The organism is Allobosea sp. NPDC055353 (assembly GCF_053644975.1).
Genome location: NZ_JBSHMC010000002.1, coordinates 330,965 through 385,265, shown reverse-complemented (window position 1 = coordinate 385,265; position 54,301 = coordinate 330,965). Strand labels below are relative to the sequence as shown.

54 protein-coding genes, 1 other RNA gene and 3 pseudogenes (2 of these 58 cut by a window edge) are annotated in these 54,301 nt (G+C 66.9%); 40 read left to right on the top strand and 18 right to left on the bottom strand.

Annotated elements, in window-relative coordinates:
• The 3 genes in view from ACWIEX_RS15175 to ACWIEX_RS15165 are tightly spaced (at most 29 nt apart) and all read left to right on the top strand, a layout consistent with a single transcriptional unit that may run on beyond the window.
• A protein-coding gene (locus ACWIEX_RS15175; protein ID WP_454033856.1) for an AraC family ligand binding domain-containing protein crosses the window boundary here: on the top strand, positions 1-508 show its 3' portion. The gene continues 356 nt to the left of window position 1, outside the view; the window shows 508 of its 864 coding nt (coding positions 357-864); its start codon lies off the left edge, out of view; its stop codon occupies positions 506-508.
• Between the two features lie 29 nt (positions 509-537).
• On the top strand, positions 538-1,251 hold the full coding sequence (locus ACWIEX_RS15170; RefSeq protein WP_454033855.1) for an AzlC family ABC transporter permease: 714 nt from the start codon (positions 538-540) through the stop codon (positions 1,249-1,251).
• Complete coding sequence (locus ACWIEX_RS15165) at positions 1,248-1,547, top strand: AzlD family protein (protein ID WP_454033854.1); 300 nt, start codon at positions 1,248-1,250, stop codon at positions 1,545-1,547. Before ACWIEX_RS15170 ends, ACWIEX_RS15165 begins: the two co-directional genes overlap by 4 nt.
• 227 nt (positions 1,548-1,774) lie before the next feature.
• On the opposite strand, the gene ACWIEX_RS15160 is transcribed toward ACWIEX_RS15165, so the two are convergent.
• Entirely contained in the window at positions 1,775-3,610 is a 1,836-nt protein-coding gene (locus ACWIEX_RS15160; protein ID WP_454033853.1) for an aminopeptidase P family protein, read from the bottom strand.
• A gap of 298 nt (positions 3,611-3,908) precedes the next feature.
• On the opposite strand from ACWIEX_RS15160, the gene ACWIEX_RS15155 reads away from it, so the two are divergent.
• Together ACWIEX_RS15155 and ACWIEX_RS15150 are read left to right on the top strand one after the other, a co-directional pair.
• On the top strand, positions 3,909-4,151 hold the full coding sequence (locus tag ACWIEX_RS15155) for a hypothetical protein (RefSeq protein ID WP_454033852.1): 243 nt from the start codon (positions 3,909-3,911) through the stop codon (positions 4,149-4,151).
• A 56-nt stretch (positions 4,152-4,207) separates the two neighbouring features.
• Positions 4,208-4,336: a hypothetical protein gene (locus tag ACWIEX_RS15150; RefSeq protein ID WP_274532863.1), complete on the top strand. Its 129-nt coding sequence runs from the start codon at positions 4,208-4,210 to the stop codon at positions 4,334-4,336.
• Positions 4,337-4,380: 44 nt separating this feature from the next.
• On the opposite strand, the gene ACWIEX_RS15145 is transcribed toward ACWIEX_RS15150, so the two are convergent.
• A complete protein-coding gene (locus ACWIEX_RS15145; RefSeq protein ID WP_454033851.1) occupies positions 4,381-5,328 on the bottom strand; it encodes a 50S ribosomal protein L11 methyltransferase in 948 nt (315 codons plus the stop codon).
• A gap of 98 nt (positions 5,329-5,426) precedes the next feature.
• Here ACWIEX_RS15145 and ACWIEX_RS15140 point away from each other — a divergent pair, with 98 nt between their 5' ends.
• The gene (locus ACWIEX_RS15140) at positions 5,427-6,200 is read left to right on the top strand and encodes a GGDEF domain-containing protein (RefSeq protein ID WP_454033850.1); all 774 of its coding nucleotides are present in this window, start codon (positions 5,427-5,429) and stop codon (positions 6,198-6,200) included.
• A 12-nt stretch (positions 6,201-6,212) separates the two neighbouring features.
• Here the strand turns inward: ACWIEX_RS15140 and ACWIEX_RS15135 are convergent, their stop codons facing one another.
• Entirely contained in the window at positions 6,213-6,968 is a 756-nt protein-coding gene (locus ACWIEX_RS15135) for an SDR family oxidoreductase (RefSeq protein WP_454033849.1), read from the bottom strand.
• Positions 6,969-7,070: 102 nt separating this feature from the next.
• On the opposite strand from ACWIEX_RS15135, the gene ACWIEX_RS15130 reads away from it, so the two are divergent.
• Positions 7,071-7,490 carry a winged helix-turn-helix transcriptional regulator gene (locus ACWIEX_RS15130; RefSeq protein ID WP_454033848.1) on the top strand — a complete coding sequence of 140 codons (420 nt, stop codon included), beginning with the start codon at positions 7,071-7,073 and terminating at the stop codon, positions 7,488-7,490.
• Between the two features lie 4 nt (positions 7,491-7,494).
• Here the strand turns inward: ACWIEX_RS15130 and ACWIEX_RS15125 are convergent, their stop codons facing one another.
• Together ACWIEX_RS15125 and ACWIEX_RS15120 are read right to left on the bottom strand one after the other, a co-directional pair.
• On the bottom strand, positions 7,495-7,917 hold the full coding sequence (locus tag ACWIEX_RS15125) for a GNAT family N-acetyltransferase (RefSeq protein WP_454033847.1): 423 nt from the start codon (positions 7,915-7,917) through the stop codon (positions 7,495-7,497).
• A 35-nt stretch (positions 7,918-7,952) separates the two neighbouring features.
• A complete protein-coding gene (locus ACWIEX_RS15120; protein ID WP_454033846.1) occupies positions 7,953-10,346 on the bottom strand; it encodes an ATP-dependent helicase in 2,394 nt (797 codons plus the stop codon).
• Positions 10,347-10,461: 115 nt separating this feature from the next.
• Here ACWIEX_RS15120 and ACWIEX_RS15115 point away from each other — a divergent pair, with 115 nt between their 5' ends.
• Positions 10,462-12,111, top strand: a complete 1,650-nt coding sequence (locus tag ACWIEX_RS15115) for an acyl-CoA dehydrogenase family protein (protein ID WP_454033845.1) — start codon at positions 10,462-10,464, stop codon at positions 12,109-12,111.
• A gap of 222 nt (positions 12,112-12,333) precedes the next feature.
• On the opposite strand, the gene msrB is transcribed toward ACWIEX_RS15115, so the two are convergent.
• Positions 12,334-12,765 (bottom strand): peptide-methionine (R)-S-oxide reductase MsrB, encoded by a 432-nt coding sequence (gene msrB / locus ACWIEX_RS15110; RefSeq protein WP_454033844.1) that lies wholly within the window; start codon positions 12,763-12,765, stop codon positions 12,334-12,336.
• 239 nt (positions 12,766-13,004) lie between these two features.
• Between msrB and ACWIEX_RS15105 the strand changes: the two genes are divergently transcribed.
• From ACWIEX_RS15105 to ACWIEX_RS15095, 3 genes are read left to right on the top strand one after another with little or no spacing between them, the layout of a single operon-like run.
• On the top strand, positions 13,005-14,228 hold the full coding sequence (locus ACWIEX_RS15105; protein ID WP_454033843.1) for a BtaA family protein: 1,224 nt from the start codon (positions 13,005-13,007) through the stop codon (positions 14,226-14,228).
• Positions 14,225-14,899 (top strand): class I SAM-dependent methyltransferase, encoded by a 675-nt coding sequence (locus ACWIEX_RS15100; protein WP_454033842.1) that lies wholly within the window; start codon positions 14,225-14,227, stop codon positions 14,897-14,899. The genes ACWIEX_RS15105 and ACWIEX_RS15100 overlap by 4 nt, the downstream gene beginning before the upstream one ends.
• 21 nt (positions 14,900-14,920) lie before the next feature.
• Complete coding sequence (locus tag ACWIEX_RS15095; protein ID WP_454034797.1) at positions 14,921-15,730, top strand: potassium channel family protein; 810 nt, start codon at positions 14,921-14,923, stop codon at positions 15,728-15,730.
• 12 nt (positions 15,731-15,742) lie between these two features.
• Here ACWIEX_RS15095 and ACWIEX_RS15090 read toward each other — a convergent pair whose 3' ends face one another.
• Positions 15,743-16,306 (bottom strand): thioesterase family protein, encoded by a 564-nt coding sequence (locus ACWIEX_RS15090; protein WP_454033841.1) that lies wholly within the window; start codon positions 16,304-16,306, stop codon positions 15,743-15,745.
• Between the two features lie 202 nt (positions 16,307-16,508).
• Between ACWIEX_RS15090 and ACWIEX_RS15085 the strand changes: the two genes are divergently transcribed.
• Positions 16,509-17,948, top strand: coding sequence for an FAD-binding oxidoreductase (locus ACWIEX_RS15085; protein ID WP_454033840.1), 1,440 nt, complete (start codon positions 16,509-16,511; stop codon positions 17,946-17,948).
• A 242-nt stretch (positions 17,949-18,190) separates the two neighbouring features.
• Positions 18,191-21,799, top strand: a complete 3,609-nt coding sequence (locus ACWIEX_RS15080; protein ID WP_454033839.1) for an AsmA family protein — start codon at positions 18,191-18,193, stop codon at positions 21,797-21,799.
• A gap of 282 nt (positions 21,800-22,081) precedes the next feature.
• Here the strand turns inward: ACWIEX_RS15080 and ACWIEX_RS15075 are convergent, their stop codons facing one another.
• From ACWIEX_RS15075 to ACWIEX_RS15050, 6 genes are all read right to left on the bottom strand, one after another.
• A complete protein-coding gene (locus ACWIEX_RS15075; RefSeq protein ID WP_454033838.1) occupies positions 22,082-22,306 on the bottom strand; it encodes a ribbon-helix-helix domain-containing protein in 225 nt (74 codons plus the stop codon).
• On the bottom strand, positions 22,303-22,497 hold the full coding sequence (locus ACWIEX_RS15070; protein WP_454033837.1) for a DUF4169 family protein: 195 nt from the start codon (positions 22,495-22,497) through the stop codon (positions 22,303-22,305). Before ACWIEX_RS15070 ends, ACWIEX_RS15075 begins: the two co-directional genes overlap by 4 nt.
• Positions 22,498-22,512: 15 nt before the next feature.
• Positions 22,513-23,907, bottom strand: a complete 1,395-nt coding sequence (gene fumC, locus ACWIEX_RS15065; RefSeq protein WP_454033836.1) for a class II fumarate hydratase — start codon at positions 23,905-23,907, stop codon at positions 22,513-22,515.
• 14 nt (positions 23,908-23,921) lie between these two features.
• Complete coding sequence (locus tag ACWIEX_RS15060) at positions 23,922-24,494, bottom strand: SspB family protein (protein WP_454033835.1); 573 nt, start codon at positions 24,492-24,494, stop codon at positions 23,922-23,924.
• A gap of 62 nt (positions 24,495-24,556) precedes the next feature.
• Positions 24,557-24,942, bottom strand: a transfer-messenger RNA (tmRNA) gene (gene ssrA, locus ACWIEX_RS15055).
• Between the two features lie 38 nt (positions 24,943-24,980).
• Positions 24,981-25,244, bottom strand: a complete 264-nt coding sequence (locus ACWIEX_RS15050) for a hypothetical protein (protein ID WP_454033834.1) — start codon at positions 25,242-25,244, stop codon at positions 24,981-24,983.
• 215 nt (positions 25,245-25,459) lie between these two features.
• Here ACWIEX_RS15050 and ACWIEX_RS15045 point away from each other — a divergent pair.
• From ACWIEX_RS15045 to thyA, 3 genes and pseudogenes are all read left to right on the top strand, one after another.
• Positions 25,460-25,585: pseudogene (locus ACWIEX_RS15045) on the top strand (thymidylate synthase); the annotation flags it as partial.
• Positions 25,559-25,642: pseudogene (locus ACWIEX_RS15040) on the top strand (thymidylate synthase); the annotation flags it as partial. The pseudogenes ACWIEX_RS15045 and ACWIEX_RS15040, both read left to right, overlap by 27 nt.
• Before the next feature lie 218 nt (positions 25,643-25,860).
• A complete protein-coding gene (gene thyA, locus ACWIEX_RS15035) occupies positions 25,861-26,763 on the top strand; it encodes a thymidylate synthase (protein ID WP_454033833.1) in 903 nt (300 codons plus the stop codon).
• 360 nt (positions 26,764-27,123) lie between these two features.
• Here the strand turns inward: thyA and ACWIEX_RS15030 are convergent, their stop codons facing one another.
• Complete coding sequence (locus ACWIEX_RS15030) at positions 27,124-28,038, bottom strand: LysR family transcriptional regulator (protein WP_454033832.1); 915 nt, start codon at positions 28,036-28,038, stop codon at positions 27,124-27,126.
• A 118-nt stretch (positions 28,039-28,156) separates the two neighbouring features.
• On the opposite strand from ACWIEX_RS15030, the gene ACWIEX_RS15025 reads away from it, so the two are divergent.
• The 14 genes and pseudogenes from ACWIEX_RS15025 (at position 28,157) to ACWIEX_RS14960 (ending at position 41,770) form a co-directional block, all read left to right on the top strand.
• Positions 28,157-29,989, top strand: a complete 1,833-nt coding sequence (locus ACWIEX_RS15025) for a CocE/NonD family hydrolase (RefSeq protein WP_454033831.1) — start codon at positions 28,157-28,159, stop codon at positions 29,987-29,989.
• 84 nt (positions 29,990-30,073) lie between these two features.
• A complete protein-coding gene (locus tag ACWIEX_RS15020) occupies positions 30,074-31,624 on the top strand; it encodes an ABC transporter substrate-binding protein (protein WP_454033830.1) in 1,551 nt (516 codons plus the stop codon).
• A 35-nt stretch (positions 31,625-31,659) separates the two neighbouring features.
• Positions 31,660-32,577, top strand: coding sequence for an ABC transporter permease (locus ACWIEX_RS15015; RefSeq protein WP_454033829.1), 918 nt, complete (start codon positions 31,660-31,662; stop codon positions 32,575-32,577).
• Positions 32,574-33,452, top strand: coding sequence for an ABC transporter permease (locus tag ACWIEX_RS15010; RefSeq protein ID WP_454033828.1), 879 nt, complete (start codon positions 32,574-32,576; stop codon positions 33,450-33,452). The genes ACWIEX_RS15015 and ACWIEX_RS15010 overlap by 4 nt, the downstream gene beginning before the upstream one ends.
• Complete coding sequence (locus ACWIEX_RS15005; protein ID WP_454033827.1) at positions 33,449-34,468, top strand: ABC transporter ATP-binding protein; 1,020 nt, start codon at positions 33,449-33,451, stop codon at positions 34,466-34,468. The genes ACWIEX_RS15010 and ACWIEX_RS15005 overlap by 4 nt, the downstream gene beginning before the upstream one ends.
• Positions 34,465-35,427, top strand: a complete 963-nt coding sequence (locus ACWIEX_RS15000) for an ABC transporter ATP-binding protein (protein WP_454033826.1) — start codon at positions 34,465-34,467, stop codon at positions 35,425-35,427. Before ACWIEX_RS15005 ends, ACWIEX_RS15000 begins: the two co-directional genes overlap by 4 nt.
• Before the next feature lie 339 nt (positions 35,428-35,766).
• Positions 35,767-36,039, top strand: a pseudogene (locus ACWIEX_RS14995) (thymidylate synthase); the annotation flags it as partial.
• Positions 36,036-36,518 (top strand): GNAT family N-acetyltransferase, encoded by a 483-nt coding sequence (locus tag ACWIEX_RS14990; RefSeq protein WP_454033825.1) that lies wholly within the window; start codon positions 36,036-36,038, stop codon positions 36,516-36,518. The pseudogene ACWIEX_RS14995 and the gene ACWIEX_RS14990, both read left to right, overlap by 4 nt.
• A 3-nt stretch (positions 36,519-36,521) precedes the next feature.
• Positions 36,522-37,037: a dihydrofolate reductase gene (locus tag ACWIEX_RS14985; protein WP_454033824.1), complete on the top strand. Its 516-nt coding sequence runs from the start codon at positions 36,522-36,524 to the stop codon at positions 37,035-37,037.
• A gap of 154 nt (positions 37,038-37,191) precedes the next feature.
• Complete coding sequence (hflK, locus tag ACWIEX_RS14980; RefSeq protein ID WP_454033823.1) at positions 37,192-38,355, top strand: FtsH protease activity modulator HflK; 1,164 nt, start codon at positions 37,192-37,194, stop codon at positions 38,353-38,355.
• The gene (hflC, locus tag ACWIEX_RS14975) at positions 38,352-39,287 is read left to right on the top strand and encodes a protease modulator HflC (RefSeq protein ID WP_454033822.1); all 936 of its coding nucleotides are present in this window, start codon (positions 38,352-38,354) and stop codon (positions 39,285-39,287) included. Before hflK ends, hflC begins: the two co-directional genes overlap by 4 nt.
• 18 nt (positions 39,288-39,305) lie before the next feature.
• Entirely contained in the window at positions 39,306-39,497 is a 192-nt protein-coding gene (locus tag ACWIEX_RS14970; protein ID WP_454033821.1) for a DUF2065 domain-containing protein, read from the top strand.
• A 159-nt stretch (positions 39,498-39,656) separates the two neighbouring features.
• Entirely contained in the window at positions 39,657-41,174 is a 1,518-nt protein-coding gene (locus ACWIEX_RS14965) for a DegQ family serine endoprotease (protein ID WP_454033820.1), read from the top strand.
• Between the two features lie 254 nt (positions 41,175-41,428).
• Positions 41,429-41,770, top strand: a complete 342-nt coding sequence (locus tag ACWIEX_RS14960; protein ID WP_454033819.1) for a DHCW motif cupin fold protein — start codon at positions 41,429-41,431, stop codon at positions 41,768-41,770.
• Positions 41,771-41,918: 148 nt separating this feature from the next.
• On the opposite strand, the gene serB is transcribed toward ACWIEX_RS14960, so the two are convergent.
• Positions 41,919-42,806: a phosphoserine phosphatase SerB gene (gene serB, locus ACWIEX_RS14955; RefSeq protein WP_454033818.1), complete on the bottom strand. Its 888-nt coding sequence runs from the start codon at positions 42,804-42,806 to the stop codon at positions 41,919-41,921.
• Between serB and miaA the strand changes: the two genes are divergently transcribed.
• Positions 42,777-43,745 (top strand): tRNA (adenosine(37)-N6)-dimethylallyltransferase MiaA, encoded by a 969-nt coding sequence (miaA, locus tag ACWIEX_RS14950; protein ID WP_454033817.1) that lies wholly within the window; start codon positions 42,777-42,779, stop codon positions 43,743-43,745. The genes serB and miaA overlap by 30 nt on opposite strands.
• A 3-nt stretch (positions 43,746-43,748) precedes the next feature.
• On the opposite strand, the gene ACWIEX_RS14945 is transcribed toward miaA, so the two are convergent.
• Positions 43,749-45,212 carry a GGDEF domain-containing protein gene (locus tag ACWIEX_RS14945; RefSeq protein ID WP_454033816.1) on the bottom strand — a complete coding sequence of 488 codons (1,464 nt, stop codon included), beginning with the start codon at positions 45,210-45,212 and terminating at the stop codon, positions 43,749-43,751.
• A gap of 327 nt (positions 45,213-45,539) precedes the next feature.
• Between ACWIEX_RS14945 and ACWIEX_RS14940 the strand changes: the two genes are divergently transcribed.
• The 6 genes from ACWIEX_RS14940 to ACWIEX_RS14915 all read left to right on the top strand — a co-directional run bounded on the left by ACWIEX_RS14940 (position 45,540) and on the right by ACWIEX_RS14915 (position 50,904).
• Positions 45,540-47,303 (top strand): acetolactate synthase 3 large subunit, encoded by a 1,764-nt coding sequence (locus ACWIEX_RS14940; RefSeq protein ID WP_454033815.1) that lies wholly within the window; start codon positions 45,540-45,542, stop codon positions 47,301-47,303.
• A gap of 142 nt (positions 47,304-47,445) precedes the next feature.
• The gene (locus tag ACWIEX_RS14935) at positions 47,446-48,156 is read left to right on the top strand and encodes an aspartate/glutamate racemase family protein (protein WP_454033814.1); all 711 of its coding nucleotides are present in this window, start codon (positions 47,446-47,448) and stop codon (positions 48,154-48,156) included.
• Positions 48,153-48,830, top strand: coding sequence for a glutathione S-transferase family protein (locus ACWIEX_RS14930; RefSeq protein ID WP_454033813.1), 678 nt, complete (start codon positions 48,153-48,155; stop codon positions 48,828-48,830). The genes ACWIEX_RS14935 and ACWIEX_RS14930 overlap by 4 nt, the downstream gene beginning before the upstream one ends.
• 49 nt (positions 48,831-48,879) lie before the next feature.
• Complete coding sequence (ilvN, locus tag ACWIEX_RS14925; protein ID WP_454033812.1) at positions 48,880-49,422, top strand: acetolactate synthase small subunit; 543 nt, start codon at positions 48,880-48,882, stop codon at positions 49,420-49,422.
• 16 nt (positions 49,423-49,438) lie between these two features.
• Positions 49,439-50,692: an FAD-dependent oxidoreductase gene (locus ACWIEX_RS14920; RefSeq protein WP_454033811.1), complete on the top strand. Its 1,254-nt coding sequence runs from the start codon at positions 49,439-49,441 to the stop codon at positions 50,690-50,692.
• Positions 50,689-50,904 carry a hypothetical protein gene (locus tag ACWIEX_RS14915; RefSeq protein WP_454033810.1) on the top strand — a complete coding sequence of 72 codons (216 nt, stop codon included), beginning with the start codon at positions 50,689-50,691 and terminating at the stop codon, positions 50,902-50,904. Before ACWIEX_RS14920 ends, ACWIEX_RS14915 begins: the two co-directional genes overlap by 4 nt.
• Before the next feature lie 3 nt (positions 50,905-50,907).
• Here the strand turns inward: ACWIEX_RS14915 and ACWIEX_RS14910 are convergent, their stop codons facing one another.
• Positions 50,908-51,453, bottom strand: a complete 546-nt coding sequence (locus tag ACWIEX_RS14910) for a DUF924 family protein (protein WP_454033809.1) — start codon at positions 51,451-51,453, stop codon at positions 50,908-50,910.
• Positions 51,454-51,596: 143 nt separating this feature from the next.
• Between ACWIEX_RS14910 and ACWIEX_RS14905 the strand changes: the two genes are divergently transcribed.
• The 3 genes from ACWIEX_RS14905 (at position 51,597) to ACWIEX_RS14895 (ending at position 53,769) form a co-directional block, all read left to right on the top strand.
• A complete protein-coding gene (locus ACWIEX_RS14905) occupies positions 51,597-52,262 on the top strand; it encodes a TetR/AcrR family transcriptional regulator C-terminal domain-containing protein (RefSeq protein ID WP_454033808.1) in 666 nt (221 codons plus the stop codon).
• Between the two features lie 14 nt (positions 52,263-52,276).
• Entirely contained in the window at positions 52,277-53,296 is a 1,020-nt protein-coding gene (gene ilvC, locus ACWIEX_RS14900; protein ID WP_091840607.1) for a ketol-acid reductoisomerase, read from the top strand.
• A gap of 242 nt (positions 53,297-53,538) precedes the next feature.
• Positions 53,539-53,769: a hypothetical protein gene (locus ACWIEX_RS14895; protein WP_454033807.1), complete on the top strand. Its 231-nt coding sequence runs from the start codon at positions 53,539-53,541 to the stop codon at positions 53,767-53,769.
• A gap of 258 nt (positions 53,770-54,027) precedes the next feature.
• Here the strand turns inward: ACWIEX_RS14895 and ACWIEX_RS14890 are convergent, their stop codons facing one another.
• A protein-coding gene (locus tag ACWIEX_RS14890; protein WP_454033806.1) for a DedA family protein crosses the window boundary here: on the bottom strand, positions 54,028-54,301 show its 3' portion. 251 nt of this gene lie beyond the right edge of the window; 274 of the gene's 525 nt are visible here — the last part of the coding sequence; its start codon lies beyond the right edge, outside the window — the gene reads right to left on this strand; its stop codon occupies positions 54,028-54,030.

The window sequence follows — 54,301 nt, the reverse complement described above, 5'->3', positions numbered from 1 at the left end:
GGCTGTCGGCACGCCGTTCTTCCGCGATCCCGTGGTGCAGGACCCGGCGGGTGCCGCACTGTTCAGCGCCGCGCATCGCTTGCTGGAGGAAGGCGCCGACGCGCTGGCGGGCGAGGAGGCCTTGCTGCGCGCCTATGCCCATATGCTGGCGCGCCATGCCGACCTGACCGTGCAGGCGGTTGGGCGCGAGGACGGGCCGGTGGCGCGAACGCGCCGGGCGATCGAGGCGCGCTATGAGGAAGACCTGTCGCTGGCCGACCTCGCGCGATTGGCAGGGTTGCCGCGTCATCACCTGATCCGGGCCTTCCGGCGCGAGACCGGGCTGACGCCGCATGCCTATCTCATCGATGTCCGGGTCCGGCGGGCACGCGAGCGCTTGCGGCGCGGCGAGACGCTGGGCGAGGTCGCGGCGGCGACCGGATTCTGTGATCAGCCCCACCTGACGCGGGCCTTCAAGGCGCGGCTCGGGGTCACGCCCGGCGCCTTCCGCGCGGCGCATGCCGGCTGAACGACAAGCTTCAAGAGAACCAACAACTCATGTCCACGATGCGTGACGATATCAGGCGCGGCCTGAACGATATCTGGCCGGCTGCGGTGGCCGCGGCGCCGATCGGGCTGCTCTTCGGCGCGGTGGCGGCCAGCAAGGGGCTCTCGCCCCTCGAAGTCTTCCTGATGAGCATCATGGTCTTCGCAGGCGGGGCGCAGTTCGCCGCGATCGAGCTTTGGGCAAGCCCGGCGCCGGTAGCGGCACTGGTGTTCTCGACGCTGCTGATCAATGCGCGCCATGTGCTGATGGGTGCTTCGCTGGCGCCGAAGCTCCAGGGCTTCAGCCGTTGGCAGAAATTCCTCGGCCTCTATTACATGGCCGACGAGAACTGGGCGCTGGCCGAGAAGCGCGCCCGCACCCACCGGCTGACGCCAGCCTACTGGTTCGCGATGGTGATCCCCTTCGTCGCCGGCTGGCTGATCAACTCGACGCTGGGCGCGATGATCGGCGCGGTGCTGGGCGATCCCAAGCGGCTCGGCGCCGATTTCGCCTTCACGGCCCTGTTCATCGCACTCGTCGCCGCCTTCTGGAAGGGGCGGGTGACGTTCTGGACGGTCGCAGCCGCCGGCATCGCCTCGGCCGTGACCTATCGGTTGGCCGGGCCGCCCTGGCATGTCGCGGCAGGGGCGCTCTGCGGATTGCTGGCGGCGTGGCTTGCCGCTGGTGGCGAAGAGCAGCCGGTCACCGAGGAGGCCAAGGCGTGAGCGTCGATCCGATCAACCTTCTCGCCTTCCTGGGTATGGCGATCGTGACCTATTTCACGCGCGTCGCCGGACTGGCGCTGGCCGGGCGGCTCAGCCTCTCGCCGCGCGCGCAGGCCGCCTTCGACGCGATCCCGCCGGCCGTCTTGATCGCGGTGATCGCGCCGAGCGCGCTTGCCACCGGCTGGGCGGAGACGGCGGCGGCGGCGGTCACGGCACTCGCCGCGACGCGGCTGCCCTTGCTGGGCGTGGTCGCTGTCGGGGTTGTCGCAGTGGTCGGGTTCCGGATGGTATTCTAGCGCACCGTCATGCTCGGGCCTGGACCCGAGCATGACGTGACCGCCCTTGTCATTCCGGGGCGCGCCTTCAGGCGCGAACCCGGAACCCACGACTGGGCGAGCCGCCGGCCACTGAACACAGGATGTCTCACCCGGTCGTGGGTTCCGGGTTCTTCGCTGCGCGAAGCCCCGGAATGACAATGGTGGTTACAACCGCGATGCGGCAGTTTTCTCGCGGTAGAGACGCCTCACAAAGCCCGGCAAGCCGCCTCCAGCCACGCCTTCGCCTCGCCCTCGACCTGCGGCGAGAGCTTCTCCCAGACCTTGGCGTGATAGGCGTCGATCCAGGCGATCTCGCCGGCATCGAGCATGTCTTTCTCGATCAGGGCGCGCTCATAGGGGCACCAGGTGATCGTCTCGAAGCCGTAGATCACGCGCTCGGCCCCCGGAATCTGGCGCTCCTCGACCACGATCAGGTTCTCGATGCGGATGCCGTATTCGCCCTGCTTGTAGTAGCCGGGCTCGTTGGAGAGGATCATGCCCGGCTCCAATGGCGTGGTGCCGAGCTTGGAGAGGCGCTGCGGCCCCTCATGCACCGAGAGGTAGCTGCCGACGCCGTGGCCGGTGCCGTGGTCGAAATCGAAGCCGCCCTGCCAGAGCGGCAGGCGCGCGAAGGCGTCGAGTTGCGCGCCCGACGTTCCCTTGACGAAGACCAGCCGCGAGATCGCGACATGGCCCTTGAGCACGCGGGTATAGCGGTCGCGCATTTCGGAGGGGGGCTCGCCGATCACCATGGTACGGGTGATGTCGGTGGTGCCGTCCTCGTACTGGCCGCCTGAATCGACCAGGAAGATGCCGGGCTCCAGCTTGCGGTTGGTCGCCTCGCTGACGCGATAATGCGGCAACGCCGCATTGGGGCCGGCGCCGGCGATGGTGGTGAAGGAGACGTCCTTGAGCAGGCCGGTCTTGAGGCGTTCGGCCTCGAGCGCGGCCACTGCATCGATCTCGGTCAGGCCGCCTTTCGGCGCCTCGCGCGCCAGCCAGGAGAGATAGCGCACCATCACGGCGCCGTCGCGCAGATGGGCGTTGCGGGCGCCGTCCAATTCGGCGGCGTTCTTGCGCGCCTTCATCAGGGCGATCGGGTCGGTGCCGGCATCGGGCGTGCCGCCGGCATCGCGGATCAGGGTCGCGAGCGCCGAAGCTGCGGTCGTCGCATCGAGCCGGACCTTGGCCTTGGCTGCGCCGAGCTTGGCGATCTGCTTGTCGAGCTCGGCCGGAGGGGCGATCTCGCCGACGGCGCCGATCGCGTCGCCGGCCTCGTTGGTGATCTTCTCGGGCGCGAGGAAGACGGTCGGCCGGCCCTCGCGCGGGATGATGGAATAGCCGAGCGGCAGCGGCGTGTGCTCGACATCGCCGCCGCGGATGTTGAAGACCCAGGCCAGGGCATGCGGATCGGAGACGACGAGCGCGTCGACCTTGGCCTCGGCAAGCGCCTTCTGGATGCGGGCGAGCTTCGAGACGCTGTCCTCGCCGGCGAAGGCTGCCGGATGGGCCTTGACCGGCGCGGTCGGCGGCGCCGGGCGGTCACTCCAGAGCGCGTCGATCGGGTTGGCCTTGACGGCAATGAGGCTGCCGCCGGCTGCGGCCGCTGCCTTTTCGAGGCGGGCGAGGCCATCGACCGTATGCAGCCAGGGATCGTAGCCGAGCTTGCCGCCAGCCGGCAGGTTCTGCTCGACCCAGCGCTCCAGCGGCGTCTCCTCCATGCGAACCGGCGTGACGACCGTGGTGTCGGTCTGCTCGGCCGACTGGATGGTGTAGCGGCCGTCGACGATCAGCGCGGCCTTGTCGGCCAGGACCACGGCGTTGCCGGCCGAGCCGGTGAAGCCGGTCAGCCATGCCAAGCGGGCCATATGGGCGGGGACATATTCGCCCTGATGTTCGTCGGCGCGCGGGACGACGAAGCCGTCGAGGCCTTGCGCTGCCAATGCCTTGCGCAGGGCGGCAACGCGGCCGGCAACCAGCCTGGGGTCGCTCGGTTCAGAGAAGGACTGGAAGCGGCAGGTCGGCAGGGTCGAATCGGTCATGGCGGGGTCCGGCTTGGTGTCGCGGCATCGTCGCCTCGCACCGGCAAAAGCGCCAGCGCAAATCCGTCGGTTTGGAGATGCCTGTTTGATAGGGCCGCGCTGCCTTCCTGCTCCGCATTGTGCCGATTGGTTATGCAATATACGCAAACATTAATGGATATGGACGGATCGCATGCATTTTCTGCATGTCTCGCATATGCGAACATATCTTCTCGCAAGTGCGAAATGGCCCCATCTTGATCGCATAAGAGAACGAGGAAGCGACCGGGACTGTCCTTCGTTTTTCGGAGATAGACCCATGACTTACGTGTTGAACAATGCCGACGTGCTGCCCGTAACGGGCCGGAGCCATGGCGAAACCCGCGCCAGCAAGCCGGGGCTGATGCAGCGCTTCTATGCCGCGCTCGTCGTGAGCCGCGCGCGTTCCGCAGCCCGCCAGTTGCGCGCCCGCAACCTCCTCGTCAACGAGGCCGAGATCGTGCTGGGCGGCTACCCGTCCGCGACGCTGTCGAGCGACGTCTCCCTGCCTTTCAACCGCTGAATTCACGCCGCTGCGGCCTCGCGCCGCGCAGCTGACAATCTTCAAGGACCTTCATCATGATCGCCATCATCAAGCATATCGTCGAGCAGATCGCCGACGCCGCGAAGTTCACTGCCGCCGTCTGGCACGATGCCCGCAGCCTGCAGGCCGAGGCCGAGAAGAAGTACGGCTATATCGGCTTCTGAGCCGAGCGAGTAACGATCTCGCGCTTCTCCGGAAGCGCCGGAGGTCAGGCAAGGCGGCGCGGCCTCTGGGCTGCGCCGCCTTTTTTCATGACCAGCGTCGCCCAGCCTTCGCGCAGCGAGTGGCTGGCGAGATGGACGCCCTGGTGCCGGTAGGCCGAGACGACGCCGGCGACATCCATCGCCAGCAGGCCCGACAGGATCAGCGTGCCGTTCGACGAGAGCACGCGCGCGATCGACGGAGCGAGGCGCCTCAGCGGGCCGGCCAGGATATTGGCGAAGACGAAATCGAAATGGCCGGGGCGCCAGGCCTTGGCATGGCGCAGGCCCGGCGCGACATAGAGGTCCAGCGCGTTCGGTGCATGATTGAGCCGGGCGTTATGGGCGGAGACCTCGACCGCGACCGCGTCGATATCGCCGGCGACGACCTTGCGCTTGATCTGCTTGGCCAGCGCCAGCCCGAGAATGCCGGTGCCGGTGCCGACATCGATGGCGTGGCGCGGACGGCGCTTCTTCAGTTCGGCGTCGAGCGCCAGCAGGCAGCCGGCGGTGGTGCCGTGATGGCCGGTGCCGAAGGCGAGCGCGGCCTCGATCTCGATCGCGACATCGTTGGTGCGGACGACGTGCCGGTCATGCGCACCATGAACGAGGACACGGCCGGCGCGGACGGGCTTCAGGCCGTCGAGGCTGTTGGCAACCCAGTCCTTGGTGTTCACCGTCGTGAAGGGTGTCGTATCGACGAGATCGCCGACGATCGGGCGCAGCAGGTCGCGCACCGCATCCTCATCGGGCGGGTTGGCGAAATAGATCTCCACCTTCCACGGGATGTTCATCGAAAGGGTGGTGATGCCGTCCTCGACCTCGAAGGCGGAAATCGCCGTCTCGGTGGGATCGAAGATCTCGCCGAGCAACTCGGTGAGGGCCCGGGCCTGTTCGCCCGAGGTGGAGAGTTCGAGGACGGTCGCGACCGTCGCTGGCAGGAGGCCTTCGCGCATCGCGCGGGCTTAGCAGGCGCACCCGCCCCTGTCATCGGAAATGGCCATGGCTGTCGCTGCGAAACCCGGCGTTCAGAATTCCCTGTTACCCGCAGGCCATGACGGCCTCGACGCGTTCGATCATCCTGAAGGCAAGTCTCGCGACGCTGCTGTCGATCGCGGCTTCGCTCGGTCTGGCGGTGACCGTCGTACCGATGCTCGGCGGAGTCGTGGACGGCACCGCCTGGCTGATGTGCATTCTCTGTCCGCTCTTGATCGCCTGGCCGGCCAGCGCCTGGCAATTCCGGCAGGCACAGCGCCTGAAGGACGCCCATGGCGAGATCGCGCGATTGCACGGTGAATTGTCGGCGGCACATGAGGCCCTGCTGGAAAGGGCGCGTCGTGATGGCCTGACCGGGCTCCTGAACCGTGAAAGTTTCCTCGCCGAGTTGAAGCAGGCGATGATGCCGGGCGGCAAGGGGACGCTGCTTTTCATCGACGCCGATCATTTCAAGCAGGTCAATGACCGCTTCGGCCATCCGGTCGGCGATGATGCCTTGCGGAGACTGGCGCAGGCGATTGCGGGCGCAGTGGGCGAGGCCGGCCTCTCCGGCCGGCTCGGGGGTGAGGAGTTCGCGGTCTATCTCCCGCGAACCGCCCTGACTGAAGCACAGGCCATCGCGAAACAGGTTCTTGATGCGGTTCGGCGGCTCAGGATCGTGGCACCCGGCGGCGAGCCGGTCAGTCTGACCGTGAGCATCGGTGCCGCCGGTTGGGCCGGCGACACCACAATCGAGCGATTGATCGCCGAGGCCGACGCCCAGCTCTACCGCGCGAAGATGCAGGGCCGGAACCGGGCTGTCTCCGCGTTGAATATCGCTGCGGTGGCCTGAGGCGCGCTCGGTTCAGGCGTGCTGCGCGTTCAGCGTCGTGAAGACCTGATTGAAGCTGCCGGTCGCCTCGGCGAAGCGCAGCGGCTTGCAGCGCTCGACGATGACCTCGGCGGCCTCTGGCTGCGTTGCGAGGATCGTCATCACCTCATTGGTGAAATCGGCGAGCGGCATCGCGGCCGGGTCGACCGCCTGATGCGGGCCGAGCAGTTCGGTCTGGACATAGGGCGGGGCGATCTCGATGACCTCGACCGAGGTGTGCTTGAGCTGCTCACGCAGGCCGATCGACCAGGAATGGATCGCCGCCTTGGTCGCGCTATAGGTTGGGGTCGACGCCAGCGGTACGAAGGCGAGGCCGGACGAGACGGTCAGGACCGTCGCCTGCGGTTGCTTCAGGAAATGCGGCAGGAGCGCCGTCGTCAGGCGGATCGGGCCGAGCAGGTTGGTCGCGACCGTCTCCTCGGCGATGGCGAGATTGTCGGTGGCCGGGACGTTCTCCGGCTTCATGATGCCGGCATTGTTGATGACGGCATTCAGGCTCGGGAAGCGCTCGATCGCCTGCCGGGCGAAGGCGGCGATATCGGTCCCGTCCTGGATGTCGAGCAGCATCGATTCCATGCCCGGGTTGCTGGCGGTGACCGCGTCGAGCACGGCTTCGCGGCGCCCGGCGATGACGACCTTGTTGCCCCTGGCATGCAGGGCCTCGGCCAGCGCCCGGCCGATGCCCGAGCCGCCGCCGGTGATGAGGATGGTGTTTCCGGAAATCTTCATGGCAAAGCCTTCTCGTGGTTGCACGAGACGAGATGGCGCCCATACTCTTCAACGGAAAGAAGGCGCCCGAAGGTGCCATACGCACCAAAAGGAGAGTGTCGGATGCAGGCGATCCGGGCCGCGATGGCGGCGATGCATCAGCGCAGCGAGGCGATCCCGCCGGTCAGCCCGGCGGTGGAGTCGCTGGTGCGGCAGGTCATCGCGCAGGTCGCCGACAAATGGACGATGCTGGTGCTGGAAGCGCTGGAGGAGCACGGCACGCTGCGCTTCACCGAGGTTGGCCGGATCGTCGGCGGCATCAGCCAGAAGATGCTGACCAAGACGCTGCGCGAGATGGAGCGCGACGGGCTGGTGATCCGCACCGTTCATCCGGTGATTCCGCCGCATGTCGACTACACGCTGACGGAGCTGGGGCGCGAGCTGAGCGCCGCCTTCTGCGGCGTCTGGACCTGGGCCGAGACCTATTACGCCGAGGTTTCAGCGGCGCGGAAAGCCTTCCGCGAGCGGGAAGGCGGCGCCTGAACGCTTAAAGGTCCTTGGTCAGGTAGACGCGGGTCGCGCCTGGCGGCTTCGGTGCGATCTCGCCGAAGACCTGCCAGCCGAGCTTCTTGTAGAACTCCGGCGCCTGGAAGCTGATGGTGAAGAGCACGGCCTTGCTGCAGCCGCGGCGCCGCCCTTCCTCCTCGGCCATGGCGAGGATGCGGCTGCCGATGCCGGTGCCGCGCAGGTCCTTCGGCAGGTACACGGTGTCGATGAAGAGCAGCCCGAGCGAGGTGCGCCCGGCGAGCCCGCCGATCGGCTTGCCGGTTTCCGGATCGGTGATGCGGATCTGCAATTCCTGGCGATCGTGCCGGCCGATCGTCGTGTCGTTATAGTCCTTCAGGCCTTCGCCGAGCAGCTTGCGAAAGGCGTCGTCTTCGGCGTCGGTCAGGGTGATCTCGGGAGGCATGGTTGGTCGTCTGCTCAAGAGTAATGTGTGTCGGCTCAGCCCGCCTTCTGCACGAACGAGTCCAGCACCATCTTCCGCCCGGCCTTGTCGAAATCGACGGTCAGCTTGTTGCCGTCGACGCTGGCGACCGAGCCGGGGCCGAACTTGACGTGGAAGACGCGGGCGCCGGTGCCGTAGGCGGATTCGCCGGAGGATTTCGCCGTCAGCTCGCCCTCGATCATGAGCGGGCCGCGCTGGCGTGAACTGCCGAACCCGCCCTGGTTGAAGCCACCCTGGCCGAAGCCGCGGCCGCTTTCCGAGAATCCGCTGCCGCCGCCGCTGTTCTTCGCCCGGTTTTCCTGCGCACGCTGCCAGCCCGGCGTGTTGTAGCTGGAGCCGAAGCTCTCCATCCGGTCGAAACGCGAGGCGCCGTAGCCGCCCTGCGAATAGCTGGACGCTGCCTGCTCGACCTCGACATGCTCCTCCGGCAACTCGTCGATGAAGCGGGAGGGCAGGCTGGTCTGCCAGAGGCCGTGGATGCGCCGGTTCGAGGCGAAATAGAGCTTCAGCTTCTTGCGGGCGCGGGTGAGGCCGACATGGGCGAGGCGGCGCTCTTCCTCCAGCCCGGCGCGGCCGCTCTCGTCGAGCGCGCGCTGGTTCGGGAACAGGCCTTCCTCCCAGCCGGGCAGGAAGACCGTGTCGAATTCCAGCCCCTTGGCGGCGTGCAGCGTCATGATTGAGGCGCGGGCGCCGGAATCGCCATCGGCGACATCCATCACCAGCGAGACGTGCTCGAGGAAGGCCGGCAGGTCCGGGAATTCATCGAGGGAGCGGACCAGCTCCTTGAGGTTCTCGAGGCGCCCGGCGGCATCGGCCGAGCGGTCCTTTTTCCACATCTCGGTATAGCCGCTCTCTTCCAGAACCAGCTCGGCGAGCTCGCCCTGCGGCATATGCTCGGCGCGGGACGACCAGCGGCCGAAGGCATCGACCAGCTCGCGCAGGGAGGTGCGGGCCTTGGGCTTCAACTCGTCGCTCTCGACCGCGGCGCGGGCCGACTGCATCAGCGAGAACCCGGTGGCGCGGGCATGGTTGTGCAGGAGCTGGACCGTCGCGTCGCCCAGCCCGCGCTTGGGCACGTTGACGATACGCTCGAAGGCGAGGTCGTCGGTCGGCGATACCACGCAGCGCAGATAGGCGAGCGCATCGCGAATCTCGGCGCGCTCATAGAAGCGCGGGCCGCCGATGACGCGATAGGGCACGCCGGCCTGGACGAAGCGCTCCTCGATCTCGCGCATCTGGGCGGAGATGCGCACGAGCACCGCGACCTGGCCGAGGTCCTGGCCCTTCGCCTGCATCGCCTCGATCTCGTCGGAGATCAGGCGGGCTTCCTCCTGGCTGTCCCAGGCGCCGGTGATGGTGACCTTCTCGCCGAGCGCGTCCTCGGTGCGCAAAGTCTTGCCGAGGCGGCCCTCGTTGCGGGCGATCAGCTTCGAGGCGGTGGCGAGGATATGGCCGGTCGAGCGGTAGTTGCGCTCCAGCCGGATCACGGTCGCGCCGGGAAAGTCGTGCTCGAAGCGCAGGATGTTGTCGACCTCGGCGCCGCGCCAGCCATAGATCGACTGGTCATCGTCGCCGACGCAGCAGATGTTGCGGCGGCCCTGTGCCAGGAGACGCAGCCAGAGATACTGCGCCGTGTTGGTGTCCTGGTACTCGTCGACGAGGATGTAGCGGAAGCGGTCGTGATAGGTCTGGAGCACGTCCGGATAGTCGCGGAACAGCGTCAGGCAGTGCAGCAGGAGATCGCCGAAATCGACGGCGTTGAGCGCCTTCAGCCGCTCCTGATAGGCGGTGTAGAGCTTGCCGCCCTTGCCGTTTGCGAAGACGGCGGCCTCGCCGGCGGGCACGTCCTTAGGTGCAAGGCCGCGGTTCTTCCAGCTATCGATGAAGCCTGCCAGCATGCGGCCGGGCCAGCGCTTTTCGTCGATATCCTCGGCCTGGATCACCTGCTTCATCAGGCGGATCTGGTCGTCGGTGTCGAGGATGGTGAAGTCGCTGCGCAGGTCGAGCAGTTCGGCATGGCGGCGCAGCAGCTTGGCCGAGATCGAGTGGAACGTGCCGAGCCATGGCATGCCCTCGGCGACCGGCCCGACGAGATGGGCGACGCGCTCCTTCATCTCGCGCGCCGCCTTGTTGGTGAAGGTGACGGCGAGGATCTGCGAAGGATAGGCGCGGCTGGTCGAGATCAGATGGCCGATGCGGGTGGTCAGCACGCGGGTCTTGCCGGTGCCGGCGCCGGCGAGCACCAGTACCGGACCGTCAGTCGCCTCGACCGCCTGGCGCTGCTCCGGGTTCAGCCCCGCCAGATAGCCGGCCGCCGGCTGCGCGGCTGCACGCGCGGCGAGGCCGCCGGGGCGGGGCGGAGGAGCGGAAAAGGGGTCTGCGTCGGACAAGGGTGTGCGCTGCTCGTGCGTGATTCGTTCTCCGGCGAATATAGGGCGTCGCTGTCAGGATTGCGCCCTGCCGGAGCGATCATTTTATATCCCGCTCCACAGGGAGGTGGCAGCAATGGCCGAACCAAGCGGACCTGAGAGCTGGGAGATTACCAATCAGGTGCCGGCGCTGGCCGGCTACGACGCCTTCGCTGCCGATCCGGTGCTGCCCGGCATCCTGTCGGCCTTCGGCGCCGACTGGGCGCGCGAGCGGCTGCATGAGGCGGGGCGGACGGTCGGTTCGGCCAGCGTGCAGGAGCTGGCCTATCTCGCCAATCGCTACACACCGGAACTGAAGGCCTTCGACCGCTTCGGCAACCGGATCGACGAAATCGCCTTTCATCCAGCCTGGCACGACCTGATGGGGCTCGCGATCAGGCAGGAGACGCATGCGCTCGCCTGGAACCGGCCGGAGCCGGGCGGACAGGTGGCGCGAGCCGCCCTGCAATATCTCTGGTACGGGGCCGAGAGCGGCATCTGCTGTCCGATCAGCATGACCTACGCGGCGGTGCCGGTTCTGCAGCAGGACGCAGCGCTGTGGGAGCAGTGGGGCTCGCTCGTCACCTCCAATCGCTACGATCCGCGGCAGGGGCCGGCTCATCTCAAGACGGGCGCGACCGTCGGCACGGCGATGACCGAGACGCAAGGCGGCTCGGACCTGCGCCAGACCCAGACCGTGGCCGAGGACAATCGCGACGGGACGTGGTCGCTGAATGGGCGGAAATGGTTCTTCTCGGTGCCGCATTCCGACCTTTTCCTGACGCTGGCGCGAACGGGCGAGGGCGTCTCCTGCTTCGTCGTGCCGGGCTGGCTGCCGGATGGGACGCGCAACGGCGTCGCGATCCAACGCTTGAAGGACAAGGTCGGCAATCGCTCGAATGCCTCTTCAGAGGTCGAGTTTCGCGGCGCGATCGGCCACCTCATCGGCGAGCCGGGCAGGGGCATCCGCACCGGTCTCTCGATGAACCACAATTCGCGGCTCGACATCGCGGCGGCATCGTCGGGGTTGATGCGCATGGCAGTCTCGCTCGCGGCCCATCACGCGCAGCATCGCCGGGCCTTCCAGAAGGCGCTGATCGACCAGCCGATCATGCAGAACGTGCTCGCCGATCTTGCGATCGAGGCGGAGGCCGCTGCCTGGCTCGCCTTCCGGCTGTTTGCGGCGCTCGACCGGCAGGAGGAATCGCCGAGCGAGCGCTTGCTGGCGCGCGTGGGCGCGCCGATCGCGAAATACTGGATCACGCGGCGCGCGCCGGCCGTGGTCACCGAGGCGCTGGAATGCCATGGCGGCAATGGCTTCATCGAGGAGAACCCGATGGCGCGGCTCTACAGGGAGGCTCCGCTCAACGCGATCTGGGAGGGCTCCGGCAACGTCATCTGCCTGGACGTGCTGCGCTCGCTGGCGCGCGAGGAGGGCGCGGTCGATGTGCTCCGGGCGGAATTGATGGCGGCGGCGGGCGCGGACCGGCGCTACGACGCGGCGCTGAAGCGGCTGGAGGGCGCATTGCCCGAGATGACGCGCAACGAGGGACAGGCACGGAGGCTGACGGAGAAGCTGGCGCTCATGCTCCAGGGCTCGCTGCTGCTGCGGTATGCGCCGGCTGCGGTGGCAGATGCGTTCATTGCCACGCGGCTGGATGGCGGCTGGTCGGGGCAGTTCGGCGACTTGCCGCCGGCGGTTGATGCGGCGGCGCTGGCGCGACGGGCGGTGCCGATCATCAATTAGGCTCTGACAGCGCGGGGAACCCTCTCCCGGAGGGAGAGGGCAGGGTGAGGGGTAGGTCGTTGGACGCTTTAGCCGTGACCTGACCGCTGCTGCGGTGAGGGTGAGCGCAACTGGTCAAACGGCCGACACCTCACCCCTGCCCCTCTCCTTACAGGAGAGGGGTTCCCCGCGCTTTCTGGTTCGAGAGATGCTTGGGTCAAGCTGGAGCATGACGCATGCGCGTCAAGCCGCTTCCGGTTCGAAATTCATCGCCTCGCCGTTGATGCAGTAGCGCAGGCCGGTGGGGGGCGGGCCGTCGGGGAAGACGTGGCCGAGATGGCCGCCGCAATTGGCGCAATGGACCTCGACGCGGAGCATGCCGTAGCTGCGGTCCTCGGTGGTGCCGACAGAGCCTTCCAGCGGCTGGTCGAAGCTTGGCCAGCCGGTACCGCTCTCGAATTTCTTGCCGGACTTGAACAGCTTCTGGTCGCAGCCGGCGCAGGAGAAGGTGCCGGCGCGCTTCTCGTAGTTGAGCGCGCAGGAGCCGGCCCGCTCGGTGCCATGGCCGCGCAGGATGCGATACTGCTCCGGGGTCAGGCGCGTGCGCCATTCGGCGTCCGTGAGCTGGAAAGGGAAGCTTTCGTCCTGCTTCTTCTCGGCTCCGAACATGCTCATCAGACCCATTGCGATCTCCTTCCTGGCGGGAGCGCCTCAGCGGCTTTCGTGCTGCTAATATGGGGCTTCGCGCCCAAGATTTCAGCCCCGGCACCGGCATGCATTTTCACGATGCCGTGGCAATCGAGGCAGCATCGTCACCTGACCGTCACGCGACTCCTCTAGCAGCCCGGCCACCCGCAAAGGGAGGAAAACCGGTGACGCAACAGGCGACCCAAACGGCCCGCGCAGCCCGCCGCATGACCAGCTCCGGCCTGGGGCAGGCCGTCCGGCGCAGCAAGACGCTGTCCAAGGCCGGCTTACTGGAATGGCTGTTCGCCCGCGCCTTTTCCGGTCTTGTCTATCCGCAGATCTGGGAGGACCCCGTCGTCGACATGGCGGCACTCGGGCTCAAGGCCGACGACCATGTCGTGGCGATCGCGTCCGGCTCCTGCAACATCCTCTCCTATCTGACGGCGGCGCCGATCCGGGTCAGCGCGGTCGATCTCAATGCCACCCATATCGCGCTCGGGCGGCTCAAGCTCGCGGCGCTGGCGCGGATGGAACGCCAGGAGGATTTCCTGCGCTTCTTCGGCCGGGCGAATGAGAGAGCCAATGTCGCGCTCTACGACCGCGAGATCGCTGATTATCTCGATGCCGTTTCGCGTGGCTACTGGGAAGGGCGGGGGCTCGATGGGCAACGGCGGATCAACCTCTTCGCTCGGGGTTTCCATCGCTACGGGCTGCTCGGCCGCTTCATCGGCACGGGCCATATCCTGGCGCGGCTGCTCGGAGGCAATCCCAGGGCGATGCTGGCGGCACGCGACCGGGCCGAGCAGCGGGCGCTCTACGACAGGCACCTTGCGCCGGTGTTCAAGCGCAGGCTGATCCGCTGGCTGGTGCGCCAGCCGGCCTCGCTCTACGGGCTGGGCATCCCGCCGGCACAGTACAAGGCGCTGTCCGCCGATGGCGAGGACGGCATTCTGGGTGCGCTGAAGCTCCGACTGGAACGGCTCGCCTGCGATTTCGACCTGAAGGACAATTATTTCGCCCAGCAGGCTTTCGGCCGGCGCTATGGCGAGGGGCCGGATGCAGCCTTCCCGCCTTATCTCCAGCCGGAACATTTTGCGGCGGTGAAGGAACGCGCTTCGGGCGTGTCCTATCGCCAGAGCGCGGTGACCGCTGTCCTGGAAGACCAGCCGGCCGAGAGCTGCGACGCCTATGTGCTGCTCGATGCGCAGGACTGGATGAACGATGCCGATCTGACAGCGTTGTGGTCGCAGATCACGCGCACGGCCCGGCCGGGCGCGCGGGTGATCTTCCGCACGGCCGCCGACGAGAGATTGCTGCCCGGCCGCGTGCCGGCGGCGATCCTCGACCAGTGGGATTACGAGGAGGAGAAGAGCCGCGAGCTCTGCCGGCAGGATCGCTCGGCGATCTATGGCGGCTTCCACCTCTATGTCCTGAAGGGGCAAAGCCGGTGAGCGCGGCGGAGACGCCGGCCGGCCAGGCCGCCGGGCTGATGGACCGGATCTACCGGCACCAGCGCCACATCTACGATGCCAGCCGGAAGTTCTACCTGCTCGGCCGCGACCAGCTCATCGACGGGTTGCAGCCCCCGGCCGGCGCGACCGTGCTGGAGATCGGCTGCGGCACCGGACGCAACCTGATCCGGATCGCCCGGCGCTATCCGGATTGCGCCTGCTACGGGCTCGACGTTTCCAGCGCGATGCTGGCGACGGCGCGGATGTCGGTCGCGAAAGCGGGCCTCGATGACCGGATCAGGCTTGCCCAGGCCGATGCCACCGCTTTGGATCCTCAAGCGCTGTTCGGCCTTGCCGGCTTCGACCGGATCGTCATCTCCTATGCGCTGTCGATGATCCCGCCCTGGCAGGGCGTCGTCGCCGAGGCATTGCGCCGGCTCGATGCCGGCGGCTCGCTGCATATCGTCGATTTCGGCGATCAGGCCGGGTTGCCGTGGCCGTTCAAGGCCGTGCTGCTGCGCTGGCTCGCGCTCTTCCATGTCACGCCGCGGGAGAACCTGCCGCAGGCCGTGTCGGCCATTGCCGAAGCGGCCGGGGCCGATTGCCGGCTCGGCGCGCCCTATCGCGGCTATGCGGCGCATGCCGTCGTCACGCGCTGCCGGGCGGCGTAGCGGCACGACGCGTGAATGCTTATGCTGCCGGCGATGGATGCCGCCGACGCCCCGCCCGATCCGAGCCGCTTCGAAGCTCTCCGCGACCGGCTGCGCCAGCTTTATCATGGCCGCTCGCCCGCTGCCTTGCGCTTCCAGGCGGTGACGACGGTCGTCGATCTCCTGATCATCGCCTTCTTCATCCTGACGCCGCTGCTCAGGGAAAAATCGGCCTTCCTCTGGATCGATTATTCGGTTGCGGTGATCATGATCGCCGAGATCGCGGCGCGCCTGCTCGCCTCGACCAACATGTTCAGGCTGCTGCGCCAGCCGACGATGCTGCTCGACCTGTTCATCCTGCTGACGCTGCTCATGCCGCAATGGCTGGAGAATTTCGGCTTCCTGCGCATCCTCAGGCTGTGGTCGCTCTCGCATAAGGGCATCGTCTGGGCCCAGTTCCGCGAAACCCGCTTCCGCGAATGGGAGAATGTGGTCCGGGCGCTGAGCAATATCGCGACCTTCCTCTTTGTGGTGACCGGCTTCGTCTACACATTCTTCTTCAGGCACGAGGGCGGGCTGGAGAGTTATGTCCAGGCGCTCTATTTCACGGTCGCGACGGTGACCACGACAGGGTTCGGTGACGTGGTCCTGCCGGGTATCGCCGGCAAGCTGACTTCGATCCTGGTGATGATCGTCGGGATCACGCTGTTCGTGCGCCTGGCGCAGGCGCTGTTCCGCCCGAACAAGGTGCTGTTTCCCTGCCCGGAATGCGCGCTCCAGCGCCACGAGCCCGATGCGGTCTATTGCAAGGCCTGCGGGCACAAGCTCAAGATTCCCGACGACGACCCCTGAGGCGGCGATCGTTCAATGCCGGGTTTCGGTCTCGGTCTCGCGCTCAGCCTTGTCCTCGACCCGGATCGCCGATTTCCGGGGCATGCCGATGATGCGCCCGATCGTGACCGGCAGCGGCATCATCCTGTGGGCCGCCTTCATCAGGGCGATATTGGCCAGGATATCGGCCGGGAAGGGCGTGACCTTGCGACTGATCATGTCGACATGCAGCGACAGGTTCTCGCTGGTCGCCGCGAGCCAGCCCTCGTTGGCGTGCCGCATCTCGAGATAGTAATGCAGGCGCTTGTCGTCGAAGGCGATGAGCTGCGCGGTGATGCGCACGGTATCGCCCTCGGTCAGTTCGCGCTTGTAGAGGATATGGCACTCCGCCGCGAAGGTGGAGGCGTGGCGCGTCTCGACATAGTCGCGGGTCAGGCCGACCAGCGAGAAGACCTCGTCAACCGCGCGGTCGAACAGCACATGGTAATAGGCCATGTTGAGATGGCCGTTATAGTCGATCCATTGCGGCTCGACCCGCATCGCCGAGGAGACGAAGGGGGCGAAGAACAGCGCCGGGGCGCGCGTATCGTGTTTCATGATCGCCTCCCTGACAGGCGCCTCGTTCAAGGGCCGGCGGCATTATTGCCGCTGCCCATTTCATCGTCGCATGATCTAGTATGCATCGCTCGCAAGCGGCGTCAGCATCTTGGACCGGCCAGTATGGCAGGACCATGTCGAAGCGTAACCAATTGCGAAACCGATCTGTTCCAAGTCTAAGTGCCAGAACCGGATATTGACAATGAGCCTGCCTGCCACCGCTCCTCATGACAGCCCTGTCCCAGCCGCAGTGCTGCCGCCCTCTCCGGAGGCGATCGCGGCGGTGACGCAAGGCCTGGCCGCGAGCTTCGGCAACCGGCTGGTGACCAGCCTGGCCGTGCGCCAGCAGCACGGCCACACACTGACCTGGATTCCGAACCAGCCGCCGGATGCGGTGGTGTTCCCGCAGAACACGGACGAGGTCTCCGAGATCGTGAAACTCTGCGCCGCCCATGGCGTGCCCGTCATCGCCTTCGGCACCGGCACGTCGCTGGAGGGCCATGTCAACGCCGCCTTCGGCGGCGTCTGCATCGACATGTCGCAGATGAAACGGATCATCGCGGTTCACGCCGAGGATCTCGACGTCGTCGTCGAGGCCGGCGTCACCCGCAAGGAACTCAACGAGCATCTGCGCGACCAGGGGCTGATGTTCCCGATCGATCCCGGCGCCGACGCCTCGATCGGCGGCATGGCCGCGACGCGCGCCTCGGGCACCAATGCCGTCCGCTATGGCACGATGAAGGACAATGTCCTGGCGCTGACCGCGGTGATGGCCGATGGGTCGATCGTCAGGACCTCGACGCGGGCCCGCAAGACCTCGGCCGGCTATGACCTTACCCGCCTGCTCGTCGGCTCGGAAGGGACGCTCGGCATCATCACCGAGGTGACGCTGAAGCTGCACGGCATTCCGGAGGCGGTTTCCGCCGGCGTCTGCCCGTTCCCCTCGGTGAAGGCGGCCTGCGACGCCACGATCCTGACCATCCAGACCGGGCTGCCGGTGGCGCGCATCGAACTGCTCGACGACGTGATGATCCGCGGCGTCAATCTGCATGCCAAGCTCGGCCTGGCCGAGACGACGATGCTCTTCGTCGAATTCCACGGCACGGAGGCCGGCGTTAAGGAGCAGTCCGAGCGCTTCGGCGAGATCGCGGCCGAATTCGGCGGCGGCCCGTTCGAATGGGCGACCAAGGCCGAGGACCGCTCGAAGCTCTGGCAGGCCCGGCACGACGCCTATTGGGCGGCGAAGGCGCTCAGGCCCGGCTTCGACTCGGTCGCGACCGATGTCTGCGTGCCGATCTCGCGACTGGCCGAATGCGTCGAGGAGACCAAGCGCGACATTGAAGCCACCGGCCTGATCGCGCCGATCGCCGGCCATGTCGGCGACGGCAATTTCCACACGCAGCCGCTGGTCGATCTCGCTGATGCCGCCGAGGTCGAGCGGGCGCAGGGCTTCATCGACCGGCTGGTGAAGCGCGCGCTCGCCATGGGCGGCACCTGCACCGGCGAGCACGGCGTCGGCCAGAAGAAGATGAAGTATCTCGAACTCGAGCACGGGGCCGAGGCGCTCGCGGTGATGCGGGTGCTGAAACGGTCGCTCGATCCGCGCAATATCCTCAATCCCGGGAAAATCGTCGCCCTGTGACGTCGTCGCGGCTTGCGCCATTCGCTTGCTTCGCCGAAATGTCGTGATCTCGCCGCGACTTGCGGGCAGGATGGGGTTAAGCTCCGGCATTGGCCGTCATTGCGAGGAGCGGAGCGACGAAGCAATCCAGGAGGGCTGGGCTCGACGTTTCTACCCGGTCCTCCTGGATTGCTTCGCTGCGCTCGCAATGACGTCCCAGGTTGGCGGCGTTCCACCATGGCGACAGGGGCAGATAGCGGAATTTGCGTGAGAGTCTGACAGTTCTGGCCGGCCTGCTGGTGCTGACGCTGCTGGCGGCCCTGATCGGCCCCGGTTTCGTCGACTGGCAGGCCTATCGGCCGCAGATCGAGGCGCGGCTGAGCGAAGCGCTCGGCGTCGAGACGCAGATCGGCGGCGGGATCGGCCTGCGGCTGCTGCCATCGCCACGCATTGCGCTCGCGGATGTGCGGATCGGGCCTGGCGACGGTGCGGCAAGTTCAGCCACGGCCGAACATGTGACCGTGGAACTGGCGCTGGCGGCCCTGGCCCGCGGCGAATTTCGTTTCTCCGAAGCGCGGCTCGACGGTGCGGCGGTTTCTCTCTCGCTGGACGAGGCGGGCGTCATTCGCCTGCCCGAGCGAAGCGGCAAGGGTATTCCGGCCGGGGCGAGCCTCGACCGTCTGACGATCAGCCGCTCGACCCTGATCTGGCGCGAGGCCGGGAAACCAGCCGTCACGCTCTCGCCGATCGCGGCCGAAATGTCGGCGGTCAGCCTTGCCGGCCCGTGGCGCTTCGAGGGCGAGGTTGCGGGCGCGTCGTTGCGCGTCACGACGGGCGAGATGGAGGCCGACGGGCGGCTGCGGACGAAAGCCTATCTCACCGGTGAGGACCTGCAGCTCGGCTTCGACGGAGCACTGCTCTTCCCGAAGGGCACTGACGGCTTCGGGGCGGAACTGGACGGTGCCTTCAACCTCTCGCCGGGCGGGGCGGTCGCGCTGACGGGTCGCGTCAAGGGTGGCAGCCGGCAGCTCGACCTCGCCGGGCTCACGCTCGATGTCGCGGGCGGGGCGGCGCGCCTGGAAGGGGAGGGGCAGTACCTGCCCGGAACGGGCAAGGGCTCGCTGGCGCTGCGCGCAAGGCGGCTCGATGCCGATGCGCTGATGATGGCGCTGGCCGAGCGGCAGGGTTTTGAGCGCGCCTTGCAGGGCCTGCCCGGCGCTTTCGATCTCAGCCTCGATCTCGATCAGTTGATCTGGCATGGCGAGGATTTCTCGACGCTCGCCCTGCGCGGGCGCCTGCATGACGGCGGCCTGAGCGATGCCTCCGCTTCGGTGCGCGTGGCCGGCGCCTTGCTGGGCGCGAGCGGAAGCCTGAATGCGGAAGGCGCCTCGGGCCGGTTCAACCTCAAGGCCGACGATGCCCGCCGTGTCGGGCTGGTGCTGGCGCGGGCCGGGCTCGATCCGGCCCTGGCCGATTTCATTGCGCGCCTCGGGCGGATCGATGCCGATGCCGTCGGTGCCTGGACGGGTGAGGGCGGCCGGTTCCAGCGGCTGCTGGTCGCGGGCTCGTCGGGTCTGCGCCTCGATGCTTCCGGCGAGATCGCACCGAACCGGATCGCGGCGAAGGCCTCCGTGAATGGGCTTTCGCTCGATACCCTGCCGCCCGGCACCAGTCTCTCCGGCCTGCTCCGGCAGCGGGACGTGGCGCTGGAGCTCGCGCTCACCAATCTGCGCTTCCGCAACGCGCCGCCGGGCTCGGCCAATCTCGACCTCCGGCGCGAGGGCGATATCTGGCGCCTGAGCCGGCTCTCGGTCGAAGGCTTCGGCGGCGTGGCGATTACGGGCGCCGGTGCGCTTCTGGCCGAAGGCGGCGAGATTTCCGGTCGGGTGCGGGCGCCGCGCTTCGAGACATTGACGGCGCTGGCCGGGCCGCTGCTGCCGGAAACCGCGGTGCAGGCGCTCCGGCGCGTCAGCGAGGGGTTGGCGCGGCTCGATACCGGTTTCCGCCTGACGCGCGCAGCCTCGGGCGAGACCAGCCTGTCCGCCGAAGGCACGGCCGCGGCCGGCCAGCTCAAGCTCGATGGACGGATCGACCGGGCCGGCAACTGGAGCCGGGTGGGGCTCGCCTTCGACCTCGGCGATCGGCGGCAGGCTTTCGCGGCTTTCGGCCTGCCGCTGCCGCAGCAGGGCGGCGCGGGGCGGTTCAACCTCGAACTGGACCGGGGCAAGGCAACCGGTTCGCTGGCGGGGCAGGGGCTGTCCGTTGTCGTCGAGGATAGCGGACAGGGGCCTCGACTGAGCTTGCAGGCGGACGGGCCGGGACAGATCCTTGCCGAGGGGCCAGCGCGGTTGCTGCCGGACGGCGTCATCGATGCGCATGCGCGGCTCACGATAGCCGAGGAGGCGATCCGGCTCGACGAGATCACCGCCCATCTCGGCGGGATGGCGGCAAGCGGCTCGCTGCTGGTGCCGCGCGAGGGGCGCTCGTCAGGTCGTATCGCGGTCCCGACCGTCGATCTGCGTCCGCTGATGAATGCGGCGCTCGGGCAGGTCGCCGCTGCTCCCGGTGCGATCTGGTCGACCGGGCGCTTCGGGCGCATTGCCGGGTTCCCCGATTTCGACATTGCGGTCGAGACCGGCGCGCTGCTCGCCTTCGAGGACGGCACGATCCGCAACGCCGCTTTCACCCTGCGGACGGATCAGGACGGCCTCAGGATCGACGATATCCGCGGCAGCTATGGCGGCGGGCAGGTCGCCGGGCGCCTCGGCCTGCGGCGCGACGGCGGGCTGGCCCAGCTCAACGGGCGGCTCAGCCTGATGGCAATCGATCTTGGCGAATTGACCAGGGGCGCCGTCGGCGGCAGGGCTTCCGGGCAGATCGAGTTCGGCGGTTCGGGCGAGACGCCGGCGCGGCTGGTCGCGGGCCTGAGCGGTGCCGGCAGCCTGACGCTCAACGGCACGCGTCTCGCCCGCTTCGACCCCAACGCCTATGCGCGCGTCATCGCCGGGACTGGCGAGGATGCGTCCGAGAGCGACGCTTCGCGCTTGCGGGACCGTCTCAGTGCGGCCCTCGACAAGGATGCCTGGGCTCTCGGTGACATTGCATTGCCGTTCACCCTGGCCGGCGGATTGATCCGGCTCCAGCCCTTCGCCTTCGAGCGCAGCGGGTTGCGTGCCGAGGCGAGCGGCGTTCTCGACCTGCGCGCGCTGACCGCCGATCTCAGGCTCGGTCTGAAGCCGCTGGGTGCCCTGCCCAAGGGTTGGCCGGGCGACGCGCCGCAGATCGGCATCGCCTGGCGCGGGCCGCTGTCGAATCTCCGGCGCGAGAGCGATGTCAGCGCCTTGTCGAACACGGTTGCGGCGCGGGCGCTGGCGCGCGAGATCGAGCGGGTCGAGGCTTTCGAGGCCGATGCGCGCGAGCGTTCGCTCCATGCGCGCCGGCTCCGGGCGGAGCGCGAGATGCGTGAGAACGAGCGCAAGCTGGGCGAGTTCCTGAAGGCGCAGGAGGAGGCTCGCCTCGCCGAGGAGAAGCGCCAGGAAGAGGCGCGGCGCATCGAGGAGGAACGGCGCCTGGCTGAAGAGAAGCGCGCCGAGGAGATCAGGCGCGCCGAGCAGGCCCGTGCCGAACTGGAAGCGCGCCGACGGGCGGAAGCCGAAGAGCGCGCCCGGGCCGCAGCCGAGCGGGCGGCTGCGCAATCGACGGCGCCGCAAGCTCAGCCACAACCGCAGCCCGGCCCGCTCGTGCTGCCGGGGGCGCCGCGCAGCAGCGCGCCGGAAGGGGCGGTGCAACCTCCGACCGGCGGTGTCGCTCCGCTGCCGCCGCCGATGCAGATACAGCCGGCACCGCAGCCGCGCAGCGCGCCGATGCCCTGAGAGGTTGATTCAAGCGCTTCGCGATTTGATTCCGGAATTCGCTGCAAGTCATTGAGCAGGAGCGGATTTGTTCGCGGCGGTTGCGCCGGCTCCGCACACGAATCTCTTGTCATTCCGGGGCGCGCCGCAGGCGCGAACCCGGAACCCACGACGGGGTCGAACGTCCAGGCCGGGTTACCAAGGGCTCGCCCAGTCGTGGGTTCCGGGTTCCTCGCTGCGCGAAGCCCCGGAATGACAAGGAGGAGCCTGATCCGAAGCGGCTCGGCGATCGTCCGCACCGCCTCAGATGTTGCCCGCCAACTTCCGGTAATGCGCCAGTGCATGCAGCCGCAGGGCGGAGGAGAGGTTCAGTTCGCCCCGCCCGGAATCGACCTCGGCGACTAGCGCCGCGATCGGGCGATCCTCGCTGGCCGCGATCTCCTTCAGCGCTTCCCAGAAGGGCGCCTCCAGCGAGATGCTGGTGCGGTGGCCGGCGATGCTGAGCGAGCGCTTGCGCTCAGGTCTCATGCCGGCTCCGGCTCGTCGCGGTCGCGCTTGTGCCCGTCGATATGGCGGGTGGCCTTGTCGCGCTCGGCCTCGGTGAGCTTACGCTCGGCCTTGGTCCGGCCGAAGGAGATGCGGTTCTGCTCGGCCGTCTTTTCAGCCTCCGCACGTGCCTTCTGCTTGCGCGCCTGACGGAGGTTGATGATCTCGGCCACCGGGCGAGCCTCGCGTCAGGCCGGGCCGAGCATCAGCTCGGGCTTGACTGTGCTGTCGAAGAGCTCGGCATCGACGCCGGCCTTGAGCGCTTCCTCGCGCAGCGTCGTGCCGTTGTGATGGGCGGCCTTGGCGATGCTGGCGGCTTTGTCGTAGCCGATCGCCGGCGCCAGCGCCGTCACCAGCATCAGCGAGCGCGAGAGCAGCTCCTTGAGCTGCGCCTCGTTGGCCTCGATGCCCTCGACGCAGTTGACGCGGAAGCTCTCGGCCGCGTCGGCGAGCAGCCGGACCGATTGCAGGAAGGCGGCTGCGATCACCGGCTTGAAGACATTGAGCTCGAAATGGCCCTGGGATGCTGCGAAGCCGATCGTCGCCTGATTGCCGTGGACCTGGGTCGCGACCATGGTCAGCGCTTCGGCTTGCGTGGGATTGACCTTGCCCGGCATGATCGAGGAACCGGGCTCGTTCTCCGGCAGGCTGATCTCGCCCAGCCCCGAGCGCGGGCCGGAGCCCATCAGGCGGATGTCGTTGGCGATCTTGAACAGGTCGGAAGCGAGCGCGGCGAGCGCGCCATGGGCGGCGGCGAGCGCGCCATGGCTCGCCAGCGCCTCGAACTTGTTGTCGGCGCTGCGGAAGGGCAGGCCGGTCAGCGTCGCGGCTTCCTTGGCGAAGAAGGCGGCGAAATCCGGATGGGTGTTGAGGCCGGTACCGACGGCCGTGCCGCCCTGCGCCAACGCATAGAGCCCGCCGAGCGCGGCCTCGATCCGGCCGATGCCGAGATGAAGCTGCATCGCATAACCGGAGAATTCCTGGCCGAGGGTGACCGGGGTCGCATCCTGGAGATGGGTGCGGCCGATCTTGACGAGATGCCTGAAGGCCCCGGCCTTGGCGTTCAACGCCTTTTCGAGATTGCGCAGCGCCGGCAGCAGGCGGCGCGTGATCTCCAGCACCGCCGCGATATGCATCGCGGTCGGGAAGGCGTCGTTCGAGGACTGGCCGCGATTGACGTGGTCGTTGGGGTGGACCGGACTCTTGGCACCGAGCCCCGCGCCGAGCAATTCATTGGCGCGGTTCGCCAGGACCTCGTTGGCGTTCATGTTGGACTGGGTGCCCGACCCGGTCTGCCAAATCACCAGCGGGAAATGCCCGTCGAACTTGCCGGCGAGCGCCTCGTCCGCGGCATGGGCGATCGCGCCGGCGACGCGCTGGTCGAGCAGGCCGAGCCTGGCGTTGACATGGGCGGCAGCCTTCTTGACCAGCACCAGCGCATGGACCAGCGGCAGCGGCATGCGTTCGCTCTCGCCACCGATGCGGAAATTCTCGAGGGAGCGCTGCGTCTGCGCGCCCCAGTATCGATCCGCGGGCACCGCGATCGGGCCGAAGGAATCGGTTTCGGTGCGCGTTTCGGTCATGGCGTCCGTCGTTGTCAGGGCTTCTTGCGGAAGGAATCGAGGCTGACCACCTCGGCGCTGCCGCGGCTGTCGTCGCCCTCGGCAGCCGGTTCGGCTTTAGCCGATGCGGCGGCGGGCTCGGCGGCGGGTGCCTTGCCCTTGGCGGCGGGAAGGGCGGCCGGCATGATCTTCGCCGGCGCCGGAGGCACCTCTGCGGGCTCGGCTTCCTGCGAAACTGCGTCTTCGGCCTGGTCTTGGGCCTCGAATTTCAGGCCGAACTGGACCGAAGGGTCGAAGAAGGTCGAGATCGCGTCGAAGGGCACGAGCAGCCGCTCCGGCACGCCGGAGAAGGAGAGGCCGACCTCGAAGGAATGCTCGCCCACGCTCAGGTCCCAGAACTGATGCTGCAGGACGATCGTCATCTCGTCGGGATGCTTCTCGCGCAGGCGCTGCGACAGGCGCACGCCCGGCGCCTGGGTGCGGAACGTGACATAGAAATGGTGCTCGCCCGGCAGCCCGTCGCGTGCGGCCTCCGTCAGGATCTTGCGGACCACGCCCTTCAGCGCGTCCTGCACCATGAGATCGTAACGAAGAACATCCTTGGACATCGAGGCGCGATTTCCGCTTGTTGCGTTCCGGCGGGAACAGCCGGCAGGCCGTCAGAAAAAGAAGTGGAGGCTTCTGTTGCCAGGCGCCTCCGAGCCCCGCCTTACGCGGCTAAGCGCAAGGGCTTTGGTTTGGGAACCAGCACCGCTTACGCGGCGACGGCAACCCGAGCATTGTTGTCGTTGGCAACTATGCTTTGGCCCGATAACGGCGGAACCATGCCGAGCAAAAGGATAACCTTTACACCCTCGTCGATCCTGTTTCGCCCCCGCCGCAGCCCTGCAACCATCCGGCTGCAAGTTCCTGCTGCTCGCGCCGCAGGGCTGGGGTGGAGGCGCCGGGTACTGCCCCCGGGTCCGAAAGGCTTATTTCGAGATCCGTTTATCGCCATAGCCGTTCTTGCGAGCGGCACCTGCGAATATAGGGAAGCCCGTGGCGTTGGGAAAGGGTTCTCATGCGTTTTCGACAAAGAGTGAGGCTTCACCGCCTCAATCGAGAATGCGACCATTTCTGATGTCGATGTCGAGGCTCATCTCGTCGTCCTCGGCGGTGCGGCCGGCAACCTCCCAGCGATCACCGGAGCGGACGATCTCCTCGACATGGACGAGCCCGGCGCTCCAGGCGATGTCGCGGGCCTGCCGCTCGGAGATCATCGGGCTGGCGAAGGTCTCCTCGCCATGGGCGGAAACCGCGGCCACGGCATTGAGAAGCAGCGCCACCAGCAGACGGCGCGGGCGGGTCAGGGTCGGCATGTCGACTATCCCTACGAATCGAGCGCGCGATGAGCGGCGCCGATTGGGGCGGGTTTGCGGACGGGAAGGCCTCACGGGCTGTCGCGTTTGCGTGAGGGGACAGGTTCCCGCCATACGCTGGCAGGAGGTGCGGCAAAGGCTGGGGATGCCTGCCTGCCGGACAGGGCCAAGCGACGCGTCAGCCGCTATAGTCGCGCGCCTTCCAGAGAGTCGCCATGCGCCAGTATCACGACCTGCTCCAACGCGTCCTGACCGAGGGCGTCCGCAAGGACGACCGCACCGGCACGCTGGCCGTCTTCGGCCACCGGATGCGCCTGTTCCAGTTCTTCGTTGCGAACGGCAGGCTCTCCGGCCAGCTCTACCAGCGCTTGGCCGATGTCTTCCTCGGCGTGCGTTTCGTTCCCGGCATGGCAACGCACGTCGATGAATGGCTTTCTCGGCATGTACGGACTTTTCCAGAGCAGCGTGCAGCATAGCGCTATGATCAATGAGTGATCGAAGTTCCTGTCGAGGGAGCGGCTGCGGCAGGCGCTGTAGCCAGATCTCGATTGGCTTGACGGATCGTTATCCGCCCGCATTTCCGATGCGGTGCGGGTGAAAGCTGCAGGAGGCAGGAATGAGCGGGCGGCACCCGGAATACCAATTTCTCGATCTTCTCTCGAGCGTTCTGGAACACGGCGACGAGAGGCTGGATCGTACCGGGGTCGGCACCCGGTCCATCTTTGGCGCGATGGCCCGCTTTGATCTATCGGACGGGACGGTCCCGATTCTCACAACCAAGCGCATCTTCTGGAAAACGGCAGTGAAAGAAATGCTCTGGTTTCTGACCGGGCAGACCAATATTCAGCCGCTGATTCGCGAGAATGTGCGAATATGGACGGACTGGCCGCTGGCCAAATACCGCCGCGAAACCGGGCTAGACATCAATCAGTCCGAATTCGAGAAGCGCATTGCGGAGGATGACGAGTTTGCCAGAGAATGGGGTGATCTGGGCCCCGTGTACGGCAAGCAATGGCGTCGGTGGCTGGGGCCTGATGGTCGTGAGCACGATCAGATTGAGGGTCTGATCAAGACATTGCGTAATAATCCGTCGAGTCGTCGGATGTTGTTCCACGGCTGGAACGTCGCCGAGCTAGGTCAGATGGCGCTTCCGCCGTGCCATATGGTCTATCAGTATCACGTTACCTCTGATGGTCGCCTGAACTCTCTGTGTTTCCAGAGGTCGGCAGATTTGCTCCTTGGGGTCGGATTCAACTGGGTAAACTGCTGCGCCCTTCAATTGATGATAGCGCAACAAGCCGGATTGAAACTGGGTAGTTTTGTTTGGTTTGGCGGAGATGTGCATCTCTACTTAAATCATCTTGAACAGGCTCGAGAGCAGATGGCCCGTGACCCACGTCCGTTGCCAAAAATGCGCCTGACGCGGCACGCTGCGAGCATCGATGACTACCGGATCGAGGACTTTGAGGTCGAGGGCTATTCGCCTCACGCCGTCATCAAGGCAGACGTCGCGGTCTGAGTTCAGCGATGGCCGGCCACCACGATATCTCGGGATCTGACTGGAGTCGGAGCTGATCCGGTTCCGAGCTGCCTGGTCCGCTGATCTGAGCCCTTAAAACTGGATCGCTTCGGGTTAGAGTTTTCGGCGTCGTTTCTCTTGGGGCTGGGAGGAGCGGAAGACGATGAAGGATTCGAAGCGCGCCGCGATGAAGGATTCGAAGCGCGCCGCCAAAAGGCTCAACGCACTTGGCTGCGAGAACGACGCTCGCCCAACATCGAAAGGATCTGAATCCTTCCGATTTGCTGTCGATGAGCTGACATTCAATCCGGCGACCGGCCAATCGGGCGGGTTATCATCTCGAACTCCTGGCTCGGCAAATCAACCGAAAGACGTCCTTATCGTGCCCCAAAGTACTTTCGCCCGCTCTGCGATCGTAGCTGAGAGCTCCCGGCCCAATCGCGAACGGCTTTGCCAGGCGGGGAAAACGAAGCCGTAGCGCAGTTCGATGACGGGGCGGAACGGCCGGAAGATCAAGCCTGGCGTTCCGCTTGAATGCGCGACGAAGGGGTCCGCGACGCAACAGCCGAGGCCGCGCGCAGCGAGTTGGCATGCGATCATGCCGCTCTGCGTCTCGAAGCGCGAATCCGGCGCAACGCCTGTCTCGTCCGCCTGGCGCTCGATCTCCTTCTGGATCAGCGAGCGGCGGTGGGTGGCAATGAAGCTGGTGCTGGCGAGGTCCGCGACCGTCACGGCCTCCAGCCGCGCCAGCGGATGGCTGTCCGCCATGGCTGCCACGGCCTCGATGCGCAAGAATTCCTCGGTCTCGAAACCGGCATGGCTGATCGGGAGAACGGTGATGCCGAGATCGAAATGCTCCTGGCCCAGCCAGTTGTCGATGTCGATGCGAACCCGGGAATCGACGCTGGCCGTGAAGCGGGGCGCGCTCCGGGACAGCGTGGCCACCGCATCGATGACGATCGCTTCGGCGACATGCGGCGCGGCGAGCACCCGGATGTGGTGGCGCCCGCCGCGGCGCAGTTGGGAGGCAAAGCGCTCGAGCCCGTCATGGCCCTGCAGCAGCCGCTCGACATGCTGGTAGAACTCACGGCCTTCGGCGGTCAGCGTCAGGCGTTTGTTGTGCCGATCGAAAAGCTGGAAACCGAGCTCGGCCTCGAGCGCGCTGAGCAGCCGCCCGATCTGCGGCTGGGTACGTCCGAGCCGGACCGCAGCCTGCGATACCGTTCCGGCCTCGACGAAGGCGCGCAGCGCCTCCAAACCTCGCAACCCCAGCATTCGGCTCCGCCCTTATGTGAAAAAGGCACTATTCATTCGTTATTACGCATTTGACGCATATGTCGAGTGTTGCGACGCTCGCGTTTCAAACTGGAATGGTATGAAACGGGCGATTGCGATGGCGACCGAGAATCCAGCCTGGCGAGTGGCTCCGTGGGCCTATCTGAAGGAGCGGAAGCGCCCCTACGGCGTCTCGAAGAAGCCCTTCTCGCACTATGTGGCGATGCCTGACGGCTGCAGGCTCGCCGTTGATGTCTACCTGCCGCAGACTCCGGAAGGCCTTGCGGCCAAGGGGCCGTTTCCGACGATCACCATCTTTACCCCCTATTACCGCCGCTTCGCGCTGGCGGACACCACGAAGGGCGACGAGGTCACGCCTGGCTCCTTCCGCTATCGCGACAATTTCGTACCCGCCGGCTATGCGCTGGTGGTGATCGATGTGCGCGGCACGGGCGCGAGCTTCGGCACGCGCGACAGCTTCCGTTCGCCGCGCGAGCGCGAGGACTGCCGCGCCATCGCGGACTGGATCGTGGCGCAGCCCTGGTCGAACGGGGCGATCGGCGCCACCGGCGTGTCCTATCTCGGCGCGGCGTCCGACTTCCTCGCAAGCACCGGCCACAAGGCGGTCAAGGCGATCGCGCCGCTCTTTGCGGTCTGGGACACCTATTCCGACCATTATTATCCAGGCGGCATCCTGCTGAAGGAGCTGGCGCGGGTCTATGACGACCTGATGATCGCGATGGACCACGACCGGCGCGACCTGCTGAAGAACGTCGCCTATTACGCCAACCCGAACTATGCCGGCCCGCAGCCCGTGGACGAGGATGCGGACGGGGCGCTCTGCCGGCAGGCGATCACCGAGCATATCGGCAATTTCCACATGCCGGACTTCATCACCGAGTTCAAATTCAAGGGCGACACGCTGCCCTATGACCCGGAATTCACCTCGGCGAAGTTCAGCCCCTACGGCTTCTATGAGGGGATCGACCCGGAGGTGGCGGTCTATTCGGTCTCGGGCTGGATGGACGGCGCAGGCTACGCCAACGGCTCGATCAGCCGTTTCCTGACGCTGCCGAACCCGAAGCGCCATCTGCTGCTCGGCCCCTGGGACCATGGCGCGCGCATCGACTGCTCGCCCTGGCGGCCGAAGGTGGAGCCCGACTTCCCGATCGTCGGCGAAGTGCTGCGCTTCTTCGACGAGTACCTGATGGGGCTCGACACCGGGCTCCGCGACGAGGCGCCGATCCACTACTACACCATGCATGAGGAAGCCTGGCAGGAGGCGACCTCCTGGCCGCCGATCGAAGCCAGCGAAACGCTGCATTTCGACGGCGGTGCGCGCCTCTCGCCGCAGGCCGGCGATGCGGGCGCGGACGCGTATCAAGTCGATTTCAGCAGGGGCACCGGCGGCCAGACCCGCTATGAGCGCATCGCCGCGATCGACAGCCGCGACTACTATATCGACTGGCAGCGCCGCGACGAGGCGATGCTGCGCTACGATTCCGCGCCGCTGGAGCGGGACTGGCAGGTTTCGGGACATGTGATCGCCGATCTGCTTGTTTCGTCGAGCGAGCCCGACGCCGCAATTTTCGTGTATCTTTCTGAGGTCGAGGCCGACGCCACCGTGCGCTACGTCACCGAGGGGCTGCTACGGGCGTTGCATCGCAAGGAGAGCGAATGCCCGCCGGAGCATCGCACGACCTGGCCGTTCCGCAGCTTCACCCGGGCCGACGCCGCCCCGATGCCGGTCGGCGAGCCGCAGCGCCTGCATTTCGCGCTGCTGCCGACGTCGTGGACCTTCAAGGCAGGCAGCCGCATCCGCATCGCGATCGCGGGCGCCGATGCCGATCATTGCGGGCAGGTGCCGCATGGCCGGCCGCCGAAGCTGACGCTGCATCGCGGCGGCGCAACGAATTCGACGATCAGATTGCCGGTGAGGCCCGCAGTCTGAGAAGGTCGCAAGAGATCACGCCCGGTCATGAGGAGATGGGCGGGCGTGAAGACTGATCCTGAAACGGGACGTAGGGGAACGATGATGACAACTCGGATCATGACGGCGGCGTTGACCGTCGCGGCAGCGCTCGGCCTCGGGGCCGGCGCGGCCCAGGCCGGCAAGGCGGACGACACGCTGGTCTTCGCCTCGGCCAGCGAAGTCGACACGGTCGATCTTTACTACCAGAACCTGCGCGAGGTCGTGATCATCGCGCAGCAGATGTGCGACACGCTGATGTATCGCGACCCGATCAAGGGCGAATACAAGCCGCTGCTCTCGACCGGCTATCGCTGGATCGACGATAAGACGCTCGAGTTCAAGCTCCGCAAGGGGCTGAAATTCTCGAACGGCAAGGAGCTGTCGGCGGCCGACGTCGCCTACACCTATAACCACGCCCGCCAGCCCGACAGCGGCGTGGTGACGAGGCTCCTGGTCGACTGGATCGAGAATGTCGAGGCGCCCAGCGCCGACACGGTGATCTTCAAGGCCAAGGCGCCGACGCCGGCCGCGATCGAATACTTCTCCGGCATCACGCCGATCTATCCGGAAGGGCATTACGACAAGGCGCCGACCGTCGACACCGGCGGCAAGGCGCGGCGCGACTGGGGCGCCGTCCAGCCGGTCTGCATCGGCCCCTACAACCTCAAGGAGTTCAAATCCGGCTCCTCGGTGACGCTGGTCAAGAACGACGCCTATTTCGCCGACAGCCCGAAGGGCAAGCCATCGATCGGCACGCTGATCTACAAGACCATCCCCGACACCGACACCCAGCTCGCCGAGCTGGTGACCGGCGGGCTCGACTGGATCTGGGGCGTGCCGTCCGAGAACGCCAAGCAGCTCGCCGCGATGCCGAGCGTCACGGTCAAGGCCGCGCCGACGACGCGCATGTCGTTCCTTTCGCTCGACGCGGCGGGTCGCTCCGGCGACAACCCGATGAAGGACGTGCGCGTCCGCCGGGCGATGTTCCACGCCATCGACCGGGCGGCGATCTCGCGCGAGCTCGTCGGCGAGGGCTCCGAGGTGCTGCGCTTCATGTGCGACGCCCGCCAGTTCGGCTGCGACACCAAGACCGAGGAATATGCCTACGACCCCGCCAAGGCCAAGGCGCTGCTGAAGGAGGCCGGGCATCCCGACGGCTTCACCATCCCGATCTACGCCTATCGCGACCGGCCCTACACCGAGGCGGTGATGAACTATCTGCGCGCCGTCGGCATCAAGACCGATCTACGCTACCTGCAGTGGCGGGCGCTGCGCCCGATCCTGCAGGAGGGCAAGGCCGAGGTGGCGCATCTGAGCTGGGGCTCGCAGGGCGTGCTCGACGCCTCGGCCTCGGTGAGCAACTACTTCAAGTTCAGCATCGACGATTATGCCCGCGACGCGCAGGTGCGCGACTGGCTGCAGGCGGCGGACACCAGCGTCGACCCGGAGAAGCGCAAGGAGCTTTACGGCAAGGCGCTCGCCCGCATCAACGAGCAGGCCTATATGGTGCCGCTGTTCAGCTACGGCCGGACCTATGCCTTCAACGCCGAACTCGACCTGCCGGTGACGCCGGACGAGCTCGCCCACTTCTATCTGGCACGCTGGAAGAAGTGAGCATGGAGGCGGTCGCCGCAGCCTGATCGAACATCATGTTACGCTTTCTCGCGCGGCGACTGCTCGTCACCATGCTGGTGATCGCCTGCACCTCGGTGCTCGCCTTCTCGCTCGTCCATCTCTCCGGCGATCCCGCCGCGGCGATGGCGGGCGAGGGAGCTTCGCCCGCGGATGTGGAATCGATCCGCCGGCTCTACGGCTTCGACCAGCCGATCCACACGCAGTACTTCGCCTGGCTCGGCAAGATCCTGTCGGGTGAGTTCGGCCGGTCCTTCTATCTGCGCCAGCCGGTGGTGAGCGTGCTGGCCGAGCATGCGCCGGTCACCGCAAAGCTCGGCCTGTCGGCGCTCGCCTTCGCGCTGCTGCTCTCGATCCCGCTCGGCATCCTGGCCGGGCTCTATCGCGACACGGTGATCGACCGCTTCGCGCTCGGGCTCGCAGTCGCCGGGCAGGCGCTGCCATCCTTTCTGTTCGCGCTCCTGCTGGTCTACATCTTCGGCGTGCAGCTGCGCTGGTTGCCGATCTCCGGCTCGGCGACCTGGCTGCATTTCGTGCTGCCCTCGGTGACGCTTGGCTATTACGCGGCGCCTGCGCTGATGCGGCTGACGCGTTCGGGCATGATCGACGTGATGCAGTCCGACCATGTCCGCACCGCGCGGGCCTATGGCCTGCCAGCCTGGCGTGTCGTGCTTCTGCATGCGCTGCGCAGCGCCATCATCCCGGTCGTCTCGCTCGCGGCGGTGCAGCTCGGCTTCATGCTCGGCGGCTCGATCGTTGTCGAGACGGTGTTCTCGCTGAAGGGGCTGGGCCTGCTCGCCTGGCAGTCGATCCAGCGCTCCGATATCGAGGTGATCCAGTCCATCCTGCTGGTGATCGCGCTGATCTATGCGCTGCTGACGCTGCTGGCCGACCTCCTGAATGCCCTGATCGACCCGAGGATCCGCATCTCATGACGGCGGCGACACTCACGGCGATGAGTCCCCGCCGGCTCGCTTTGCACCGCCTGCTGCGGCATGGCAGCTTCTGGTTCGGCGGCGGCGCGATCCTGCTGATCCTGCTGGTCGCGCTCGTCGGGCCGCTGTTCACGCTCGACCCCGTGGCGCAGAACCTCGGCGCCCGCCTCGTCCCGCCGGTCTGGGACGTGCGCGGCAGCTGGGCGCATCCGCTCGGCACCGACCAGCTCGGGCGCGATCTGCTGGCGCGGCTGGTGGACGGCGCCCGCGTCTCGCTATTCATCGGCCTCGCGACGGTGCTGGTCTCGGGCCTGATCGGCACGGCGATGGGCATGGCCGCCGGCTATTTCGGCGGCCGCGTCGACCTCGTCATCAACTTCCTGATCACGATCCGGCTGACCCTTCCGGTGGTGCTGGTCGCGCTCGTGGTGGTCGCGGTCGTCGGTTCCTCGCTGACGGTGCTCGTCGTGGTGATCGGGCTGTTGCTCTGGGACCGGTTTGCAGTGGTCACCCGCAGCGCGACGCAACGGCTGGCATATAGCGACTTCGTCATCGCGGCGCGCGCCATCGGCTCCTCGACGCCGCGCATCCTGCTGGTCGAGATCCTGCCCAACATCGTCGGGCCGCTGATCGTGGTCGCGACCGTCGAGGTCGCCCATGCCGTGCTGCTGGAGGCCGCGCTCTCCTTCCTCGGCCTCGGCGTCAAGCCGCCGCTGGCATCCTGGGGGCTGATGGTGGCGGAATCGAAGAACCAGCTACTGTTCCGCCCCTGGCTGATCGCGATCCCCGGCGTCGCTCTGGTGACGCTGGTGCTGGCGATCAACCTGCTCGGCGACGCGCTGCGCGACGTCGTCGCGCCGGAGGGCCGGGCATGAGCGCCTTGATCGAGCTCGAGGATCTGAAGATCACGATCCCGACCGCACAGGGCCGCATCCTGCAGCCGGTGCGCGGCATCGCGCTCTCGGTCGCGCGCGGCGAGACGCTGGCGATCGTCGGCGAGTCCGGCTGCGGCAAAAGCCTCACCGCGCTCTCGCTGATCGGGCTCGTGCCGAAGCCCGGCCGCGTCGAGGCCTCCAGGCTGAGCTTTTCGGGACAGTCGCTGATCGATCTGCGCGAGGCGGAGTGGCGCAAGCTGCGCGGCCCGCGCATCGCGATGATCTTCCAGGATCCGATGACCTCGCTCGATCCCTGCTACACCATCGGCAGCCAGATGACCGAGGTGATGCGCACGCATCTGGGCATCGGCCGGTCCGAAGCGCGCGAGCAGGCGGTGTCTCTGCTGGCGCGGGTCGGCATTCCGTCGCCGGCGGCGCGGCTGGAGCAGTATCCGCACCAGCTTTCCGGTGGCCTGCGCCAGCGCGTGATGATCGCCATGGCCTTGTCCTGCGACCCGGACCTGATCATCGCCGACGAACCGACGACGGCGCTCGACGTCACCACCCAGGCGCAGATCCTCGGCCTGCTGGCGCAGCTGCAGGACGAGACTGGCGTCGGCATCATTCTGATCACGCACGATCTCGGCGTGGTGGCGACGATGGCCCACCGCGTCGCGGTGATGTATGCTGGGCAGGTGGTCGAGACCGGCGATACCGCAGCCGTCCTGACCGCGCCGGCGCATCCCTATACCGAAGGCCTGCTGCAGGCGATCCCGACCCCGGGACGCACCGCGCGGGGCGCTTTGCTGGGCTCGATCCCCGGGATCGTGCCGCCGCCGACCGGCGCGGTGAAAACCTGCCTGTTCATGGAGCGCTGTCCCTATGCGCGGCCCGTCTGCGCCGCGCCGGTGCCGCTCGTGCCGCAGGGCGGGGGGCGTGCCCTGCGCTGCGTCCGTCCCGTTGCGGAGCGGGCGGGCGAACCGGGTTTCGAAGAGCAAGGCGAGGTGGTGTCGTGAACGCGCAGGCCGCCCTGAGCATCGTCGGCGCGACGCGCGACTACGCCGTCTCCTTTCACGGCGAGCGGCGGACGCTCAGGGCGCTGCGCGGCATCGATCTTGAGGTGGGGCAGGGCGAGGTTGTCGCGATCGTCGGGGAATCCGGCTGTGGCAAGACCACGCTCTCGCGGCTGATGCTCGGCATCGAGCCGCCGAGCAGCGGCACCGTCGCTGTCGCCGGCAAGCCGATCGCGTCCTATCACCGCATCGAGCGTGCCGGGCTGATCCAGCCGGTCTTCCAGGACCCGTATTCCTCGCTCAATCCGCGCCAGACGCTCGGCAGCATCATCGCGGCGCCGCTCGCCGTGCGCGGCGAAGGCAATGCCCGCAGCCGCCAGGCCGCGGTGGCGGAGATGATGCAGGCCGTCGGCCTGCCGCCGCATCTGCTCAACGCCTATCCGAGCCAGATCTCGGGCGGGCAGCGCCAGCGCGTCGCGATCGCGCGCGCGCTGATCGCGCAGCCGCGCATCCTGATCTGCGACGAGCCGACCTCGGCGCTCGACGTCTCCGTGCAGTCACAGATCATCAACCTGATCGGCGCGCTGCAGAAGAAGCTCGGGCTGACTGTGCTGCTGATCAGTCACAACCTCGCCGTTGTCTACCACATGGCCGAGCGGGTGGCGGTGATGTATCTCGGCACGGTGGTCGAGACCGGGCGGACCGAGGAGTTGTTCGCGCGGCCGCGCCATCCCTATACGCGCTCACTGCTCGACGCCGTGCTGCCGCCGACGCCCGGGCAGCGCCCATCCTGGTCGGAGGTTATCGCCGAACCGCCGAACCCGGTCGAGCCACCGCCGGGCTGTCCGTTCAACCCGCGCTGCCCGCGGGCGAGTGACATCTGCCGCACGCAGATGCCGGAGCAGACCGCCGCCGCCGGGGGGATGTTCCGCTGCCACCACCCGCTCGAAGCGGCAGCGTGACGCCTCCACCGGAAGGTCGTGCGATCAGGCCGGATGAAACCGGCCTGGCGTTGCGAAACCAGAGCCACGCCCATCGATCTTTTCGCTGCAGATAGCGAAGTTGGCTCGACCAGCGCAGCGCCCGCTCGCGATACAGCTGGGTCCGAACTGGTACCGATGCCGACAGTTGAGCGGTTTCCGGCTTCGCTCCATCGATTGCCCGGCAGCGGCGCCGGGCAACCCATGTGCACAAGCCCTGGCCGTAGTGTAAGCGTGAGCCTGTCTACCGCTGATTCTTGTCCCGCCTCAGCAACCGGAGAACCCGCCATCATAGCGATTCAGGGCAAGACAGGGGTCACCGGAAAACCCTCCGATATCGCGAGCTCTGCGCTGCTGACTCATATGGTGGCACAGGTGACGGGTTTCGGCGTCGGCGATTTCGTGCATTCCTTCGGCGACACCCGTCTCTCTGTGAACCATCTCGGCCAGACCCGGCTGCAGCTCGCACGTGAGCTGCTGCCGAAGCTCCCGCTCAATCCGGCGGTGACGCGGCTGGAGGATTTCCAGTTCGAGGACGTCACGATCCCCGATTACGACCCGCATCCCGGCATCAAGGCTCCGATCGCAGCATGACCCTCTCCATCCGTTCCGCCCGCCCCGACGAGGCCGGGCTCGTGCTCGGCTTCATCAGGGAACTCGCCGAATACGAGAAGCTGCTGCACGAGGTTGTCGCGACCGAGGCCGAGATCGAGGCCGCGCTGTTCGGGCCGGACCCGAAGGCGTTCTGCGATATCGCCGAATGGGATGGCGTGCCGGTCGGCTTCGCGGTGTGGTTCTACACCTATTCGACCTTCAGCGGCCGGCACGGGATCTGGCTGGAAGATCTCTTCGTGCGGCCGGACCAGCGCGGGCGCGGCATCGGCAAGGCGCTGATCGCCGGGCTTGCGCGGCGCTGTGTCGCGGAGAAACTGCCGCGCCTGGCCTGGTGGGTGCTGAACTGGAACGAGCCCTCGCGCGTTTTCTACCGGGCGCTCGGCGCCACCGCGCAGGACGAGTGGACCGTGAAGCGGCTGGAGGGCGAGGCGCTCGCGCGTTTGGGCGCGGAGGTTTGAATCATGGAGAAACGTCCGATCGTGCTGATCGCGGCCGTCGCCGACAACAATGTGATCGGTGACGACAATCGGTTGATCTGGCGGTTGAAGGCCGACCTCAAGCACTTCCGCAGCCTGACGCTGGGGCGGCCGGTGCTGATGGGGCGCAAGACCTTCCTGTCGATCGGCAAGCCCTTGCCGGGGCGCGAAATCGTCGTTCTGAGCCGCGATTCCGGCTTCTCGGCGGAGGGGGTGAGCGTCGCGCGTTCGCTCGACGAGGGGCTTGAGATCGGACAGCGGCTGGCTGCGGCCAGCGGGGCGGATTCCGTCGTGGTCGCCGGTGGCGCCGAGATCTACCGCCAGGCCCTGCCGCTGGCCGACCGGCTCGAGCTCACTCTCGTCCATGCCAAGCCATCAGGCGACGCGCTCTTCCCCGACTGGGAGCGCGATGCCTTCGAGGCCGGTGCCAACGACCACCACCCGGCCGACGCCGAGAACGAGCACCCCTATACCTTCGTCACCTGGCGCCGACGCGGCTGATCGCCGCTTTCCATTCACGATGAATGGCTTGCGCCGTTGACGAATCCATGGCCCATGACCAAGTCAGCCCAGCGCCTTCGGCCGAAGGCGCTGACAAGCGGCCGTCATTTGCTTATGGCTTGGCCTCGACAGAACGAAAGGGAACGGCTCGAGAATGCCTTGGAGCAATCAGAGCGGCGGTGGCAGCGGCGGGGGAGGTCCCTGGGGTCAGCGCGGAGGTAGTGGTGGCGGCGGTCCCTGGGGCGGCGGTTCCGGCGGCGGCGGGGGCAACGGCAACCCGCCCGATCTCGAGGAAATCCTGCGGCGCAGCCAGGACCGGCTGAAGAACCTGGTTCCCGGCGGCAATATCGGCGGGCGCGGCCTGCTTCTCGGCCTTCTGGCGCTGATCCTGATCTGGCTCGGCTCCGGCATCTATTTCGTGCGGCCCAACGAGGTCGGCCTCAATGTCGTGTTCGGCCGCTTCGCCGGCAAGACCGGCGAAGGCCCGAACTGGAACTGGCCCTATCCGATCGGCAGCGTGATCAAGCCGCAGGTGACGAACGTCATCACCACCGAGGTCGGCTTCCGGACCGTCGAATCGATCCGGACCTCGCGCCAGACCGATGTCACCGAAGAAAGCCTGATGCTCACCGGCGACGAGAACATCGTCGACATCGATTTCATCGTGCAGTGGCAGATCGACCCGGCCGCGCCCGAGAACTACGTCTTCAACATCCAGGACCCGTCCGGCACGGTGAAGGCCGTGGCCGAGAGCGCGATGCGCGAGATCATCGGCCGGCGCAACATCCAGCCGGTGCTGACGACCGATCGCGGCGCGATCGAGACCGAGGTGCGCCAGCTGATGCAGGACACGCTCAACGGCTACAATGCCGGCGTGCGGATCAGCCTCGTCCAGCTCCAGAAGGTCGACCCGCCGCAGCAGGTCATCGACGCCTTCCGCGACGTCCAGGCGGCCCGCGCCGACCAGGAGCGCCTGCGCAACGAGGCGCAGACCTATGCCAACCGCGTCGTGCCCGAGGCACGCGGCCGCGCCGCGCAGCTGACGCAGGCGGCTGAAGCCTTCAAGGAGCAGACCGTCGCCGAGGCGCGCGGTCAGGCGAGCCGCTTCAACGCGGTCTACGAGCAATACAAGAACGCTCCGGGCGTGACGCGCGAGCGTCTCTTCCTGGAGACGATGGAACGCGTGATGGGCGGGACCGACAAGATCATCCTCGACTCGACGGGCAACGGGCAGGGCGTCGTGCCCTATCTGCCGCTCGACCAGCTCCAGCAACGGCGCCCGGCTCCGGGCCAGCAGCAGGGAGGGGCCCAGCGATGAACTCCCCCGTGTTGCGCGGCGTGCTCTTCTTCGCCGTCGTCGTCGTCGCCGTCGTGCTCTATGCGTCGACCTTCGTGGTCTCGCAGACGCAGTCGGCCCTCGTCCTGCGCCTCGGCGCCATCCGCAGCGTCGTCACGGCGCCGGGGCTGTATTTCAAGCTCCCGGCCCCGTTCGAGCAGGTCACCCTGCTCGATAACCGCATCCTCGATCTCGACCTCCCGGCCCAGGAAATCATCGCCTCGGACCAGAAGCGTCTCGTCGTCGATGCCTTCACGCGCTACCGGATCTCCGATCCGCTGCGCTTCTACCAGGCGGTCAACAACATCCCGCGGGCGAACTCGCAGCTCGCCTCGATCGTGAACGGCAACGTCCGCTCCGTGCTGGCGGAAGCCAGCTTCACGGCGATGGTGCGCACCGAGCGGACGCGATTGATGAACCGCATCCGCGACGACGTGAACCGCGAAGCGGCGCGTTTCGGCATGACCGTGGTGGATGTCCGGCTGCGGCGCGTCGACCTGCCGGCGGCCAACTCCGCGGCGGTGTTCCAGCGCATGCAGACGGAGCGCCAGCGCGAGGCGGCGGAAGCACGCGCGCTCGGCGGCCAGCAGTCGCAGGAGATCAAGGCCCGGGCCGACAGGGAGTCGACCGTGATCGTGGCTGAGGCGCAGCAGCACTCCGACGAGATCCGCGGCGCGGGCGAGGCGGAGCGCAACAAGGTCTTCGCCGAAGCCTTCGGCAAAGATCCGGAGTTCTTCGCCTTCTACCGCTCGATGCAGGCCTATGAAGCCAGCATCAAGCCGGGGGATACGCGGATGGTGCTGACGCCGGATTCGCCGTTCTTCCGTTTCTTCAACGGCCCGAACGCGCAGCGTCAGGACGGCCAGGCCACCGCTCCGGCGGCGCCTGCCCAGCCTGCGCCGGCCCGGCCCTGATCATGGCGAGCGACGCGGATGCTTGATTTCGTCGCGGCGCTCGGCCTGGTCTTCGCTATCGAGGGCATTCTCTTCGCCGCGATCCCGCATCTGGCGAAAGATGCTCTCCGCAGCGCCGCCGAAACGCCGGTGGACCGGATGCGGCTCATCGGCATCGGTTCGGCGGTGCTGGGCGTGATCCTGGTCTGGGTCGCGCGCGGCATCTGGTAGAAGGGGAGCAGGCACAGGATCGTGTTCGATGACATGATCGTGCGTCGCCCTTCCGCCGCATTTCGGAGTTCAATCATCGGGGGCGCCCGTCTGCCTCGCATGGTCCGGGCGCGCCTGCCTTTCATCGATCGGCCCGCACTTTCCGACATGAGGACCCCTATGGCATCGAACACCCTTTCCGCAGCCCGGCCTGTCCGCATCGCTCTCGCTGCCGGCGTCGCCGGCCTCGCGCTGCTGGCCGTGCCGGTGCTGGCGCCGGGGCATGCGCAGGCCAATACGCCGCTCCTCCAGGGGCAGACCTCGCTTGCCGATCTCGTCGAGAAGGTGATGCCGGCGGTGGTCAACATCGCGGCCGTCACCACCAACGACCAGAAGGGGCGCAACCTGCCGCAATTGCCGCAGCTCGGCCCCGATACGCCCTTCGGCGACCTGTTCGAGGAATTCTTCAACCGCCGCAATCAGCAGGGCGAGCGCCAGGCGCCGCAGCAGCGCCGCTCGCAATCGGCCGGCTCGGGCTTCGTCATCGATCCGTCGGGCATCGTGGTCACCAACAACCACGTCATCGGCGACGCCAACGAGATCACGGTGATCTTCAACGACGGCCTCAGGCTCAAGGCCGAGGTCATCGGCAAGGACACCAAGGTCGACCTCGCGGTGCTGCGCGTGAAGCACGACAAGCCGCTGCCGGCGGTGAAGTTCGGCGATTCCGACAAGATGCGGATCGGCGACCCCGTCATGGCGATCGGCAACCCGTTCGGCCTGGGCGGCTCGGTCTCCTCCGGCATCGTCTCGGCGCGCAACCGCGACATCAGCCAGGGTCCGTACGACACCTATATCCAGACCGACGCGGCCATCAACAAGGGCAACTCGGGCGGCCCGCTGTTCAACATGGCCGGCGAGGTGATCGGCATCAACACGGCGATCCTGTCGCCGACGGGCGGCTCGGTCGGCATCGGCTTCGCGGTGCCCTCGACGCTGGCGACCAATGTCGTCGACCAGCTCAAGGAGTTCGGCGAGACCCGCCGCGGCTGGCTCGGCGTGCGCATCCAGACCGTCGATGACGCCACTGCCGAGGCGCTGGGTCTCGGCACGGCGCGCGGCGCGCTCGTCGCCGGCGTCGATGAGAAGGGCCCGGCCAAGCCGGCGGGACTCGAGACCGGCGACGTGATCGTCAAGTTCGACGGCAAGGACGTGAAGGATTCGCGCGACCTGCCGCGCATCGTCGCGGCGACGCCGGTCGGCAAGGACGTGCCGATCGCGATCATTCGCAAGGGCAAGGAAGAGACCAAGACCGTCAAGCTCGGCCGTCTCGAGGATGGCGAGAAGGTCCAGTCGGCCTCGGCGAACAAGCCGGCGGCGGAGCCGGCCAAGCCCGCCGTCACGACCGCGCTCGGCCTCGAATTCTCGCCGCAGACGGACGAGCTCAGGAGGCGCTACACGATCAAGGACGGCGTCAAGGGCGTCGTCATCACCAAGGTCGACGCTAATTCGAACGCCGCCGACAAGCGCATCCTTGTTGGCGAACTGATCGTCGAGGTCGGCCAGGAGCCGGTCAACGCTCCGCAGGACGTGACCAAGCGGCTCGATGCGCTGAAGAAGGAGGGCAAGAAATCCGCCCTCCTGCTCGTCTCGAACGGCCAGGGCGAGGTCCGCTTCGTCGCCGTCTCGATGAACTGAGACCGGCTGTATAGGCAGAATGCGAAGGGCGGTCCGTCAGGGCCGCCCTTTTTCATGCGGTTGTCGATGTGCGCTATGTCTGCCCCGTCATTGCGAGGAGCGCAGCGACGAAGCAATCCAGGGGGACAGGGTTGGACGCTTCGACCCAGTCCCCTGGATTGCTTCGCTGCGCTCGCAATGACGGTTCTGCCTGGTGAAGGACCGGACTAGATACGGGGTGAAGTGGCGCGGATAGGGCGCCTGGAGAGACCGAGATGAAGATCAGCGAAATTCCCTTTGTCACCACCGACTGGTCGACGGTTCCCGTCGAGCGGCACGCAGGCGACAGCGGCGAGGCGACCTGGCGCGTCCAGCATTTCGGCCCCGAGGACAACCGCATCCGGGTGCGGATGGTCGAGTATTCGCCGGGCTATGTCGCCGACCACTGGTGCTCGAAGGGGCACATCATCCTGTGCCTCGAAGGCGAGATGGAGACCACGCTCGCCGACGGGCGCGTGCTGCCGCTGCGGGCCGGGATGAGCTATCAAGTCGCGGATAACGCGGAGGCGCATCGCTCCGCGACCAAGACCGGCGCGAAGCTTTTCATCGTCGATTGAGCAAGCCTTATCCAGAGACGCGTGTCATCCCCGGCGACCGCAGGGAGACCCGGGATCCATTCCGGAACGCTTCCGATAAAGGTTCCGGAATGGATCCCGGATCTTCGCTTCGCTCCGTCCGGGATGACCCACGGTTTTGAGCGTAAGGTCAGTTCCGCACGATCTCGCTGCCCGCATAACCCTGGGCATAGAGCAGGGCGGTGAGATCGGCATGGTCGAGCCGGGCGTTGGCTGCGGCGGCTACAGCGGGTTTGGCACGGAAGGCTGCGCCCAGTCCCGCTTCGCCGAGCATGGCGAGATCGTTGGCGCCGTCGCCGACGGCCATCGTCTGTTCCGGCGCCAGCTTGAAACGGGCGCGCAGTTCGATGAGGGCATCGAGCTTGGCCTGCTTGCCGAGGATCGGATCGGCGACCGTGCCGTTGAGGATGCCGTCATCAGCGAGCAGCGTGTTGGAGCGGTGCTCGTCGAAGCCGATGGTCTGGCCGATCGGACCGGTGAAGACGGTGAAGCCGCCCGAGACGAGGGCGGTGTAGCCGCCATTCGCCCGCATGGTCTGGACGAGCGCGCGCCCGCCCGGCGTCAGCGTGATGCGGTCGCGGATGATCTCGCCGACGACGGAAAGCGGCACGCCTTTCAGCAGGGCGACGCGCTCGCGCAGCGCCGGCTCGAATTCGATTTCGCCGCGCATCGCCCGCTCGGTGATGGCTGCGACATGCTCCTTGAGGCCAACGAAGGCGGCGAGCTCGTCGATGCATTCCTGGCCGATCATGGTCGAATCCATGTCGGCGAGGAACAGTGCCTTGCGACGCGTCGCCGCTGGCTGGACGATGACGTCGATCGCGGCGCCCTCCAGCGCGTTACGGATATCGGCTTCGAGCTTGCGCGCGTCGGCGGCTTCCGCGAAGAGGTCGGCAGCGACCGCGCCGTCGAGCACAGCCGTGCGGTCGATGCCGGGCAGGGCGCGGGCGAGGCGGGCCAGCAGAGCGTCGTCGACGAGCGCCTGGCCATGGGCGGATACGAGTGTGGCGGCGAGCATGTGAGGAACCGGGTGAAGGCGGCAGGGGAATTCGGCGCGGTGCTCATCGCAGGTCCGACCGCGAGCGGCAAGTCGGCGCTGGCGATCGAGATCGCGCGCCGCACCGGCGGCACCGTCGTCAATGCCGATTCCATGCAGGTCTATGCCGATCTGCGCGTGCTTTCGGCGAGGCCGAGCGAGGAAGAGGAGGCGATGGTGCCGCATCGCCTCTACGGGCATGTCGATGGCGCGGTGAACTATTCGGCGATGCGCTATGCCGCCGATGTGACGTCTTTGCTGGCGCAGCTGCGGCAGCGTGGCTCCCTGCCGATCCTGGTCGGCGGCACCGGGCTCTATTTCAAGGCCGTCACAGAAGGCTTTTCGGCGATGCCGCCCGTGCCGGACGATGTCCGGGCTGCCTTCCGTGCCGATGCCGAAGGGCGCGAGACGGCTGCGCTCCATGCCGAGCTTGCGGCCTGCGACCCCGCCATGGCGGAGCGATTGCGCCCGAGCGACCGGATGCGGATCATGCGGGCGCTGGAGGTTTTCCGGGCTACGGGGCGTTCGCTGGCGAGCTTCCAGGGAGAGCGCGAGCCGGGGCCGCTGGGTGGCGTGCCGATGCTGCGGCTCTTCGTGCATCCCGACCGCGAGGCGGCGAAGGAGCGGATCGACCGGCGCTTCGAGATGATGATGGGCGAGGGTGCACTCGACGAGGTCGCGCAGTTGAAGCGGCGCGGTCTCGATCCCCTGCTGCCGATCATGCGCGCCCATGGCGTGCCCGGCCTGATCGCCCATCTCGACGGCGCGATCACCCTGGACGAGGCGATCCGGCGCGGCCAGGCCGATACGCGTGCCTATGCCAAAAGGCAGGTGACGTGGTTCCGCCACCAGATGGAAGGCTGGGAAGCGGTTGCGCCAGCGGCTGCGCTGGAGGCGGCCGTCCGGCGCCTCGGCTGCTGAAGGTCAGGCTGCTTCGGCGACAGGAAGCGGGTCGGCGAGGCCGAGGCGGTTGCGGCCCTCGTTCTTGGCGCGATAGAGCGCCTGGTCGGCACGGGCCGTCAGTGATGCCAGCGTTTCGCCGGGGTGGCGGGCAGCGATGCCAAGGCTCGCCGTCACCTTGAGCGCCAGGGTTTCGGAGACCGGCATCGCGCGGCTGAGCAGGGCGTCCTGGATCCGACGGGCACTCGCTGCGGCGGAGGCCAGGTCGCAGCCCTGCAGGAGGATGCCGAACTCCTCGCCGCCGAAACGGCCGACCAGATTGTGCTCGCTGCGATACTGGCCAAGCAGGAGGTCGGCGCAGGCGCGGATCACCGCATCGCCGGCCGGGTGGCCATAGGTATCGTTGACCTGCTTGAAATGGTCGAGATCGACGATGATCATCGCCAGTGCGGTGCCATCCGCCTCGCTCGCCGCGATGGCGGCATTCGCCTTGTCGGTGAAGGAGCGGCGGTTGAGCAGTGCGGTCAGCGGATCGGTCTCGGCGAGGCGGCGGAGCTCTTCCTCACGCTCCTCGCGCAGGCTGATCTCCTCGGAGAGGGCGCGGCGGGTGGCCCGTTCGCGGCCGATCTCGAGCGCCAGCGTGGCGGCGCGCATCTGCAAGGTCTGGTTGGCGACGGTGAGGTCGGTGATATCGGTCAGCGTCAGCAGCAACCCGTCGCCCAGGGGGGCGATCGCGACCCTGAGCCAGGTCGTTGCGCCGTCATGCGTGAATGAGGTTTCCAGGGTGTCGGCGCGCTGCAGGTCGATGGCGAAGAGGCAGCGTCGCCAGACCGAAAGGTCGGACAGGAAGGTCAGGCTCTCGCGGCCGTCGGTATCGAGCAGGTCGGTTTCGGGGCGCCCGCTCAATTCGGCGGCACGCCGGTTGGCTGTGACGACGACGGCTTGCTCGATCTGGCCGGCGGCGTCTCGGATGGCGCGCAGGGCGACGATGCCGCTGGGCGAGCTTTCAAGCACGGCGTTGAGCAGATCCTCGCGAAACTGCATCGGCCGGCTGAAGGCGACGACGAAGCGGCGCCCGTCATGCGTGACAGTCGGCAGGATGAGACGCTCCCACAAGGCGACGCGCACCGTCTCGGTCGAGCGATGCACGGTATAGAGCGGCCGGTCCTCGGCCAGGGCCTGGTCGAAGCTGTCGGCCGAGAAGCGGGCAACCTGCTCGCGCATCCCCGAGAGGCGCTGCCCGAGACGGCTGGCGCCGGAATAGCGGATGAGCTCGCGCCCGAAATGCAGCCAGCGATAGTCGCCGTCGTCGGTCGGTTCGAGGATCATCAGGTCCTCACCGAAATCCGGGAGCAGCGCGGCTGCGAGCTCTTCATAGACCACGGCCGAGCCGTCGCGGCGATGAAGCGCGAAGCGGCGCAGGATCTGCGCGATCTCCGGCGCGTGTCCGCGCGCCGCGATATTCTCGGTGTGGACTTCGTAATACATATCCGTCCCGGTTCGAGCGCGCGGAGGCTAAGGGGGAACGCATTGAAAAATCGTTCTGCCACGGCAGTGGATTTTCCGGTGTGCCGCAGACCGGTCGGTAACCATGTTGTTGATGCTTGACCGGCCGCGCGCGCTCCGCTAGCGTTCGGCAACTTTCGTCAAGGATCACGAGCGCGATGCGCAAGCTTATTCTCGTAGAGGTGCGCTGGTAGGGGCCGGTTTTCAAACCGGGCGTCCCCAACGCCAGCGCACGCCCAGGCCCCTCCGAGGGCCTTTTTTATTGCCCGCATTCCAGACAGATCAGAAGACCAGCCGCAGGAGAGCGTAATGAGCGAGATGATGACCGGCGCCGAGATGGTCGTCCGCGCGCTTCAGGATCAAGGTGTCGAGCACCTGTTCGGATATCCGGGCGGCGCCGTACTTCCGATCTACGACGCCATCTTCCAGCAGGACAAGGTCAAGCACGTGCTCGTCCGCCACGAGCAGGGCGCGGTCCACGCGGCCGAAGGCTATGCCCGCTCCGGCCCCGGCAAGGTCGGCTGCGTGCTCGTCACCTCCGGCCCCGGCGCGACGAACGCCGTCACCGGCCTGACCGACGCGCTGCTCGACTCGATCCCGCTCGTCGTCATCACCGGCCAGGTCCCGACGCATCTGATCGGCTCCGACGCCTTCCAGGAATGCGACACGGTCGGCATCACCCGCTCCTGCACCAAGCATAACTATCTGGTGAAGAGCATCCACGACCTGCCGCGCATCCTGCACGAGGCGTTCTACGTCGCCGCCAACGGCCGCCCGGGCCCGGTCGTGATCGACATCCCCAAGGACATCCAGTTTGCCTCGGGCTCCTACACCCGGCCGCGCGACAACCAGCACAAGACCTACCGCCCGGTGGTCAAGGGCGACCTGAACAAGATCAAGGCCGCGGTCGAGCTGATCGCCGGCGCGAAGCGCCCGGTCTTCTATACCGGTGGCGGCGTGATCAATGCCGGCCCGCATGCCTCGGCGCTGCTGCGCGAACTGGCGCGGCTGACCGGCTTTCCGGTCACCTCGACGCTGATGGGACTGGGCGCCTTCCCGGCGGCCGACAAGCAGTGGCTCGGCATGCTCGGCATGCACGGCACCTACGAAGCGAACCTCGCGATGCATGACTGCGACGTCATGATCAATATCGGCGCGCGCTTCGACGACCGCATCACCGGGCGCATCGACGGCTTCTCGCCGCGCTCGAAGAAGATCCATATCGATATCGATCCGTCCTCGATCAACAAGACGGTCAAGGTCGATATCGGCATCGTCGGCGATTGCGCCCATGTGCTCGAGGACATGGTCCGGATCTGGCGCGAGACCGGCGCCCAAGCCGACAAGACCGCGCTCGCCGCCTGGTGGACGCAGATCGAGGGCTGGCGCGGGCGCAAGAGCCTCTCCTACAAGCGCTCGGACACGATCATCAAACCGCAATACGCGCTGGAGCGCCTCCATGCGTTGACCAAAGATCGCGATACCTACATCACGACCGAGGTCGGCCAGCACCAGATGTGGGCGGCGCAGTATCTGCATTTCCAGGAGCCGAACCGCTGGATGACCTCGGGCGGCCTCGGCACGATGGGCTACGGCCTGCCGGCTGCGATCGGCGTGCAGATGAAGCATCCCGAGGCACTGGTCATCGACGTCGCCGGCGAGGCCTCGATCCTGATGAACATGCAGGAGATGTCGACGGCGGTGCAGTACCGGCTGCCGGTGAAGATCTTCATCCTCAACAACGAGTACATGGGCATGGTGCGCCAGTGGCAGGAGCTGCTGCATGGCGGGCGCTATTCGGAGAGCTATTCGCAGTCCCTGCCGGACTTCGTGAAGCTCGCGGAAGCCTATGGCGGCCACGGCATCCGCTGTTCCGACCCGGCCAAGCTCGACGCCGCGATCATGGAGATGATCGAGACGCCCGGCCCGGTGATCTTCGACTGCCTCGTCGCCAAGGAAGAGAACTGCTTCCCGATGATCCCGTCGGGCAAGGCCCATAACGAGATGATCCTGCCCGATTTCGAAGGCGATACCGGCGAGATCATCGACGCCAAGGGCAAGCAGCTCGTCTGAGGTCGAATCCTGTAGCTGTCATCCCGGACAAGCCGCTTAAGCGGCGCCGACCCGGGATCCATTCCTGAACCGTTCCGGAATGGGTCCCGGGTCTGCGCTTCGCTGCGCCCGGGACGACCCCGAGAAATGGGCTAGGAACACCATGGCTACCATCGGTCTGATCGGCGGGATGAGCTGGGAATCGACTGCGGTCTATTACCGGCTCCTCAACGAGGGCGTGCGCGCCCGTTCGGGCGGGCTGCACTCGGCCGACGTGCTGCTGCATTCGGTCGATTTCGCGGGGATCGCCGAGATGCAGGCGAAGGGCGACTGGGCGGCGGCCGGGGCTGCGCTGGCCGCGAGCGCGCGCCGCCTGGAACAGGCCGGAGCCTCCTGTCTCGTGCTGTGCACCAACACCATGCATAAGGTCGCCGACCAGATCATCGCCGCGACGAAGCTGCCCTTCCTGCATCTCGCCGATGTGACGGCGCGGGCGGTGCTGGCTTCGTCCTCACGCCGGCCACTCCTGCTGGCGACGCGCTTCACCATGGAGCAGGGCTTCTATCGCGACCGGCTCAGGGCCTTCGGCGTCGAGGCGCTGGTGCCGGCTCCCGAGGAACGTGACGACGTTCATCGCATCATCTACGAGGAACTGTGCCGCGGGCGGGTCGAGCCGGCCTCGCGTGAGCGCTACCGCGCCATCGTCGCGCGGGCGGCCAAGGAGGAGGGCGCCGACGGCGTCATCCTCGGCTGCACCGAGATCGGCCTCCTGCTCTCGCAGGGCGATGTTTCCGTCCCGGTGTTCGACACCACGGCCCTGCATGTCGCGGCGGCGCTCGATTTCGTCGACGAATGGGAGGTTGCCGCGGCATGAAGCTTCTGATCGGCAATAAATGCTATTCGTCCTGGTCGCTCAGGGCCTGGCTTCTGATGCGCGCGAGCGGGATCGCCTTCTCCGAGCAGCTCGTGCAGCTCGACGAACCCGGCTTCAAGGAGGCGATCTTCGCGGCAGCGCCCGGCAGCGGCGGAACCGTGCCGACGCTTGTCGATGGCGAGATCGCTGTCTGGGAGACGCTGGCGATCTGCGAATATCTGCATGACACGCAGCCGCAGGCCGACATCTGGCCGCGCGACAAGGCCGCTCGTGCCCATGCGCGCGCCATCTCCAGCGAGATGCATGCGGGCTTCACGGCCTTGCGCGGTGCCTGCCCGATGAATCTCGGCAAGCGCTTCGCCGCGCGCGGCCGTGGTCCGGGCGTCGCTCGCGATGTCGAGCGCCTCACCGGGCTGTGGCGACAGGCGCGCGAGCGCTTCGGCGCCGGCGGGCCTTTCCTGTACGGCGCCTTCTCGGCGGCGGATGCGATGTTCGCGCCGGTCGTCACGAGGCTCGATACCTATGGCATCGCCGTCGATCCGGTCTCGCAGGACTATATGCAGGCGATCCTCGCGCTTCCCGCCTATCGCGAGTGGCTTGCCGCGGCGCTGGCCGAGCCCTGGATCGTAGCGCAGGACGAGGTCGACGAACCCGCCCTCGTCAACCTCCGCTGACCCCGATTTTTCTCGATTTCATCCGCTCCAACCGCCTCACAGGTCCGTCATGTCGAAGCCCGCTACCCATTACCCGAATGCTCCCAAGGCCCAGCCGACCGCGCGCCACACCCTGGCGGTGATCGTCGACAACGAACCGGGCGTTCTTGCCCGCATCGCCGGGCTGTTCTCGGGCCGTGGCTACAATATCGAGAGCCTCACCGTCTCCGAGACCGAGCATGAGAAGCATCTTTCGCGCATCACGGTTGTGACTTCGGGCACGGCCAATGTCATCGATCAGATCAAGGCGCATCTCGACCGGCTGGTGCCGGTGCATCGCGTTGTCGACCTGACCGAGCAGGGCGAGGCGCTGGAGCGCGAACTGGCGCTGATCAAGGTCGTCGGCAAGGGCGATCACCGCGTCGAGGCGATGCGGCTCGCTTCGGCCTTCGGCGCGCGCGTGCTCGATGCCTCGCTGACCTCCTTCGTCTTCGAATTGACCGGCGCGACCGAGGAAATCGAACGCTTCATCAAGACGATGACGGCGGTGGGGCTGACCGAAGTCTCGCGTACCGGCATCGCCGCGATGAGCCGCGGCCCGGACTCGATGTGACCACTGGCTCTTGCCGGTGACGCGCCGCTACGAGATCGCGGTTGCCGGCTGCGGGCCGGCGGGCTTGGCCGCTGCATTGCTGCTGGAGCGCGCCGGCCACCGCGTCACACTGGTCGAACGCTTTGCGACGCCGCAGCCGCTCGGCTCCGGTCTGATCCTGCAGCCGACCGGGCTCGCTGTGCTGCGCGAGTTGGGTCTTGCCGACGCGCTGATCGCGCGCGGCAGCCGCCTTGATCGACTTTATGGGTTGGGCTCGGCCACCGGTTCGGTTGTCCTCGACGTGCGCTATGCCGCACTCGGCCCTGATGCCTTCGGGCTCGGCATTCATCGGGGCAGTCTGTTCGAGGCCTTGTTCGCCGCCGTGGCGGCACGCGGGATCGCGGTCGAGACCGGCTGCGAGGTCACGGATCTCGAGAGCGGCAGCGGCGGGCAGGTTTCGCTCGCTCTGGAGAATGGCCGGAAGCTCGGGCCGTTCGACCTCGCCGTCGATGCCACGGGCGCGCGCTCGCCCCTGATCGGCCGGGCGTTGCGGCCGGTACGGCAGCGCCCGCTGGTCTATGGGGCGGTCTGGGCCAATGCACCGCTTGCGGCGGGGTTCGATCCGCATGCGCTTGAGCAACGCTATCACCGGGCGAGCGTGATGGTCGGCGTGCTGCCGATCGGCCGGCGGCCTGACGACGAGACGCTGCTCGCTTCCTTCTTCTGGAGCCTGAAGCCGGCCGAGCACGCGCAATGGTTGGCACGGGGGCTCGATGCCTGGAAGGCGGATGTGCTCAGGCATTGGCCAGAGACGACGCCGATGCTGGAGAGCATCACGTCAGCCGAGCAATTGCTGCTGGCCAGCTATCGGCATCACACCTTGCCGGTCCCGGCCGGGCGCGGCCTCGCCTTCATCGGCGATTCCGCCCATTCGACCAGTCCGCAACTGGGGCAGGGCGCCAATATGGGTTTGCTCGATGCCTTCGCGCTGGCCGCGGCGCTGAACGAGGCCGCGGATATCGTTGGGGCGCTCGATCGTTACGCGGCGCTGCGGCGTTTCCATGTCCGGCTCTACCAGGCGGCGAGCCGCCTGTTCACGCCGTTCTACCAGTCCGACAGCCACCTGCTGCCGCTGCTCCGCGACCGGCTCGTGCCGCCGCTGGCGCGCCTGCCGGGCATCGACAGGCAACTGGCCCTGCTCGTCGCGGGGCTGTATGGCGATCCCTTGCGGGCCCTGAAGCTAGGACCGGCCTTCCCGACATTGTCCACCATCGCGAGTGCCAGGGCATGATGACACCGAGCCTCGAACAGATCGCGCTTCTCCTCGGCATCGCCGGCTTCGGCTGCTTCGCCTGGCCGATCATGATGCGCCTTTCCGGCAAGGGGCAGGCCGAGCCGCTCGGCAGCGGCAAGAGCCTGCGTTCGCCGCTCTGGTGGGTCGGTTTCCTGCTGACGATCGCAGCGATCTTCCTGCAGCGCATCGCCAGCCAGCAGGCCGGCTGAGCCTCAGCCGCTGAAGCCGCCCTCGTCGAGGAAGGCGCGCTCCTGCGCGGTAGTCTCGCGGCCGAGTACCGGATTGCGATGCGGGAAGCGGCCGAAATCGCGGATGATGTCGCGGTGGATCTCGGCATATTTCACGCCGTCGGCATCATCGGCGGCGGTGCAGAGTTCGATGCAGCGCTCCTGATCTTCCAGTCCTTCGGAATGCATGAAGGGCATGTAGAAGAAGCGCTTCTCCGGCGGCTGGTAGGCCTCGTCGAAGCCGCGGGCGATTGCGCGCTCAGCGATCTCGACCGCTTGCGTGTCGGTGGCGAAGGCGCGCGGGCTGCCGCGGAACATGTTGCGCGGGAACTGGTCGAGCAGGATTAGCAGGGCATAGACGCCCTCGGCTGTTTCCTCCCAATCGGCGAGCTTGCCTGCGGCGGCGGCTTCATGGGCGGGCAGGAAGCGCCGGGTGATCTCGGCGTCGAAGGCCGCATTCTTGAGGAACCATTTTTCGGGGCCTGCCTCGCGCCAGAAGCTGACGACGGCATTGGCGCTGGGCAGGGTCATGGGTGGCTCCGTTCCTCGAACTCAGATGATCGAGAGATAATTCTTCTTCGGCCATCCGCCAGTCGCGAATAACGCTTGCGGGCCAGCCACCGCTGCGATAGATGCCTGAACCGTAACGTACGGTACTGGATTATTCCCGCCCCATGACGCGAGCTGCTGCAGAGACGCAAGGCGAGGCGCTGACAGCGCGCCAGCAGGCCGTGCTCGATGCCGTGCTGAGCCTGATGGTCGAAAAGGGCAGCGGCCTGACCATGACCGCCGTGGCGCGGCGCGCGAGCTGCTCCAAGGAAACGCTCTACAAATGGTTCGGCGACCGCGACGGTTTGCTGACCGCGACCGTGCAGTGGCAGGCCTCGAAGGTGAGGGCCGGCAATTACGACCGGCAGAATCTGGATGCCGGCACGCTGCGCGAAAGCCTCAAGGGCTTCGCCACGAACTGGCTGGAAGTGATCACCTCGCCGACCTCGATCGCGCTCAACCGCATCGGCATCAGCCAGGCGGCGTCGCGTGATGGCAATCTCGGCTCGATCGTGCTGGCCAATGGCCGCTTCGCCATCGGCGAGCGCCTGAAGCCGGTGCTCGATGCGGGGCGCGAGGCGGGGCTGCTCGCCTTCGACGATACAGAGACGGCTTTCCGCACCTTCTTCGGCCTCGCCGGCCGCGATGTTCAGATCCGCCTCCTGCTCGGCGATACGCTGACGCTGAGCCGGGCCGAGATCGCCGCTGATGCCGAGCGGGCGACCGAGCAGTTTCTCACCCTCTACGGCGCGGGGCGACATGCCTCGGGCCGGGACAAGTCCAACGCGTGACAAAGGAGACACCCATGCGCGTTTATTACGATCGTGATGCCGACATCAACCTGATCAAGGGCAAGAAGGTCTGCATCGTGGGCTACGGCTCGCAGGGCCACGCCCACGCGCTCAACCTGCGCGATTCCGGCGTCAAGGACGTCATCATCGCGCTCAAGGCCGGCTCGGCCACGCGCAAGAAGGCCGAAGAAGCCGGCTTCAAGGTCATGACCCCGTCGGAGGCTGCCAAGGTCTCGGACATCATGATGATGCTGACCCCGGACGAGCTGCAGGGCGACATCTATCGCGACGAGCTGCATGCCAACATGAAGGAGGGCGCGGCTCTCCTGTTCGCGCACGGCCTCAACGTCCATTTCAACCTGATCGAGCCGCGCAAGGACCTCGACGTGCTGATGGTCGCCCCGAAGGGCCCCGGCCACACCGTCCGCTCCGAGTATCAGCGCGGCGGCGGCGTGCCGACCCTGATCGCGATCCACCAGGACGCGACCGGCAACGCCCATGACCTCGGCCTGTCCTACGCCTCGGCCAATGGCGGCGGCCGCGCCGGCATCATCGAGACCACCTTCAAGGAAGAGTGCGAGACCGATCTCTTCGGCGAGCAGGTCGTGCTCTGCGGCGGCCTGGTCGAGCTGATCAAGGCCGGCTACGAGACGCTGACCGAGGCCGGCTACGCTCCCGAGATGGCCTATTTCGAGTGCCTCCACGAGGTGAAGCTGATCGTGGACCTGATCTACGAGGGCGGCATCGCCAACATGAACTACTCGATCTCGAACACCGCCGAGTATGGCGAGTACGTCACCGGCCCGCGGATCATCACCGCCGAGACCAAGGCCGAGATGAAGCGCGTCCTCAGCGACATCCAGTCGGGCAAGTTCACCCGCGACTGGATGCTGGAGAACAAGGTCAACCAGACCTCGTTCAAGGCGACCCGCGCCCGCTACGCCGCCCATCCGATCGAGGAAGTCGGCGCCAAGCTCCGCGACATGATGCCGTGGATCAAGGCCAAGGCCCTGGTCGACAAGACCAAGAACTGAGCTGGCGACAGCCTGCATTGGCAATCGCCGATGCGGGCTTTCCAGATTGATTCAAGAGGTTCCGGATCTGATTCCGGATCGCCTTTTAGTCGACTGATATCAAACGATTTTCGATTTTCGGGCGGTGGCCGGGAGGCCGCCGCCCGCTTTCTTTGAAGCGCTGGCGGGAACCGTCCCGGCGCCGGAGCGTTTTCCTTGCGGTGCATGGCCCATCGGGCCTGCGAGACCTCAAGGAGACGGTCATGACGGTCGATACCCGACCCAGAGTGCCGGTCGAGGATTTGGACAAGGCCCGTGGCGGCGATCCGATTCCGCCGATGCGCGCCGATGATCACAGCGATGCCGATCCCGCGGTGGAGACGCCGATCGAGGCGCGGCAGGGCTTTCTCGGCCGCCCGGTCCTGATGGTGCTGATCGCGGGGCTCATACTCGTGACGATCGCGTGGTTCGCCGTGGAGAAGCTGGTCTACTGAGTTCTGCGAAACCGTTCGTGTTTGCCCGATGCAGGGGAGGCAGTGATGGTACTCTTACGCATTCTTGAAACGCCCGTGGCGATCCGCGTCGTGATGGCGCTGTCGCTGGCGATGATGCTCGCGGTGATCCTCGGCCTGGCTTGAGGCATCGCTTCGAGTTCTGAACGACGAAGCCTCCGGTGCCCGGCGCCGGAGGCTTTTGCGGGCGTGGGCCGAGCGAAAGGCGATTCCGGTCCTGGGACAGGGCGGGACCGGGCTTCAGCGAGTGAAGAACTCGCTGGCGCGCCCCACCGCGTAGAGCAGGCTGAAGCCCCAGGCGAAGGAGGCCAGCCAGTTGGCGAGCTGGAAGGCCCAGAACGGCATCGCGACGATGCCGGCGACGATGGCGATCACCGCCCGGAGCGGGCCGAAAAAGTGCCCGATCAGGATGCTGGCGATGCCCCATTTCTCGAAGAAGGCATGGCCGCGATCGAGCAGTTGCGGGTTCTTCCTGAACGGCCAGTAATCATGGACGCGCGGCCCGAGCAGGAGC

Bases quoted from the DNA above. Each gene is read 5' to 3' on its own strand.
- ACWIEX_RS15090 (WP_454033841.1), bottom strand. From the start codon at position 16,306: ATGAAACACGATACGCGCGCCCCGGCGCTGTTCTTCGCCCCCTTCGTC.
- ACWIEX_RS14910 (WP_454033809.1), bottom strand. From the start codon at position 51,453: ATGACCCTGCCCAGCGCCAATGCCGTCGTCAGCTTCTGGCGCGAGGCA.
- ACWIEX_RS15020 (WP_454033830.1), top strand. From the start codon at position 30,074: ATGACAACTCGGATCATGACGGCGGCGTTGACCGTCGCGGCAGCGCTC.
- thyA (WP_454033833.1), top strand. From the start codon at position 25,861: ATGAGCGGGCGGCACCCGGAATACCAATTTCTCGATCTTCTCTCGAGC.
- ACWIEX_RS14990 (WP_454033825.1), top strand. From the start codon at position 36,036: ATGACCCTCTCCATCCGTTCCGCCCGCCCCGACGAGGCCGGGCTCGTG.
- ACWIEX_RS15155 (WP_454033852.1), top strand. From the start codon at position 3,909: ATGACTTACGTGTTGAACAATGCCGACGTGCTGCCCGTAACGGGCCGG.
- hflK (WP_454033823.1), top strand. From the start codon at position 37,192: ATGCCTTGGAGCAATCAGAGCGGCGGTGGCAGCGGCGGGGGAGGTCCC.
- ACWIEX_RS14940 (WP_454033815.1), top strand. From the start codon at position 45,540: ATGAGCGAGATGATGACCGGCGCCGAGATGGTCGTCCGCGCGCTTCAG.
- fumC (WP_454033836.1), bottom strand. From the start codon at position 23,907: ATGACCGAAACGCGCACCGAAACCGATTCCTTCGGCCCGATCGCGGTG.
- ACWIEX_RS14985 (WP_454033824.1), top strand. From the start codon at position 36,522: ATGGAGAAACGTCCGATCGTGCTGATCGCGGCCGTCGCCGACAACAAT.
- ACWIEX_RS15060 (WP_454033835.1), bottom strand. From the start codon at position 24,494: ATGTCCAAGGATGTTCTTCGTTACGATCTCATGGTGCAGGACGCGCTG.
- ACWIEX_RS14935 (WP_454033814.1), top strand. From the start codon at position 47,446: ATGGCTACCATCGGTCTGATCGGCGGGATGAGCTGGGAATCGACTGCG.
- ACWIEX_RS15085 (WP_454033840.1), top strand. From the start codon at position 16,509: ATGAGCCTGCCTGCCACCGCTCCTCATGACAGCCCTGTCCCAGCCGCA.
- ACWIEX_RS15050 (WP_454033834.1), bottom strand. From the start codon at position 25,244: ATGCCGACCCTGACCCGCCCGCGCCGTCTGCTGGTGGCGCTGCTTCTC.
- serB (WP_454033818.1), bottom strand. From the start codon at position 42,806: ATGCTCGCCGCCACACTCGTATCCGCCCATGGCCAGGCGCTCGTCGAC.
- ACWIEX_RS15030 (WP_454033832.1), bottom strand. From the start codon at position 28,038: ATGCTGGGGTTGCGAGGTTTGGAGGCGCTGCGCGCCTTCGTCGAGGCC.
- ACWIEX_RS14965 (WP_454033820.1), top strand. From the start codon at position 39,657: ATGGCATCGAACACCCTTTCCGCAGCCCGGCCTGTCCGCATCGCTCTC.
- ACWIEX_RS15105 (WP_454033843.1), top strand. From the start codon at position 13,005: ATGACCAGCTCCGGCCTGGGGCAGGCCGTCCGGCGCAGCAAGACGCTG.
- ilvC (WP_091840607.1), top strand. From the start codon at position 52,277: ATGCGCGTTTATTACGATCGTGATGCCGACATCAACCTGATCAAGGGC.
- ACWIEX_RS15170 (WP_454033855.1), top strand. From the start codon at position 538: ATGTCCACGATGCGTGACGATATCAGGCGCGGCCTGAACGATATCTGG.
- ACWIEX_RS15145 (WP_454033851.1), bottom strand. From the start codon at position 5,328: ATGCGCGAAGGCCTCCTGCCAGCGACGGTCGCGACCGTCCTCGAACTC.
- ACWIEX_RS14915 (WP_454033810.1), top strand. From the start codon at position 50,689: ATGATGACACCGAGCCTCGAACAGATCGCGCTTCTCCTCGGCATCGCC.
- ACWIEX_RS15125 (WP_454033847.1), bottom strand. From the start codon at position 7,917: ATGCCTCCCGAGATCACCCTGACCGACGCCGAAGACGACGCCTTTCGC.
- ACWIEX_RS15135 (WP_454033849.1), bottom strand. From the start codon at position 6,968: ATGAAGATTTCCGGAAACACCATCCTCATCACCGGCGGCGGCTCGGGC.
- ACWIEX_RS15005 (WP_454033827.1), top strand. From the start codon at position 33,449: ATGAGCGCCTTGATCGAGCTCGAGGATCTGAAGATCACGATCCCGACC.
- ilvN (WP_454033812.1), top strand. From the start codon at position 48,880: ATGTCGAAGCCCGCTACCCATTACCCGAATGCTCCCAAGGCCCAGCCG.
- msrB (WP_454033844.1), bottom strand. From the start codon at position 12,765: ATGAGCATGTTCGGAGCCGAGAAGAAGCAGGACGAAAGCTTCCCTTTC.
- ACWIEX_RS15075 (WP_454033838.1), bottom strand. From the start codon at position 22,306: ATGAGACCTGAGCGCAAGCGCTCGCTCAGCATCGCCGGCCACCGCACC.
- ACWIEX_RS14960 (WP_454033819.1), top strand. From the start codon at position 41,429: ATGAAGATCAGCGAAATTCCCTTTGTCACCACCGACTGGTCGACGGTT.
- miaA (WP_454033817.1), top strand. From the start codon at position 42,777: ATGGGCGGATACGAGTGTGGCGGCGAGCATGTGAGGAACCGGGTGAAG.
- ACWIEX_RS14970 (WP_454033821.1), top strand. From the start codon at position 39,306: ATGCTTGATTTCGTCGCGGCGCTCGGCCTGGTCTTCGCTATCGAGGGC.
- hflC (WP_454033822.1), top strand. From the start codon at position 38,352: ATGAACTCCCCCGTGTTGCGCGGCGTGCTCTTCTTCGCCGTCGTCGTC.
- ACWIEX_RS14895 (WP_454033807.1), top strand. From the start codon at position 53,539: ATGACGGTCGATACCCGACCCAGAGTGCCGGTCGAGGATTTGGACAAG.
- ACWIEX_RS15130 (WP_454033848.1), top strand. From the start codon at position 7,071: ATGCAGGCGATCCGGGCCGCGATGGCGGCGATGCATCAGCGCAGCGAG.
- ACWIEX_RS15025 (WP_454033831.1), top strand. From the start codon at position 28,157: ATGGCGACCGAGAATCCAGCCTGGCGAGTGGCTCCGTGGGCCTATCTG.
- ACWIEX_RS15095 (WP_454034797.1), top strand. From the start codon at position 14,921: ATGCTGCCGGCGATGGATGCCGCCGACGCCCCGCCCGATCCGAGCCGC.
- ACWIEX_RS15140 (WP_454033850.1), top strand. From the start codon at position 5,427: ATGACGGCCTCGACGCGTTCGATCATCCTGAAGGCAAGTCTCGCGACG.
- ACWIEX_RS14930 (WP_454033813.1), top strand. From the start codon at position 48,153: ATGAAGCTTCTGATCGGCAATAAATGCTATTCGTCCTGGTCGCTCAGG.
- ACWIEX_RS15160 (WP_454033853.1), bottom strand. From the start codon at position 3,610: ATGACCGATTCGACCCTGCCGACCTGCCGCTTCCAGTCCTTCTCTGAA.
- ACWIEX_RS14905 (WP_454033808.1), top strand. From the start codon at position 51,597: ATGACGCGAGCTGCTGCAGAGACGCAAGGCGAGGCGCTGACAGCGCGC.
- ACWIEX_RS14945 (WP_454033816.1), bottom strand. From the start codon at position 45,212: ATGTATTACGAAGTCCACACCGAGAATATCGCGGCGCGCGGACACGCG.
- ACWIEX_RS15010 (WP_454033828.1), top strand. From the start codon at position 32,574: ATGACGGCGGCGACACTCACGGCGATGAGTCCCCGCCGGCTCGCTTTG.
- ACWIEX_RS15150 (WP_274532863.1), top strand. From the start codon at position 4,208: ATGATCGCCATCATCAAGCATATCGTCGAGCAGATCGCCGACGCCGCG.
- ACWIEX_RS15015 (WP_454033829.1), top strand. From the start codon at position 31,660: ATGTTACGCTTTCTCGCGCGGCGACTGCTCGTCACCATGCTGGTGATC.
- ACWIEX_RS15115 (WP_454033845.1), top strand. From the start codon at position 10,462: ATGGCCGAACCAAGCGGACCTGAGAGCTGGGAGATTACCAATCAGGTG.